Genomic DNA, 57,671 nt, shown 5'->3' on the forward strand with positions numbered 1-57,671 from the left:
ATTTAGCCCTTGCGCACCATGCCGGCATCCATGATGCCAACAAGGTTGGTGACCTGCTCATCGTGGTCGCGGCCGAGCGAGCTGGGAACAATGGTGTTGGTCAGCGAGATGCCGTCCAGGGCATCCGCGTAGTCAAGCTTGCCCACCGAGAGCATGGAGGCGAGCATGCCGTGCGTGTCAGCGCCGTTCTCCGGGTTGGCACCCGGGGCAAACGGCGTGCCGGCGCGGTGGCCGGAGGGGAAGTTGCCGGTGTTCTTGCCGTAGACCACGTTGGAGGTGATCGTTAGCACGGACTGGGTGGGGACGGCGCCGCGGTACATCGGGATTGCCTTGATCTTGCTCATCACCGTGTGAACGATGGTGGCCGCGATCTCGTCAGCGCGGTCGTCGTCGTTGCCGTAGCGCGGGAAGTTGCCCTCGGTACGGTAGTCGACGATGAGGCCGGACTCGTCGCGGATCGGGTAGACCTTGGCGTACTTGATGGCGGACAGGGAGTCGGCGACGATCGACAGGCCGGCGATGCCGCAGCCCATCGTCCGCAGGATGTCCGTGTCGTGGAGCGCCATCTCGAGGGCCTCGTAGGCGTACTTGTCGTGGCTCCAGTGGATGATGTTGAGGGCCTCAACGTAGGTCTCGACAACCCAGGTGAGCATGTCCTCGTACTTCTCCCACACCTCGTCGAAGTCGAGCGGGCCGTCGCCTTGGATGGGTTCGTAGCCGGTCACGATCTGCTTGCCGGTCATCTCGTCCCGGCCGCCATTGATCGCGTACAGGAGCGACTTGGCCGCATTGACGCGGGCGCCGAAGAACTGCATCTGCTTGCCCACCTGCATCGGGGACACGCAGCACGCGATCGCCGCGTCGTCGCCCCAGTGGCCGCAGATCTGTCGGTCGGCCTCGTACTGGATGGAGGAGGTCTCGATGGAGACCTCGGCGCAGAAGCGCTTGTAGCCCTCCGGTAGCCGCTCGGACCAGAAGATCGTGATGTTCGGCTCCGGTGCCGGGCCGAGGTTCATGAGGGTCTGCAGCAGGCGGAAGGAGGTCTTGGTCACGAGCGTGCGGCCGTCGACGCCGAAGCCCGCGTCCGACCAGGTTGCCCAGTACGGATCGCCGGAGAAGATCTGGTCGTAGGCCTCGGTGCGCAGGAAGCGCACGATACGCAGCTTGATGACGAGGGAGTCGATGATCTCCTGCGCCTCGCTCTCGGTGAGGACGCCGCGGGCGAAGTCGCGCTCGAAGTAGATGTCGAAGAAGGCCGAGACGCGGCCGAAGGACATCGCGGCGCCGTCTTGCGACTTGATCGCGCCGAGGTAGCCGAAGTACGTCCACTGCACGGCTTCCTTCGCCGTCTCAGCCGGGCGGGAGATGTCGAAGCCGTAGCTTTCCGCCATCTTCTTCAGCTTCTTCAGGGCGTTGATCTGCTCGGATATTTCCTCCTGGTCGCGAGCCCAATCCTGGGAGAAGGGCAGGTCGGCGCGCGCGAGCTTGTCCGCCTGCTTCTCCTCGATCAGGCGGTCCACGCCGTAGAGGGCCACGCGGCGGTAGTCGCCGATGATGCGGCCACGGCCATAGGCGTCGGGCAGACCGGTGATGATGTGCGAGGAACGGGCGGCGCGGATGCGCGGGGTGTAGACATCGAAGACGCCCTGGTTGTGGGTCTTGCGGTAGCGGGTGAAGATCTCCTTGACGTCCGGGTTGATCTCCTTGCCCGCCTCGTGGATCGCTGTCTCGACCATGCGCCATCCGCCATAGGGCATCATGGCGCGCTTGAGCGGGACATCCGTCTGCAGGCCGACGATCACGTCGTCCTTGTCGCAAATGTAGCCCGGGCCGAAGGCGTCGATGTCCGCCGGAACGTTGACGTCGACGTCGTAGACGCGCCTCTCGCGCTCCACTGACAGGTACTTCTCGTCAAGTTCCTTCCACAGCCCCAACGTCTTGTCCGTCGGGCCCTCGAGGAAGGACTTGTCGCCTTCATAGGGGGTGTAGTTCTTCTGGATGAAGTCGCGCACGTCAATCGTTTGCTGCCATGCGCCTTCCGTGAATCCTTGCCACTGCTGGATGGTCGTTGCCTCGGTGGTCACGTTACTCCTCAGGTTGTTCTAAGTACACCCTCATTCTAGGAGATCGTCCTTCGAGCACAGCACATGGGGAGCTAACTCACATCGCACAATTCAGACAAAACACACCCCGGCGCTCCATGCCGTGAATGGAGTCATTCCACCCCGGGACTAAAGGTCCGATCTACCCCACGAGCTGGAGAAACAGGCTCATGCCCCGAGCGGATGAGGCCATAGTGATAACCGTCCGTCAACGCCTCCCACGCCGCCTCGATCACGTCAGCCCCGACCCCGACGGTCGTCCACGTCCCCGCCGCATCATTCATCGTCAGCAACACGCGCGTCACCGCGCTGGTACCGTCGGCCGAGTCAAGGATACGCACCTTGAAGTCGGTCAGCCGCATGTCCTCCAGCTCGGCATACACCGGGGTCAGCGCGGCGCGCAAAGCCTGGTCGAGGGCGTGCACCGGGCCCACGCCCTCCCCCATCCGCATGATTCGATGCCCACCGGCGTACAGCTTGACGCGCGCCTCACTCACCGTTTCCGACGGCGACGCCGCCGAGCGCACGTCTGCCGCCCACTGCTCCACCTCAAAGTAGCTCACCAGCTCCCCCAGCACCTCGCGTACGAGTAGCTCGAAGGACGCGTCCGCGGCGTCGTAGCTGTAACCCATCGCCTCGGCCGCCTTGACCCGCTCCGTGATCTGCCGCAACTCCTCGCCTCGGCCCGTCAGATCCACCCCAAACTCGCGGCACTTGAGCTCCACCGACGAGCGGCCAGCCATGTCGGAGACGAGCATGCGCATCCCGTTGCCCACCGCGGCCGGGTCAGTGTGCTGGTAAAGATTGGGATCCACGCGGATCGCGGAGGCGTGCAGACCGGCCTTGTGGGCGAACGACGAACGCCCCACATAGGGCTGACGCGGCTGCGGGGCCATATTGGTCAACTCGGCGATAGCGTGGGAGACGGAGGTGAAGTCAGCCAGCTGCTCCGGCGTCACGGCCTGAAAATCTGTCTTGAGCGCAAGATTCGCCGCCACGGTCAGCAGGTTGGCATTCCCGGTGCGCTCCCCGTAGCCGTTGATGGTGCCCTGCACCTGACGACACCCGGCCTCCACCGCAGCGATCGTGTTCGCGACGGCGCACCCGGCGTCGTCGTGCGTGTGAATGCCGAGCCTCGGCGTAACGCGCTGTGCCGCCAGCCGCGTCTCGAGGTCGGCGACCGTGTCGGAGACTGCCTTTGGCAACGAGCCGCCGTTGGTGTCGCACAGGATCGCCCAGCTCGCCCCCGCGCCCAAGGCCTCGGCCACGACGGCGGTGGCGTAGTCGGCGTCGGCGGCGAAGCCGTCAAAGAAGTGTTCCATGTCCACCATCACCTCACGCCCACACGAGCGCAGGTAGGTGACCGTGTCGCGCACCATGCGCAGGTTCTCCTCTGGCGTGGTGCGCAACGCGCCGACGACGTGGCGGATGTCCGACTTGGCCACCAGGCAGATGACCGGTGCGCCCGAGTCAATAAGAGCAGCCACCTGCGGATCCTCCGCGGCGGGTACCCCCGCCTTGGCGGTGGCGCCGAAGGCGGTCAGCGTGGCGGACCGTAGCGGATTGGCGGACTTGAGGGCCGCGAAGAACTCCGTGTCACGCGGGATAGCACCCGGCCAGCCGCCCTCGATGTAGTCCGCGCCCATCGCCTCAATGTGGGGCAACATGGCGATCTTGTCCGCCACAGACAGGCTGATGCCCTCCATCTGGGCGCCGTCGCGTAGCGTCGTGTCGTAGATGAAGACCTTCATCGCCGGCCGCCTAGGCGTCGGCGATCTTGTACAGCCAGCCGAAGCGGTCTTCCCGGTGGCCGAGCTGGATCGCGGTGAGCTCGTCGTAGATCGCGGCGGTCTTCTCCCCCACCGGCACCTCGACGTCGAAATCCGTAGAGGCCAGGCGCCCGATCGGTGTCACGACGGCGGCCGTACCGCACGCGAACATCTCCGCGACCTCTCCCGACTCGATACCGTTGACTACCGATGCCAGCGAGATCGTTTCCTCGCTGACTGCCACGCCCTCGGACTCGAGGAAATCCAGGATGGAGGAGCGGGTGCCGCCAGGCAAAATGTTGCCCGTCAGTTTCGGGGTCTTCACAGAGCCGTCCGCCATGACGATAAAGACGTTCATACCGCCCAGCTCATCGATGTTGGTGTTGGTTGCCGCATCCAGGAAGAGCACCTCGTCGTAGCCGGCGTCGTGAGCCGTGACCTTGGGCAGGAGCGAGGCGGCGTAGTTCCCGCCCGTCTTCACGTCTCCCATACCGCCCGGGCCGGCGCGGTGGTAGTCGCGATCCACGAAGACGTTGATCGGCTTGAGCCCATTCGGGAAGTACGCCCCCGACGGCGAGGCGATTACCAAGTATTCATAGCGCGTGGCGGCCCGCACGCCGAGGAATGCCTCGGAGGCGAAGACGAAGGGACGCAGGTAGAGCGAGGAGCCGGGCGCTGAGGGCACCCAGCGCGCATCGGCGCGCACGAGGTCCACGATCGAGCCCATGAAGTCCGCCAGCGGGATCTCAGGGATCGCAAGGCGCCGGCAGGACATGTTGATCCGCGCCGCGTTGTAGGTTGGGCGGAAGGTCCAGATCGAGCCGTCATCGTGGCGGTAGGCCTTCATCCCCTCGAAGGCCTCCTGGCCGTAGTGGAGGATCGCGCCGGCCGGGTCGAGACTCAGCGGGCCGTAGGGAACGATACCCTTGTTGTGCCACCCCTTCTGCGCGCTCCACGTGGCGCGGGCCATGTAGTCCGAGAAGTCGGTGCCGAATCCCAGGTGGTCCATCACCTGCTCGTACTCCGCCTCCGACTTGAGTGCCTCGTTGCGCTGAAGCGCGAACGTGCCGGCGAAACTATCGGCGCTCGCCACAGGCTGGGCTGAAAGCTTTTCGAGTTCCGTGTGCTGACGCATGATTGTCCTTCCTTCGCCCCAATTCTAGCGCTTGAGTAGCTTCACGATCGCGTCGCCGATCTGCGCGGTGGTGCGCACGAGCGGCGCTCCGGCAGCGGCGGCTTCGGCGCGGGCTGCCATGTCGGCGTCGACGGCCTCACGCACCTTCTCTCCCAGCTCGGGGTAGCCGAGGAAGTCCAGCATGAGCGCCACCGAGGAGATCGTGGCGGTCGGGTCCGCGATCCCCTTGCCCGCGATGTCCGGGGCCGAGCCGTGGACGGGCTCGAACATCGAGGGGAACGTACGGTCGGGGTTGATGTTTCCCGACGCCGCCAGACCGATTCCGCCCGTGACCGCGCCGGCCTCGTCCGTGAGGATGTCGCCGAAAAGGTTGTCGGTGACGATGACATCGAATCGGGAGGGATCGGTGACGAGGAAGATCGTGGCGGCGTCCACATGCAGGTAGTCAGTGACGACGTCGGGGTAGTCGGCGCCGACTTCTTCAACCGTGCGACGCCACAGGTGGCCGGCGTGGACGAGGACGTTGTGCTTGTGGACGAGGGTGAGCTTCTTGCGCCGCGCGCGAGCCTGCTCGAACGCGAATCGCACCACGCGCTCGACCCCGAAACGGGTGTTGAGCGAGACCTCAGTGGCGATCTCCTGGGCCGTGCCCTCGCGCAAATTACCACCGTTTCCGGCGTACAGTCCCTCGGTTCCCTCGCGCACCACGACGAAGTCGATCTTTCCAGGATTGGCCAGCGGGGTGGGCAGGCCCGGGTAGTACTTCGACGGGCGCAAGTTGACATACTGGTCGAGGTCGAAGCGCAACTTGAGTAGCAAGCCACGCTCGAGCACGCCGGAGGGCATCGACGGATCGCCCACCGCGCCGAGCAGGATCGCATCCTTGCCCTTAATCTCCTCCAGCTCCGCGTCCGTGATGACCTCACCCGTGCGGTGATAGCGCCCCGCGCCGAGATCGTAGGTGGTCAGGGCAAAGTCCACGTCGCCGGCGACGGCGGAGAGCGTCTTCAGCCCCTCGGCCACGACTTCGGGGCCGATGCCGTCGCCAGGGATCACTGCAAGTTCAATAGCCATGGAGCAAGTCTAGGTCCTGTCCGCGACGTGGTACGAACCGTTCACCTTTCGGACGCTGTGCTCCTTGCCGCACCGCCTAGAGGCGGGCCCGAGGGATTCGACTCCCTCAGGCCCGTTGCGGCTCAGACCTTTATTCCGCGCGAGGACGACGCGAACCGGACGCGGCAAAGAGGCCAAGCCCGCCAAGGAGGAAGGCAAGCGCTGTAGCCGCCGCCGATTCGGTGGTGGCCCCGGCGCGGGCGAGCTTCTTCACCCCGGCATCCTGCTGGGCGACTGCGGCTCCGGCAGTCTTCGCGTTTACGGCCGGAGCGACGGGGGTTGCCGGTGCGGACTCGACCTTCGGTGCGGGCTCAGGCTTCGGCTCAGGCTCAGCCTTCGGCTCAGGCTCAGCCTTCGGCTCAGGCTCAGCCTTCGGTGCGATCTTGCAGATCTCCCGGGCCTGCGCCTCAGCCAGTTGCTTGGTCACTTTCGCGAGGGCTGCCTCGACGTCCGACAGGGCCTTGTCGGCGACGCCGGCGCCGGCGGTGGCGACCTTGAGGGCCTGCTCCGCCTCAGAGAGCGAGGCCTGGGCCTGATCGTTGGCGGTCTTGGCGGCGGATAGCCCGGCCTCGGCGGCCTTCAGCTCGGCTGCCGCCTTCTTAGCCGCGTCTCCTAGGACGTTGGCATCGCCCGCCTCGATGGAGGCTTTGTTGGTTTCCTTCATCTTCTTCTCGAGGGCGTCGAGGTTGGCCTTGGCGGCCTTAGCCTTGGCGAGGCGATCCTGGGCCGCCTGGTAGGCGTCCGGATCGAAGTTCTCCTGCGCCGCCTCAAGCGCGGCGTTCACATTCCGCAAGTGCTCGACGGCACTCTGAAGCTGCTGCTTCGTCACTTCAACGTCGGCATCGATTCGGTCGGCCTGCTCCCGTGCCTTTTTCAAAGCCTCGCCTGCTTCGCGCACCGTCGCCTCGGCCTTGACTGCACGGTCGTAGAAGTACTTGGCACTGGCGAGGGTGCGCTCAAGCTCCTCCTTGGCCGCCTTCAGCCCAAGATCTTCCGGATGCTCATTGAATTTGGCGATGCTCTCAGCCAGTAACCGCTCGGCTTCCTCGACGTCACTTTTCAGAGCTTCCGCCGTTCCCAGTTCGAGCTCCTTTCCGGCCTCCTCAATGACATTGGTGAGGCTTTGTACGGTTGTCTTGGCAGCTTCGGCGTCTTTCTGTTGCTTGCCCAGGAGCGCCTCCAGATTGCGGAAATCCCGGGTTGCCTCACTGGCGCGCTGCTTCACCGAGGCCAGCGCCTGCTTCGCCTGTTCGGCTTGTTCGGCAACGCGGGACGCGTCCTCGAACTCCTTATTGACGGCGTCGACGTCGATCTTCTTGTATTCCTCGTAGGCCTTCATGGCGGCCCTCTCGGCCTCAACCGCGTCGTCGAGAGCTTTCTTCGCAGCTGCTTCGGCAACCCGCGCAACTTCAAGGGCGCGAGTCTTGCCCTCCAGATCCTTGGCGACTTTGGCGGCGTCGCGCGTGGCGGCGTCGTGAGCGCGTGTTGCCTCCTCGACATGACGACGAACTACCTCGACGTTCGCCCTGGCCTCCTCGAGTGACGTGGTGGCCTCCACGAGCATTGCCTTGAGGCCCTCGACCGTCTGCGCCTTGTCCTCGGCACTGATGCAGGTCACTACCGGTGCGCTGTCCATGGGCGCCGCCACGGCGGACGCCGCTCCACCGAAAAGCACAACGCCGCTGAGTATCGTCGCCATGGCCGTCTTCATCGCCAGTGAGTACTTAACGTTCATTCTTCTCCATTCGTTTGTCGCGAGGGTTCGACCATCATGACACGCGCACAAGGGCACCGGCCGTCATGCTTTCATACCGAAGAATGACCTGGTTACGCGCCGGTATCGCCCCCAAGTAGCACAGCGAAAATGAGGCCAACGCCTTGCTATTATGCACGGTGTGGAAACCCCGCGCAGGCAAAGGAAAAGACAGCGCTCACCGACGAATTATTAAGTGCGCGATGCGCAGGGCATCGCTCGCCAGCGACCCCGCCGACAGCTCAGCCCGCTTCGCCTTAGAGTGAACTCGCGTGGGAGAAAGACCTTTCATGAGGAGACTGAGCCCAACGTTGTCATTGCATGACGCTATTGCGTCTCCTATGACCGTCTTGCCCTTGTCACTCGCCACTAAAATCCATAGAGTTTAGAATCGCACTATGACTTTAGCAGTAGGACATCCCGGTGACAGACAGCACGGACGATAAAGACCCCCTCGAACTATGGATGGAGCTCATCCACCCCGAGTCTCTCAAAGACAGTCGGGAGATTGTCGCTGCCGTTGACGCGCGAAAATTCTTGCGCCTCAGTAGCAGACCACTTATCACTGCTTATGTCCGCGATGTTTGGCACAGACGGCACTTCACCCTGATGGAGAGCAAAGCCAGAGCCTTTGGATCTATCAAGGATACTGCCCTCGGAAAGGCATGGCTCATCCTCGAGCCCTTCCTGAACTCCGCTATATACTATTTCATATTCGCGGTCCTATTAAGTTTCGACCGTGGAATGGACAACTTTGTTGCATTTCTCGTCATTGGACTCATCTCGTTCACGTTGCTCTCCAAAGGGCTGAACGCTACTTCCGCCATTGAAGGATCCGGACGGAATCTGGTCAAGTCCTTCCAGTTCCCCAAATTCTCCCTCGTACTCTCCTATACGTTACGTACCTATTACGATTTCGTCCCCACCGTCATTGCGATGATTATCTTCATCGTGGTAATCCCGCCACACGCATTGCCGACGACGTCGTGGACGTTGGTCCCACTGGTTTACCTTCTTGTTGCACCACTGGCGATTGGAATTGCCTCAATTACGGCAACACTTGCTACGCTTCTGCCAGACATCCGCTTCATCATTGGCCTATTCTCGCGGCTGTGGTTCTATGCTTCAGGAATATTCTGGTCAGTCGACATGTTCGCAGACAAGCCATTTCTTCAAGACCTCATGCGCTTGAACCCGGCGTGTACCTACCTTGATATCCTACGCACAATTCTCCTTACAGGATCGCCCGCAGCGGCTAGCCAGTGGGTCTACCTCACAGTATGGTCAATTACCCTTTTTGTCGTGGGATTCCTCTTCCTTTGGCGATCTGAAGTAAAAATGAGCAAAGCCTTGGAGCGCTAATGACTGTCAACGTCTCGATCATCGTCAATAACGTGTCGGTCAATTACCTGACCTCATCGTCCGATCCACGCCAGCGTAAAAACGCGCCATTGAACCAGAAGATCATTGGGCGGCTTCTTGGACGGACTCCGAAAGTCCTTGTACCCGCAGTCAAGGACGTCTCATTTGTTACTTATGAGGGAGACTTTATTGGTCTCTTGGGTGCGAACGGAGCGGGCAAATCGACCCTCCTGCGTGTGCTTTCCGGCGGCGAACCGCCGTCATCGGGCGTCGTTTATGCGCAAAGCCGTCCCTCGCTCCTAGGCGTGAACGGAGCGCTCCTTCCCGAACTGTCGGGAATTGAAAACGCAACTCTTGGTCTGCTTGCGCTTGGGTTTACGCCCAAGGAGGCTGAGGAGCGCTTGCCCGAGATCGAAGATTTTTGCTCAATAGGGGATGCAATTTACCGCCCGATGAAAACGTACTCTTCCGGCATGGCGGCACGCCTCCGATTCGCAATTTCAACTGCGGCACGGCCAGATATTCTCTTGATCGATGAGGCTCTTTCTACCGGCGATTCGACTTTTCAACGGAAGTCCGAAGAACGTATGAACGCCATGCTTGAGGATACTGGAACGATTTTCCTCGTATCCCACTCGGCACAGATGATTGAACGGATGTGCAATCGGGCTATTTGGATGCACAACGGAAGCATCGTGACTGACGGGGAGGCCAAGAGAGTCTCTGCCTGGTATCAGCAATGGTCGGTCAATGTGTCGAATCACGATGTTGAAGCAGCCAATAAGGTGATGGCTAAGGCGCGGTACTCCTACCAGCCCGTGAGTTTTTTCCCAGCGGGGACGAAATACAACAAAGTTGCCTACCAGCCCCGGCACCGAGCCGCTCGCTAATAGATTCCCCCACTGCCGAGCGTCCGAAGGTATTGAGAGTTCTCAGAAATATACTCCGCCGCACGGTCCTCAACAAAAGCTTGGGTCAATTCCTTGAACTTGCCATCATTGAGAACGACAATCGACTGACGATCCGGCGACCACCCTGTACCATTGTTCGGCGCGGTAACAAAGTTAAAGTTCGCAGAACTAATCCTCGCCAGGCTGGGACCAAGATCTAGAACCGTCCTTAAGCCAACCGCGTCATCGACCGCCACATAAGGGCTAATTGTGTTGTACAGATCCATGAGTTTCACCGGATTCGTCAGGTTTTCGCGAGTCAAGATCGAACTGAGTACGGTGCGCATCCAAAGCTGCTGCCGACGCACCCGATCGAAATCACCGCCAGGCAACGACTTCCGCTCCCTGACAAATGCGAGCGCTTCCTCGCCGTTATAAACCTTAGTTCCGTCGGTGATGGTGGTCATCTCAACCCCGCCGACAGCGTCCGTCAAGGCAGAGAAGGACGTGAAATCAACAACCGCAACGTGATCGATGGGAATACCCGTCAACTGTTCCACCGTGGCAATCGTCAGAGTCGGGCCACCAAAGGAAAATGCGGCGTTAATCTTTTGCTGTCCATGCCCAGGAATATCCACCCATGAGTCTCGTGGAATAGAGAGCACGTTCATAGACTCTCGATCCCCTGAAATCTGCAGGATCATGAATGCGTCCGTGCGCTGCGCTCCAGCTTGCCATTGGCTGGGATCACCTGCGGAAACACGCGAATCAGTCCCCAGCACAAGAATGTTAACCGGCTTATCTTCCTGTTTCGGATCGTGCGTTGGTCGGGACTCTACCCCGTCAAGCTCCGTGATGCCGACAAAGGGATCAGCCAAAGTCTGAATCTCATCGAGTTTGGCACTCAGCCACGCAGCCGAAGCGACAACGAAAGCAAGGAGCAGACCTAGAATAATCAGGATCGCGACAACAGCACGCCGCACTCCCCTCTTCTCCGACGGAGGCAAATACTCAACCTTAACAGGTGTACCATCAGACTGGCTATTCGGAGTGCCCATGTTGATCCATTCTCGTTCAGTTTGATGCCATGTCTCAGGGCTAGATTACCCTTTCCCCTCAAGTTTCGAAAGCACCGGACGCTTTTGTGACGCTGATTGGCCAGAGCGAACCTCCCGGAGCGTGGGGACCAATGAGGAACGCCGATTCTGGCTCCGAGACGAATGTCTCTTTTTGAGCGTAGGACATGCCTTTCACCTGATTGGAAATCGTCAGAAGAACAAGGCCCCACGCCACACCGCCATCTGCCCAAAAGCCAAGGATGATCCGACACTGCATTTACAACACCCAAGCTGATAGACTGACGAGAGCACACAACCGGCGAGCCTCATTTTCTGCACATGTACATTGAGGGGACGTACACATATGAAAACTGTCATGGTCGTATATGGAACCCGCCCAGAGGGCATCAAAGTGTCCCCTATTATTAAAGCACTCGAGGAGTCACCGAATCTTCAGCCCCTGGTCGTATCTACTGGCCAACATAAGGAAATGCTCGCCCAAGTGAATGAACTATTCGGCATTACGCCCGATATAGACCTTGATGTTTTTGAACACGGACAGAGCTTAAACAAGATTGCGGCAAAGATCTTTGATCGGCTTGAACTGATCCTTGTAGAGTACGAACCGGACGCGCTGTTGGTTCAGGGAGACACCAGTACTGTCACGATCGCCTCCATCGCAGCTTTCTACAGTGGCATCCCTGTGATCCATCTAGAAGCAGGATTGCGCTCGCACGACCTGTTTTCCCCCTTCCCCGAAGAAGCTAACCGCAAACTGACCTCACAGATTTCGACATTACATTTTGCCCCCACTGCCCAGGCCAAAGAGAATCTCCTGCGTGAAGGAGTACCGGAATCGGCTATTACGGTCACGGGCAATACGGTGATTGATGCTCTCCTGCATACGGTAAGCATGGACTTACCTGTCACATCTCCGAAACTCCAAAGGGTCCTCACTTCTGGCAAACGTATCCTTCTCGTCACTTCCCATCGACGCGAAAACCTCGGGGAGCCGATGCTGAAGATCGCCCACGCTCTCCGAGAGATTGCTCTTCGGTACCCAGACGACCTCATAGTGTTCCCGATTCACCGCAATCCCAAGGTTCGGGAAATCTTCACGCCCTTCCTTAAGGATCGACCGAACGTCGTATTTCTCGACCCCTTGAGCTACCCCGAGTTTGCGCAAGCCATGAGCGCGGCACAGATTATCCTCACTGACTCCGGTGGCGTTCAAGAAGAAGCTCCCTCCCTTGGGAAGCCGGTGTTGGTGATGCGTGAGAACACCGAACGTCCCGAAGCTGCCGACGCGGGAACTGTATTGCTCGTTGGCACTGATACCGACCGCATCGTTGCAGAGGTCTCGAAGTTAAAAGACGATCGAAACGCCTATGCGGCTATGGCGAGCATTGTTAATCCGTATGGGGATGGCACCGCCACTGCTCGGTGCATCGCCGCAATCGAGCACCTTTTCGGCTTGGGCGACCGCATGCCAGAGTTTAACCCACAAGGATAGTTTGACCCGGAAATGCGCGTCCTCTTAATAGCTCAACAGTGGGAACCGGAACAAGGTGTCCCTCCACGGCGAGGGCGTTGGATGGTCGACGAGCTCATTGCTCGCAGACACAGCGTTGACGTGGTGGCGCCACCACCCCATTACCCTTCGGGGACATTGATGTCCCCGAATCCGGAGGATCAGGCAGGCGCAGTTTACCAGTCGCCCAAAGGCGAGACCATTTATCGCTCACAATTCCGCCCGCATACTGCAAGCATTGCGTCACGAATCCTCGACCAGGCTACGGTTGCCTTATCCTCCGTGGCTGTTGCGCTGCGGGTAGCGCGACGTGTGCGGCCGGACATTATTCTGGCGACAGCACCTCCGCTCCCCACCTCATTTACCTCGTATGTTGTGTCGAAGGTTTTCCGCGTACCCGTCGTCATTGACCTTAGAGATGTCTGGCCTGAGCTCACAAGGTTTGTCACGTGTGCAACTCCCAGAACCACATGGAAGAAACGCGCTCTCAAGGCCGTCGCCGACTCCGCATTTCTTTTGGCCGGAAGAGTCTTTAATGCAACTCTCAGACGAGCCGACGGCATTATAACCACGTCATCGTGGCACGCCAAGAGCCTCAAAATGAGGCTTGGAGTGAGGACCTACACCCTTGCGAACGACATCCTGGTGGATCTTACGGTGGCCCCAGAATCGCCGAAGAAGGTTCGTCCGCCCGAGCTCCACGTTCTGTACACGGGAAATGTCGGCCGCGCACAAGGGCTAGAAAACGCGATTGAAGCAGTCCGCCTTGCAGCAGCGGAAAACACTAACGTGATCCTCCGCTTTATCGGTGGTGGCGCACATCTCAACCTAGTCAAGGAGCTGGCTTCTGATTTGCCAAACGTCGAGTTCGTCCGGCCGGGGACCCCTGAAGCTTTGAAAACGCACCACGAATGGGCAGACACGATCCTCGTTCACCTCAAGGGTTGGCCACCGCTCGAACAAACGGTTCCTTCGAAGGTCTTTTCGGCTATTGGATCAGGTAGACACGTCACTCTTGCTGCGAATGGAGAGAGCGTTGAGATCCTTCGACACGCAGACGTAGGCGACGCTGTTCCTGCGATGAACCCTCAGGCCCTTGCAGACCTGTGGGTTGACCTCGCGCGCAACCCCGAGAGACTAGAAGTGGGGTCGCGCGGCATCGAGTGGTTACGTGCACTCCGCGTCGAAAACGATCCAGGTCGGGCGTTCGTTGATTTCCTGGAAGACACCGTGCGGCGCACTCGCGACGATCATGTGTGAAATGACTACCATGACAATGTCTAATGTCTAAGGACCCTCGCGCATGAAGCTTGCAACGTTGGTATACAAAGGAAAGCGTGCAGTTTGGCACGTGCGTTCCAGTGGACGCGGTGCGGTTAAGGAGTTTTTCCGACGACGCCGGCTCGTTCGACGTGGCCCCAACCCTCGTTACACCCGCGGCCGGCAGTTTCCTGAGTGGCCAATCCCTGCCCCTGTGTCCCAGTTGGATACCAGGGTTGCACTGATAGCTCCCGATTCCATCGCGACCGCCCTCAATTTCGAATGGTGTCAGACCCTTCTTCGTCTGCAAGACTGGCAGCGTCAAATCCACGATCCAGCCGACGTCCTGGTCGTCACAAGCTCATCGTATAAGTTGCCCATCAGTGAATTCATTCCTTCGATTCTCGCCTCATTTCAATCCCGCGGCATTAAACGCATACTTTGGATCGACGAGCCAACCGAGATCGACGAGGCGATCCTCGATCAATTTGATGTTATTTCCGACATGGAACCCGCTGTTCAGCCGATGATTCACAACCCACAGGCGCTCACGCGTAATGGCCGTGTGGCTCCGAGGAAGCGTGGCACGCCCATAGCGGTTCTGCACAATCTCCCCTATCGCGAGACTCTCAGCGCATATCGGAGTTTTCGGCTCTTCTTTGAATCGGAAACGAAACTCCCAGACTGTCTCGATCGAGTGCGCATGGAAATACTCAGTTGCAATGCCGACGTCATTCCAACTGGAGAGGATCGCGATCCGCTCGATTCTATGTGGCGTGCCTATGTCGCCCGCCAGGAGTACTGGCTCACATCTACTTACCGCCACCGAGCACGCGCGTTGCTATCATCGGTAGGACTAGCGGATCCCGATCTCCCGCACATTGCCGTCACGCCGCTGATCGCGACGAACCGTCCGCATCAGTTACCTCACGTTCTCGATTATTTGGCCGCCCAACGCGGTGTCGAACTCCAGCCGATCATTTCGACACACGGTTTTGAAGCGACGAGCAGGCATCGGATGCTGGCAACGGAACGCGGGCTTGATGTGATTTGGCTTCAGCATCGATCTGATCTGAGCCTTGGCGAAATATACAACCTGATGATTGACCGGGCCGACACTCCGCTTATCGCAAAAATGGACGACGACGACTATTACGACTCAACCTATCTTCTCGATTCCGCCATAACGCGCCTCCATTCAGGAGCGGAGTTGGTTGGGAAGCGTGCATCGTTCGTCTACGTGGAGGGGATGGCTGCCACCTATTTCTGTTTTGGCGCAGATGAAAACAAGTTTGTACACGAAATAGCAGGACCCACATTGCTCTGCGATACCCAAATCGCGCGCGAGATCGGGTTCTCCCCACTATCCCGCGGTGAAGATAGCGACTTCCTCAAGCGTGTGACAGCCGAGGGTGCCTCCATTTATGCCGGTTCTCGTTTTGGATTCCTTAGGGTACGCGCACAGCAGCACACATGGAATGTACCCCACTCCGTTTTCACATCCAACGGCATGCAAGTTCATTCTGGCGGACCCTCCCAGCTTGAGCTGCCAGGTATTTTTGGTGTCATCTCCTCACTTCCGCGATAGCTTCCCCTTACTGTGTGATCGCAGCCGTCTTGGGGACGAAGACCCCCGGAAACTCGGTTTCATTGGGCACGCCCCAGTGCGAAATCTTGCCAGTAGCCAGAACCTCGTCAGCCTCAATAGCCCACGTATGACCACCTGACTTCACGTGACGGATCTGCGCAAAGCCATAACGTTGAGCCGAGTATATTTTCCCGCCAGATTTGCTGACTCTCTCAAGGAAATCTGAATCTTCGCCATGGGTCATTTCCGAGAAACGGATCGCTTTCATAATGTCGGACGTTCCAACAATCGTGGGCCCACTAACGAACTTCGAGAACTGATTTTCCCACTCGGGAAAGCGAAGGACAGTAACGTTCTTATCTGTAAGATACATGTAATGAGCATGCTTGCCGACCACGTCGGCCCGCGAATAGCGCGTAGCGATCAATGAATCGAACAGGTAACCGGGCCCGTAAAGGTCATCGTCATCGATCTTGGCGATGTAGTCACCGTCAGCTCGTTCAATGAGCATGTTGTAACAGCCGCCGAGCGTGAGAGTGTTATCCAGCTCCTGCCACATCACATTCATGCCATTGTCCTGAGCGTATGCTCTGACATCGTCCCGCGCAGAAAAACCGTGTGTTCCGACGAGGATCTGGGCTTCGACGTCGACCTGTGCGGCGAGTGTGTCAATCACGTGCCGAAGTTGGTGCGGTCTATTGGTTGATACCATTGCGGTCACGGTCGGCATGCGGTAGACCCGCTCCCCGAGGCCGAGATCACGGAGGATGGAATCGACCCGATGCGTATACGTATGCTCACGCCAGATTTTCTGCTGTGCAAGGTAAGCCATTCGGTCCGATAGCTCAGGGTTCGACACCAGGGCTCGGATCGCGAATTCTGCATCACCCACTGTCTCCGGAGTAGCAACCATGTCGCTCGTGAAGAAATTGTGTGTAGCTGGCGTCGGAGTGGAGACGATCGGGGTTCCACAGGCGGGTAGCTCGAAAAGCCGCATGGAGCTCATGGTCGGACTATCCACCACGGAATTGACGTTAATGAAAGCCCGATAGCCACGGTAGGCGGAGAGTGTTTGCGGGTAGGTCAAGGAACCGCGAATTCTAGAACGGAATCTCTTGGGGAACCGGTAGAGCTTTCCCCCACCCATGTCTCGAGCAAAAATGTCTAGGCCGTATTCCATTCGATCTTCACCCTGGATGGCAGCAGAAAGGAGAACGTCCATCTGGCGCTGTCGTTCAGGATACTTCTTTCCATAATATGCACCCGCAAACGCTACGTCGCGTCGTTTAGCCGGCCGATAGCCATCCATCAGCACCATTGGATTGTGGATCGCTAGCTGGGCGGCAAAAGGCAGGACCCCCACATTCTCATGCCCTAAATCCTTCCGATAAGACGGCAGGCGATTCGAGTCAGTCGTGTACACCCAATCAAACAGCTTCGCTGTGGCAATCGCGTCATCGTAGTGGGGTGGGTCTTCCCGATTCCAGAATACGGTGGGGGTGCCGTTCTCACGGCAATATGCCACAAGGTCTTTCAGTTCCTGCCGGGGTGCGCTGTCTCCAAGGACTTGGTACTTCCACTTGTCACCATGTTCCATCTGCCACGCCGAATCGACAAAGAGAAAGTCGATCGGATTCTCTGCCAGTTCCTCTTTCCAGCGTTCAGGCGTCAGGTAGATGGCCGTCCATTCATACTCGAACGCACGTCGAAAAAACTCATCCGCGATCACGCCCACAACAATCTGGTGTGTCGGCCTATTTGCGGGTGGCAATGCCCACTCCGGAAAGGAGACTCGGCGAGGGGATACCAGGTGGAACAGGCCAGAGCAGGAAGGGAGGTTGACCCCCTTCCCACGCAGATAACGCCGCACGCCACCCATACCATATTGGCGAAAATGTGAGTATGCCCTGCGCATGAACCGCACACTATCCTTCATCGCACTCATTGACATTCCCGTCACTGGTTGTAGCAATACCAACGTCACTGCCCTCTGCCCATGGGAACATGTGAGGTTAATGACGTCCCTCATCGAGTTTACCCTAAGAAAAAGGGCGCCGACTGAGATACGATGGCTATGCTCAAACGAATACTAGAGATGAGACAAACATGGAAAACTGTATTGTCGTTGTTGGGCTTGGCTACATTGGCCTTCCGACAGCTATTGTTTTGGCTAATAGCGGCTGGAAGGTCATCGGAGTCGATGTTTCGGACCGGACTCTCGAATTCGTCAGCGCAGGGAAACTCCCCTTTGTTGAAGAGGGTCTTGAGCTGGCTCTCGCAGGCGCCGTGAGCGAAGGCCGATTGGCAGCACAAAAAGAGGTGCCTCACGCAGGGATTTACATTGTTGCGGTTCCCTCCCCTGTGAATGCCGACCACCAACTTGATTACTCCTATATTGACGCGGCAACTGACTCGATCATTCCGCAACTTCGTGGTGGAGAACTTATCGTGCTCGAATCTACTGTCTCGCCGGGCACGACTGACCGTATGGCAGATCGTGTCTTTGCCGCGCGACCCGAGCTTCGTGAGAACCCCGATACAGGTAGCCCTGGCCTACTTTTTGCCCACGCACCCGAGCGTGTTCTTCCGGGCCGAATCTTGGTCGAGATGCGTTCTAACGATCGCATCATTGGGGGCACGACCCCAGAAGCAACAGAGAGGGCCGCTGAGATCTATCGGAGCTTTACCTCGGGAGAAGTCGTTCTCACCGACGCACGCACTGCCGAGATGAGCAAGCTGGCTGAGAACGCCTTCCGCGATGTCAACATCGCCTATGCTAACGAGCTTTCTTTGATCTGCGATGAGCTTGGAATCGATGTGTGGGAGCTGATCGAGCTCGCCAATCGACATCCTCGGGTAAATATTCTGAACCCTGGTCCTGGCGTTGGTGGCCACTGCATTGCCGTGGATCCTTGGTTCATTGTTTCGGCAACGCCCACGGCAAGGCTCATAAAGCAGGCCCGTGAAGTCAACGATTCGAAACCCCATTGGGTGATCTCAAAGATTGACGACGCCGTCATGGCCTGCTCTGATAACCCCACGATTGCCCTGCTGGGTCTCGCGTTTAAGCCAAATATTGACGATCTGCGCGAATCCCCCGCGATGGTTATTGCACATGACGTGGCACAGCGGTATGCCAACAACCGGATCATGATTGTTGAACCGAATATCTCTGCTCTACCGGAGAGTCTTGCCACGTACCCTAATGTTGAGTTCGCGTCCGTCGACAAGGCAATTTCAACTGCGGATGTGGTCGTTTTGTTGGTCTCACATGACGAATTTGGCGGAATGAATCTTCGCACCGATTCCGACACGATAATCGTTGACACTACCGGCCTGTGGCGGGATCCGACTGGCTCCGTCGCCTAAGAACTGATATGGGAGTTCGTCACTGGCCGTTCAGTATCCGGCAGGCTAGGCGCGCCTTCTGGCACTTCAGGAACGGAGGGACTGCCGGGGTTCGGCGTTTTCTCGAAAAGGAACGGATGGATACACCCGTGGATGCCGTTAAACAGTGCCACGGCCATTCGAGGTTCGACTTACCTCTCCCTACGCCCCGCAGGGCGCTACGGGTCGGGACAATTCTTGATCCGTTCACCGACCTCGCATTTAGCTACGAGTGGCATCAAGTTCCCCTCACGCCTGATAACTGGCGAACTAGAATCAATGGTCTCGATCTGCTGTTCGTCGAATCTGCGTGGCACGGCAATTCCGATTCTTGGCAGTACCAGCTAACCGGTAGTGCTGCGCCATCGCAACAACTCCGAGCTCTCGTGAGCGAGTGCCAGAATCTCGCAATTCCGACTGTTTTCTGGAATAAAGAAGATCCGTACCATTTCGATGATTTTATCGATACGGCTAGACTTTTTGATTGGACTTTCACCACCGAAGCCAAGCTGGTCACTCGGTACGTGCAAGAACTCGGTCATGATCGTGTCGGTGCGCTTCTTTTTGCTGCCCAGCCAGCTATCCACAACCCGTCAGGGTCATTGCCCCCAGAGAATCGTCGCGGCGTCTGCTTTGCAGGAACATACTTCAGTCACAAATTCCCCGAGCGCCGAGACCAAATCGAGATGCTTCTCGATGGTGCCCTGACCGCACAGAAAGATGGATGCACGAAGCTTGAGATCTTCTCGAGATTCCAAGATCTGAGCGACACCTACCGATTCCCTGATCGCTACCAGCCATTCGTCTCTGGCGAACTTAACTATGAAGAAATGCTCTCTGCATATCGGGCATATGAGTGCTTTCTCAATGTGAATTCAATTCCCGATAGCCAGACGATGTTTTCAAGGCGAGTCTTTGAAGTACTGGCGTGTGGAACCCCGGTGATCTCGGCGCCGAGCCCTGCGCTGGAACCAATTTTTGGGCAGGGAGTTATTCAGGTTCAAACAAGCGAAGATGCCGCAAATTGGATTAAAGCACTCCATCGATCCCCCGCGCTCCGGGACGAACTCACATACGAAGCCCGCATGCGAATTCTCATGGATCACACCTATTCACACCGCGTCGATGACGTTTTGAGATTCACTGGCTTAGACGATTTCGTGATTGGTGAGCCCGAGGTTTCTATCATCGTCTCTACGAATCGTCCCTATCAGGTTGACCACCTCCTCCGCCAAGTTGCTCACCAGGTTGGCGTGAAGGTCCAGTTACTTCTCGGAACTCACGGCTTTAGAGCCTCTGAAGACCAGGTTTCAACAGCGCTCAACCTCGGTCTTGACGCGCAGTGGATCGAGATTGACGCAGGAATCTCGCTGGGCTCAGTTTACAACCTTCTGATAAGTAGAGCAGATTGCCCCCTGATAGCAAAGTTCGATGACGACGACGATTATGGCCCGTACTACCTCCTTGAACAAACAAGCGCAATTGCTTCAATGGGAGCAGACCTGTGCGGCAAGCAGAGTCACTTCCTGAGAATTCATCACAGGGGAAGGGAACGCCTAATTGTTACCTACCCGGGTCAGGAGCACAAGTTCACATCATTTATTTCGGGCCCGACCTTCCTCGCAATCGCAGAGGTTATGAAGGAAATCGGGTTCGAAGATCTTGCACGCGGCGAGGACACCGCTTTACTCCGCGCAGTTCGTGCAGGTGGAGGCAAGGTGTTTGCGACAGGACGTCATGGGTTCGTACAGAATCGCATGGGTACAGCCCACACGTGGTCAGCACCCTCTGTCGAGCTACTGCGTCACTCGGTTTTGGTTGAGTCCCCAGTGCTTGTGTCCGCCAGTTCGGATCGGGCTTGAGAGCACATAAGCAGCACGAATCAGTCATATATAGCTACCGATAGCTGTACTTCCCCTCGAGCTCGCTAACAAAGGAGGCACGTACTCAGCCATAGCGTGGAACCGATGTGACACGAGTCAGCTACAATCTTGAGCGAGCTTGTCAAGTTTGTTGTGTATGAAGAGGTTGTTTTATAGGTAGGGGTTCATGCGGTCGGGGTAGGCCGCGGCTAGTTGGGCCAGGGCCTGTTTCCAGTTCGTTGTCACCTGCCCTTCGATCAGTCGGCCCGCGCCTTTACGCTCTGCGGCGGCTTTGCCTTTGTCCTTGGTCCGCTGACGGGCCCGGGTATCCTCAATATCGCACATAGCTAGCCACAACAGCTTGAGACCCGCCTCATCGGTAGGGAACTGAGAGCGATTCTGCCTCACCTTACGCAGCTGGTAGCTGGGTGACTCGATAGCGTTAGTCGTGTAGAACTTTGCGCAAGGCTGGCGGGAACTGCAAAAACGCCGGTGTTGCGCCCCTGTGCCGTTTTCGGGTGAATGGTAGGGGTAGTCCGCGTAGTTGGTAGGGGTGATTCCGGGTAGTTGGTCGGGTCATGATTTGGGTGGCGGTGTCGTTAATTCTGCGGTGCCGTGACACATTCATTTCGTGACCAAGGAGGCCATGTAGATGGCTGAGTTTAAAGAGATCATGGCGATGCGGCTCGAGGGTATGAGCTATGGAGACATAGCTGGCGTGTTGGGGTGTTCCAATCGGGATATAGCGCGCGTGATCGAGGTGATCAAGGCTCACGACATCACTGCGGAGTCGTTCTCGGGATTGCCGCCGGGGTTCTTTGATGAGCATTTTCCTGACGGGCGCAGGGCTCGTAAGGAGTCTTATGATCAGCCCGATTTCAGGGCTTTAGCGAAGAAGCTGGCGAGGAACAAGCATCTGACTCGGCACGCGTTGTGGGAGAAGTACCTGGTGGCGCAAGCCGAGCCTGGGTTGTTGAAATACCAGTACACCCAGTTTTGTGATGGGCTGGCCGCCTATATCAAAACGCAGGGTTTGAGCGAGGTTCTTGAGCATGACCCTGGCGAGGAGTTGTATGTGGATTGGGCTGGCGACAAGGTCGCGATCACTGATCCAGCCACGGGTAGGACAGCGTTACGGGCCTCGATTTTTGTGGCGGTATGCCCGTACTCCGGGTTCTTGTTCGCCAAGGCTACGAACAACGAGAAGATGGGGAACTGGATTGACTGCCACGTTGCCGCGTTGAACCATCTTGGGGCGTTGCCCTCGGTTATCGTGCCGGATAACGCCTCAACGGCAACCTACCTGCCCAAGAAGACGGGTTCCTACCGGGCTGTTACTGACCGGTACGCTGACTTCGCGGCCTACTACGACATTTTGGTCGTGCCGACCAGGCCGGGAAAACCGCGTGATAAAGCCGCTGTGGAGCGCTCGGTGCAGACCGTGTATTCCTTGGTTCTGGGCTATTTCGATGCCCAATCCTTCTACAGCCTTGACGAACTCAACGAGGCCATCGCCAAGCGGGTCAAGGACATCAACGAGGTCCTTAAACGCGCTGATGGGCTCACGCGCCGTGAGCTGTTTGACACCGATGAGCGTCCCATGATGCGCCCGCTACCGCAGGAGCCGTTTACCGAGGTGATCTGGCGCAGCGTGAAGGTTGACCGCTCCTGGCACGTGACATGCGACTATCAGCACTACTCGGTGCCCTTTACCCTGGTTGGTAAGACGGTACGAGCACGGCTGACCCAATCCATGGTCAGCATCTTCTACAACGACCAGCTCGTGGCAGAGCATCCCCGTTTGCACGGGTTGCGCTACCGGTACTCCTCAGACCCGGCCCATAGCCCAGATGAAACCTCGCCATCGAAGGCCTACAGCCGCGATGAGCTGATCTCCTGGGCAGCCTCCTACGGCACGGCCACCATCACGGTGATCAAGCAGATCCTAGACAAATACGAAAAAGCCGTACCCAAAGGCATGAGACAAGCCAGCCTGATCCTTAACACGCTCGGCAAACGCCACAACGGCACCACCTTGGAGCCAGCCTGCCAATTCATCCTGGATAAAGACCTCTCCCCAGCACGATCCGTAATCCAACGCGTGCAATCAAACCTGAACCACGATCGAGCATCCACCCCCGTCACGGGAAGTAGCCCACAGCGCAAACCGATCGACCTTACAGGACTGGAATCAGAAGTCTTCATCCGCTCAGCAGAACACTTCACCTCGGGAAAAGGTAGGTAACAACCATGTACCATCTAGACAACGCCATACAAGCAAAACTACGCGAACTACGACTGTCAATCTTCGCTGAGATCTTCTTCGAACTGGTCGCAACCGAGGAATACGCCAAAGCACTACCCGAAGACATCTTCATCGAAGCCGCCAACATCCTGGCGCAACGACGCAGGGAACGCAATATTGCCAAAGCCATCGCGCAAGCCAAATTCCGCTACCCACACGCCACCCTGGAGGAAATCACCAACCCCGAACAACGAGGCATCGATACCCGGCAACTGGCACGCATCGCTAAAACTGACTGGAGGAAAAACCCCACCAACCTCCACCTGTTGGCTCCAGCCGGAACCGGGAAAACATACATCGCCTGCGCGATAGGAATCGCAGCCTGCCAAGCAGGCTACTCCGTAATGTACTACCGCCTCGACCAACTGGTAACTAAGCTAGCGGCCTTCTTGCCCACGGATCCGGCCTACAGCGAGGAAATGAGAAAAATAACGAACGTCGATGTCCTCATCATCGACGACTTTCTCACCCTTGAAATAGATTCCCGAGGCCAAGACGACCTAACCAAAATCATATTCGACAGAGAAGGACGACTACCCACCATCATCTCTTCACAATCAGCAGCAGGCTACTGGCTCAAAACCCTACCCAACCGCGTAGGAGCTGACTCCCTCGTCAGCAGACTCAGCAGCGGACGCCACATCGAAATCGGTGACTTCGACATGCGTCAACACCTCGCAACCATCCAAGACAACACCGACACCTAACCACCAAGGCCAGCCCGCCAACCAGGCGGGCTGGCCTACCACCAACCCGGAACACCACCCCTACCACATCACCGGAACACCCCTACCAACTATGTGCACTTAGCACCCCCAGGTCGCTACCGCCGAGGGGTACTTCTGGCCCAGGTCGGAGGCGGCGAAGGCCTCTAGGGCCTCTTTAGCGACCTGCTCGCTGCTGGCGGTGTAGATCGTCTTCAGCGGGGCCGAGACGGCCTTGCGATCCTGGTAGGCCACGAACCGGTTTGCGGCCCGGATCAGGTGGACGACACAGGTTTGGACTAGCGAGTTGGGCCAGGTGGCCAAGGTAGCCTCAGGCAAGCCCACCAGCACCTCACAACACAATCAGCACGTCTTGAATACCCCGGTTGGCTAGTTGGGAGCACACGGAAGCCCAAAACGAGGACCCTTCGTTGTCTAGGGGCCCAGATACCCAAGGGCGTGCTTGATGGTCTCCATGCAGGCCCCTACCCCGAATATGAGCAGCCTTGGAGTCCGCCCGGCCTTGGTCACGGACCTTAACCCGGATCGCACCTGGTAGATCACCGGGTAGAACTCTTCCAAGGGCCGCTCCTGCCAGGTGGTGACCGACTTTAGGACCGCGTCGGTGATATTAGCGATCGTCTCATGGGATAGCTCCGTGCCGATCGTCTTAGCCAGATGATGCTGAATATCGCCTGCGGTCATCGAACCGGCATAAAGGCTGATAATCATCTGATCCAGCCCACCTAGGCGCCGTGAACCTTTAGGCACCAACCTGGGGGTGAAAGAGAGCCTTCACGGTCCCGGGCAATGGTCAGCTCAATATCGCCAACCTCGCTAGCCACGGTCTTGGTATACGACCCGTTACGGGCGTTGATTGGCCGGTCAGATTCGGCCTTAGCCTGCCGATCGCGGGGCTCATATCCCAGGTGTGAGGTCATCTCGGCCTGCAAGCCGCGCTCCAGGGCTTCCTTGATCAGTGCGGGGATCATTCCCCCATCCCCGGTCAGCTCGATCTGGCCAGAATCAATGCGGGCAAATAGATCGTCTAAAGCACCGTTAGCCTTCAGCTCGGCAACAACATCGGCGCCAGCCGGGCGGGTCTTCTCATCACGTGTCATGGTCATAATCGAATCCTTTCATCAGATCCGCATACACAAACCATCTGACACCCTCTCTTGAGCACTTCCTTTCGAGAAAATGAAAACTTTGTTCGAAAGACCTCCATGATGGCAACCCCCGGTATTAAGCACTCGGTTAATACCAGGGGGCATATAGTTAGACGGAACTAATGAAGGTAACCGGGCTCCAAGCCTCAGCATCTATCCACAGCACCAATGACAATACACGCCACTGGCTTAGTTACCACTTCTCTTCAAAGCTATCATCTAACCATTTAAAGATTCACCTGAGACTTCGCGTGACCTTGGTACAACTCAGTACCAGTAGAAAACAAGGCCATATCATCGACTGCCCACGTGTGTGAGGACTTGTCGCGACTTCTTGTGACACAGAAGTTGAATCTATCCGCGGAGTAGATGACAGCACCCGCGTGCTTCAACTGCTGGAGGTATGAAGAGTCTTCCCCATGCCCTGTCGAGTTAAACCTAAACCTTCGGAACGTCTCAATAGGCCCTGCAAAGGTCGCACCTCGTACGAAATCGGTATACTTATGTTCCGCATGGGCGAAGGTCAGAACCGAGCTGTCCTGAGATTCAAAGTAAATGTAGCTGGCTGCCTTGCCCACAAGATCAGCTCCCGAATAAAATATCGCGTTGACCATGTCGCGAACGTAGTTATCGCCGTACCAATCATCTCCGTCCATGCGCACAACAATTTCGCCAGTACAATGATCGATTAGCTGATTTAGATTATCTCCGAGTTGCTGGCTCTCGGGTGCTTCCAGAAGCTTGAAATTCTCACCCAAATCCGCAAACTCCACTAACTGTTCATCCGAGAGTGAAAAGCCGTGTGTCAATAGTACAAGTTCTTTGTCGTCATAGGATTGCCTCAAGAAATTGTCGGCAATCACAGAAACTTCAGCTGGTCGATTAGTAGTTACGAAAACCGAGACCTTCTTGAGATGGCTATCTATTTCAAGAATACCGAGCTCTCCAAGAATGAGATCAACTCGATGCGAATAGCAGTGGCCCTCCCATACAAATCGCTGAGCCAAATGTACGATTCTATCACGCCATTCCTTATTGCGAACGAGAGGTCGGATCACCTGATAAGCGTCTTGCTGCGTCGCAGGCGTAGAAATTCCCCCGTTTCCGAAATAACGTTCGATAGCAAGCGAGGGAGCCGACACAACCGCAGCCCCACAAGCCGTAGCTTCGAATATTCGACGTGCACACATGGAACTAGAATCTGGAACTGAATTGACGTTCAGTATGACGTTGTAGCGGTGATAAGCGCCGACCATCTGTTCATATGGGATGCCTGGACGGACATAATCGTTGAAATCACTAGGGAACTGGTATTTCTCGTCCCCGCCATACTGACGCGAAAAGATATCCAAACCACACTTTGCGGCAGCTGGAAGTAAGTATTCCATCTGCTCTCTTCTCTCGGGATACTTATCTCTGAAATACATACCGCCAAACGCTACGGCCCTATCACGCACGACTCCACTGGGCTGAGCCGGGCTATGCATCCTTGGCTGCGCGGCAAATGGCATCAAGTATACTCTCGCGTGGCCGAGTGCCCGTTGATACTTGTCGAGTAGCGATTCCTCGGTTGTATAAACAACGTCGGCAAGCTTTGCCACATCCAAAAAGTCCTCAAAATGAGGCGGATCCTCTTTGTTCCAGAACACGACTGGAACACCTTCCCGCTTACATGCCTCTATTAACTCGGAGATTTCCTTCCTCGGCGCACGTGAACCCGTGAGTTGGTACCGCCAAGTCCCACCATTCCCTTCCCAGGCACTCTCAATAAATAGAAGATCTGGTTTCTCTGATGAAAGTAGTTCCTTCCAGTTGTCTGGAGTGGGCATCGTCTGCTTCCACTCGAATGCAAAAGCGTTAGCGGTAAACTCATCCGCGATTACAAATGCGTGTACATCCCGCCGACGAATATGCCCCGGTGTTTGCGTAATGGGTGCAATATCTCCCTTTTCAGGTTCTTTAGTCGAAGATTTGACCGGACCCGCAATCGAGTTAGTCGCTCCGATCGACACTTTCTGATTGATCGCTCGGATCACGGGTGCTGATCGTCCGACCGTGCCGGCGATGTCACTAACCTGTCGAGCCGTTTTTCTTACCCTCAGATTAACTTCCGCGATATCTGATAGCGCTTCAATACTTGACTTCGCGTCGTTAATCAAAGTCATCCGATTGGCAATCAAAACTATGCCCAATAGCATGATGAATGCAGCCGCAAATACAACCACAACAACCAGATCATAGGCTTGCATCAGTGACAGCACGCAAGCTGTAATCAGGGTCACCACACATCCAATAACCAGGAAAAACCTACCCGTTGTCGACCGACATGCATCTCGGAGGCTAAATATCACGGGAACTCACTTTCAAGATCGTATCGTTTGACCAAACAAATAATTTGAGAGAGTACTGCAGAATCAGTTAACGAATGTCCATCGTATTGAGGCCAAACCTTTCCCAATAGTCCCTATAGAGCTGACCAGACAAACGATACTCCGTCGGAAATGATTGCATCACCGCAAAGAGCTTTCGCGAGTTCATCGGTATAGCCGTCCTTGTTGCCAGATCAAATTCCGAACACCATAATGAAAACCACTTCCCTAGCCGATGTTCAGAATAGAAGAAGTCGTAAGGATCAACGTTCACGTCTGCGAGCTTTTCAAATTCAACATATTCACTATATCTTTCCATTTCTTGAATAATTTCAGGGTTCCTTGCGAACGGCGACGTTGTATAACGCCTGGCCATAACGGCAGGCTCAAAAAGATTCTCTTCGCGCTCCCGGTAAAAGCCTGTTCCTACTTCCCCACCGACCGAACTAACAAATATAGATTTCCACGGCAATGTCCTATATACCATGCCTGCTAGTGCAGGGAAACGGAACCAACCGGCAAATGATTCAGAATAGACTTTTCCCTCAAGCGAATCTTTCTCTAGTTTTCCAACATCGGCAATAAGGTGTGGTAACTGCGTCACTAAAGCCCGCCGGTTGGCCTCCAATAAATCAGTATGTGTGCTTGGGTTATCTGTAGCAAAGAAATGGTACGTAAACGCCGTGACTCCACGTTTCTGGAAGTCTTCCAATGCGGTTCCAAGAATCGTTTTACAGTCCCCTCCCGCAGTTAAACCAAGGAAAACTTCCCCCTCAAGTGACAGCCAAAGCCTCGCTTGTCTCAGTATTTCATCATGCATGACTTGGAAGGCTTCAATTGGCTCGTATTGTTTCTGATCTCGTCTTGGGTAAAATCTTCGATGAGAGACCTCAGAACCACAAATGGTCAAGTAACAGTTAGGGAACAAAGGAAAAACACCATCATTACCGGTGAGGAGACCGGGTAGCGCCTTTCCTCCTGGGCTAATATAGTCTGGACTACCCAGAACTGCTTGAGCCTCAGTAGAGGCTAGCCCACCGACCGCCTCACTTATGAGTTTTGTGTGCGACGACAGCAGAGTCTGAGATTTGATCCGGTCCCGGTGCCAATAGACTCCGAATGAACCAATCGGATCGTTATATACAGTCAACTCACATGCAGTAGCGGCGAAAATTGCGAATCGACCCGTCAATTGTTCAACGTAATCATGGCTTGCATCAACCTGCTGTTGCGCAATTAGTTTGGCCACCCTTAGCGCTACAGCATGGTTGTCAATCGTCACAGACGATATCCCAAAGCATTCGCCCAAGATGACAACCTGAACTCCCTCAGTCTCAGCACTCCCCCATGGGAGACCTGGAGCAACATCGATGCACCAACTTCCAAGCGCTAGTGTCGGCCATGAGGATATGGACGTCGGCCTTTCGTAGTCGTGCGGTCGGGTGAGAAAGCCGCGGGAGTAGCGGTTGAGTCCGCGCCAGAGCTCCCTAGCTGCACAGAAATCCGCCTTCGGATTAATCCCGAGTGACATCCGCAATCCTAACTCGAAGAAAGACTAGAAACATCACATATTTTACCGTTGAGCAGGGAGAGTTCACAGGAAAACCCTCAATTTGAGAGAAACCAAGTTTCTCCATTGATTTCGATTGATGCTATTGTAGAATACAGCAAATAAAACCGGTCGTGGAATCCCGAGAATACCAGCTTCGTTGCGCGGCCTCCTTTCTACTCGAAGACCTCCCCCATGTAGGTCGGGTTAATAAGGTTCTCCACCGAGAGCGCGCGGTCAAGCTCCTCCTCCGAGAGCAACCCCCGCTCGAGCACGATCTCCCTGATACCGCGGCCGCTACGGGCGGCCTCCTTGCCAATCGAGTCGCCCTCACCGTGGCCGATGAGGTCATTGAGGTAGGTGACAATGCCGATCGAGTTCATCACGTAGGCGCGGCAGACATCCTCGTTGACCGTGATGCCGTCGATGCACCGCACGCGCAGTGTGGCAAGCGCGTTTGTCAAAAGCTCGATGTTTTCAAACAGGCACTGCGCAATCACCGGCTCCATGACGTTGAGCTGCAACTGCCCCGCCTCGGAGGCCATCGTGATCGTCAAGTCGTTGCCGATCACCTTGAAGCACACCTGGTTAACCACCTCGGGGATCACCGGGTTAACCTTCGCCGGCATGATCGACGAACCCGCCTGCATCTGCGGCAGGTTGATCTCGTTCAAGCCGGCGCGCGGGCCAGAGGACAGCAGGCGCAGATCGTTACAGATCATCGAGACCTTAGTGGCGATCCGTTTGAACGCGCTCGACATCGCCACGTATGCACCCGTGTCCGACGTCGCCTCGATCAGGTTCGGCGACGCGCTCACGTCCAGCCCCGTCACCTCCGCCAGTCGCGCCACCACGGCCTGCTGGAATCCCGCCGGGGTATTGAGCTTCGTGCCGATCGCCGTCGCTCCAAGGTTGACCTCAAGCAGCAACTCCATCTGCCGGCGCACGTTACGCGCCTCTTCCTCCATCAGCACCGAGTACGCCGCGAACTCCTGGCCCACAGTCATCGGCACCGCGTCCTGCAACTGAGTGCGCCCCATCTTCAGCACGTGCATGTTCGCGCTGGCGATCTTGTCAAACGAGGCCCGCAAGCCATCCAGCTCCGAAATGAACTCCTCACACATCTTGTACAGCGCCACCCGGAAACCCGTGGGGTAGGCGTCGTTCGTGGACTGCGACTTGTTGACGTGGTCGTTGGGGTGGACGACGTCGTAATCGCCCTTGTCCCTGCCCAAGATCTCAAGCGCGAGGTTGGCCACGACCTCGTTCGTGTTCATGTTCACCGACGTGCCAGCGCCGCCCTGGAAGGCGTCCACCGGGAACTGGTCCATGCAACGCCCCTCGTCCAGGATGAGGTCGCACGCCCCGACGATCGCCTTGGCCACCTGCTCCGGCAACACCCGCTTGTCACGATTCGCGAGCGCCTCAGCCTTCTTCACCATCACCATCGCCCGAATGAACTGCGGGGTGTCGTTGATGGTGCGCCCCGAGATGGGAAAGTTTTCGATCGCGCGCAGGGTGTGAACGCCGTAGTAGGCGTCGCTGGGGATCTCTCGCGCTCCAAGCAGATCTTCTTCGATGCGGAAAGCGGACACCTATGCTCCTCAAATGCTCGGCACTGAACTACACGTTCATGGTAGTCGGTGGCCGGCACAAATACGCGGCGAAAATGGAATTTCCCCAGGAAGAGTTTCGGTACGGATGTGGGGGCGACCAGCGGCCGCCCCCACACGTTTTTGCTCCCCTTACCGGGCGGCCGAGCCGTCCGTGTAGTCAGCGTCGATGGTCTCCCAGGCGAACATCTTGCGCAGCTCCACCCCGACCTTCTCGATCGGATGGCCCTCGCCCTTGGCGCGCAGTGCCTTGAACTCGACCGCGCCGTTGTCCTGGTCCGCGATGAAGCGGGTGGCGAAAGTGCCGTCCTGGATATCGGCCAGGACCTCCTTCATGTTCTCCTTCACCTGCGGGGTGATGACGCGCGGACCGGAGACGTAGTCGCCGTACTCGGCCGTGTCCGAGATCGACCAGCGCTGCTTAGTCAGGCCGCCCTCGTTGATCAGGTCAACGATGAGCTTCATCTCATGCAGCACCTCGAAGTAGGCGATCTCCGGCTGATAACCGGCCTCGGTCAGCACCTCGAAGCCATACTGGATCAGCTGGGAGACGCCGCCACACAGCACAGCCTGCTCGCCGAACAGATCCGTCTCGGTCTCCTCGGTGAAGGTGGTCTTGATGACGCCGGCACGGGTGCCACCGATCGCCTTCGCATACGACAGCGCCAGGTCCCAGGCCTGCCCGGAGGCATCCTGCTCCACCGCGACGATGTCGGGCACTCCACGCCCGTCCTCGAACTGGCGGCGAACGATGTGACCCGGGCCCTTCGGCGCGACCATGCAGATGTCATGGCCGGCGTCGGGCTTGATGTAGCCGAAGCGGATGTTGAAACCGTGGGCGAAGAACAGCGCGGCGTCGTCCTTGAGGTTCGGGGCGATCTGCTCGGCATAAACCTTGCGCTGGTGCTGATCGGGGGTGAGGATCATGACGACGTCGGCCTGCGCCACCGCCTCCTCGATCGTCGCCGTCTTCAGGCCCTGATCCTGGGCCTTCTCGATCGACTTCGAGCCGGGGCGAAGCCCGACCACGACGTCGACGCCGGAGTCACGCAGGTTCAACGCGTGGGCGTGCCCCTGCGAACCGTATCCGATGACGGCCACCTTCTTGGACTGGATGAAGGACAGGTCCGCATCGTCGTCGTAAAAAATCTCTGCCATGTCTACTCCTTATACTTATGCTCCGCGCAGTTGCTTGCGCTCGGTCTTGACAACTTCGGTCATGGAACGTGACCCGCGTGCGATCGCAACGGATCCCGACTGGACGATCTCCTTCACACCATACGGCTCGAGTGCCGACAGGAGCGCGTTGATCTTGTCATCTGAACCGGTGGCCTCGACGGTGACCGCTTCGGGGACGACGTCGACGATCTTGGCCCGGAACAGCTCGACCACCTGGATGACGTTCGTGCGCGAAGAGTCGTCGGCGCGAACCTTCATGAGGACGAGCTTGCGCTGGACGGACTGGTCACGTTCGAGCTCCGTGATCTTGATGACGTTGACGAGCTTGTTGAGCTGTTTGGTGATCTGGTCAAAGGAGACCTCGGAGGTATCGACCACGAGCGTGATCCGGGACAGTTCCGGATCCTCCGTGGGGCCCACCGCGAGCGAATGAATGTTGAAGGCGCGGCGTGCAAAGAGGCCCGAAACGCGGGCGAGCACGCCCGGCTTGTTCTCCACGAGAACTGAGAGTGTGCGGCGGTGGCTGATCATGCTTGTTCCTCTTCGTGCTTGGGGCGCATATCGCGCGCGTACAGGATGTCGTCGTTGGAGACGCCGGCGGGCACCATCGGCCACACCATCGCGTCCGGGGAGACGACGAACTCGACGACGACGGGGCGGTCGTTGATGCTCATCGCCTCAGTGATCGCCGCGTCCACGTCCTCGGGCCGCTCCACCCGGATGCCGTGGCAGTCGTAGGCGCCAGCCATCTTGATGAAGTCCGGGATGCGGCGCGTGCCGTATCCGGTGTTCAGGTCCGTGTGAGAGAAGCGCCCGTCGTAGAACAGGTTCTGCCACTGGCGCACCATGCCGAGCGAGGAGTTGTTGATGAGCGCGATCTTGATCGGGATGTCGTTGAGGCGGCACGTTGCGAGCTCCTGGTTCGTCATCTGGAAGGAACCGTCGCCGTCGATGCACCACACCGTCTTGTCCGGGTTGCCCACCTTCGCACCCATGGCGGCCGGGACGCCGTAGCCCATCGTGCCCGCGCCACAGGAGGTGACGAGCTGGCCGGGGAACTGCATCGGGATGAACTGCTGGGCCCACATCTGGTGCTGACCCACGCCGGTGGAGAATATCGAATCGCCGGCCAGCGCCCCGAGGCGGGAGATCACGTACTGGGGGCTCATGAGCCCGTCTTCCGGCTCCTCGTAGCCCACCGGGTAGGTCTCGCGCATGCGGTCAAGGAACTCCCACCACTGCGTGAGGTCCGGGGTGCCATACTGTTCGAAGGCGTCCGGAATCTCGTCGATGAGGGCGTCGATTGTCAGGCGCAGGTCGCCCAGCAGCGCGACGTCGACCGCCCGGTTCTTGCCGAACTCCGCCGGGTCGATGTCCGCGTGGATGACCTTCGCCTCGGGGGCGAACTCGTCCAGCTTGCCGGTGACGCGGTCGTCGAAGCGCGCGCCGAGCGCGATGATCAGGTCCGACTTTTGCAGGGCGACGACGGCCGGGACCGTTCCGTGCATCCCCGGCATGCCGAGGTGGTGGCGGTCCGAGTCGGGGAAGGCGCCGCGGGCGTTGAGGGTGGTCACCACCGGGATGCCCGTCATCTCCACCAGCTCTGCGAGCTCCTCGTGGGCGCGGGAGCGGATCGCCCCTCCCCCGACGTAGAAGACCGGCTTGGATGCGCCGGCGATCATGCGGGCGGCCTCACGCACCTGGCGCAGGCTCGGCTTCGACTGCGGCAGGTAGCCGGGTAGCTCCATCTTCGGCGGCCAGACGAACTCGCACTCCTCGTTCTGCGCGGACTTCGTGACGTCCACCAGCACCGGGCCGGGACGCCCGGAGCGGGCGAGGTGGTAGGCCTCGGCAATTCGGGCCGGGATCTCGTTGGCGTCGGTGATGAGGAAGGAGTGCTTGACTAGTGGGAAGGTCGCCCCGATGATGTCCGCCTCCTGGAAGGCGTCCGTGCCAATCAGGCTCGCGCCCACCTGGCCGGTGATCGCCACCAGCGGCACCGAGTCCAGGTTCGCGTCCAGCAACGCGGTGACCAGGTTGGAGGCGCCGGGGCCGGAGGTCGCCATGCAGACCCCAACCTCCCCCGTGGAGACGGCCAGGCCCTCAGCCGCGTGCCCGGCACCCTGCTCGTGGCGCACCAGGATGTGGCGGATGCTGGATTCAAAAATGGCGTCGTAGAGAGGCAACGCGGCCCCGCCGGGCAGACCGAAAATGGTCTTGACGCCCAGTTCCTCAAGCGAGCGGATGACCGCCCGCGCTCCCGTGGTCGTCTCACGGACAGTGCTCGGCTCTTGTTTAGCCTTGGGTGGCGTTGGCGCTGGTGCCATTGTTCCTCCTTGAAACTCGGTGTCGATCTTCGCGCAATAAAAAACCCCTCGAGTTTCGAGGGGCGCACCGCAGGTCAGCGTTACCTGCTGGTGCGCTGAACTACTACGAGAATGATCGACATACTCCGATCGTAGACTCCCGCCGGAGGGGCCGCCAAATCCTTTCCGAAACGTCTCACATTGTGGATCACGGTCTCGCCAGGCGGCGGCCCGCGCGAGCGGAGCAATACGCTACGGCAGAGAGCCGAGGATGGTCGCCACGAGGATCTTGCCGATCATCGCAATCGGATAAACCAGGGCATACCCAAGCGCGACACGCGGATCAGTGTTTGTACGCCCGTTGGCAAACGCCAACACCGCCGGCTGGGTCTGCGCTCCCCCAAGAAGGCCGGAGAGCTGCGTGCCGCCCATCTTGAACACGTATCGCATGACGAGGTACAGGCAAACGGCAAGAGTCGTAGTGAAAAGAACGCCGAGCAGAAGAATCTGAATCCATGTGCCCGATTCGAAAGCCAACGCGATCTGGCCACCCGCCGTCGTTCCGGCCTGCGCTAGGAAGATCAACAAGCCCAACTCGGAAAGGACAGCACACGTCGTATTCGGCAACGCAGTAACCTGCTTGCCAATACGGCCCAGACGACCAAAGACCAGGCCGACCAGCAACGCACCCGCCGCCGAACCAATCGCGAACGAACCACCACCGGGCAACGGGAAACGGATAACACCAATCGTGATGCCGAGCGCCATTCCCAGCCCCAGCGCCACCGGGTTCAGATCAGAAAAACCGCGCGCAGAATCGCCGAAAAACTTGGAAATCAGCTTCATGTTCGACGTCGGGCCAATGACACGCACGCGATCGCCCATCTCGATCATGAATTCAGGAACGGCGAGCATGTCTGAGTCCCCACGGCGAACACGTGAAACCGTGGCCCCGTACTTGTTGAAAAGGATCTCGTCAAGCTCGGCGATCGTCTTACCCGCGATCTTCGGCTCAGATACCGTGATGCGCCGGAAATCGAGATAACGCCGATCCGCGCGCAGCGAATGCGACGACTGATGGCCCACCATCGTCTTCAACTCGTCCAGCTCGTGCTTGGGTCCAACAACCGTCAGCAGGTCACCTTTTTCCAGGACGTCGTGCTTGGTGGGGATCCAGATCGGCCCCTCCTCGCCGCGGCGCATGCGCGAGATCTCCGGCGGATTCTTAAACAGACCAAGGATTGCTCCCACGCGAGGGTTATCGTCGCGATCCACACGCAGATTCATATGCGTGATCGGCATGGGCTTGTCGGTATCTTCTGAGGCATGACGCAACGCGATAGAGGCAGCAATCATCATTCCGATCACGCCGAACAGATAAGAAATCGAGTAACCGACGGTCGCTTGCGCCTCGAATCCCGACGCGTCTGCGGCAGCCGCCAACGCGGGAGTGTTCGTCAACGCACCCGCAAACGTACCTGAGACGAGGGCAACATCCATCCCGAGGACAAAACGCCCGACGACGTAACCCAGCCCGCCAGTCAGGAAGTAAATGACGACGAGCGCGACCATCGGCCCAATAGCCCGCCGGATGTTCTCAAAGAACGACGGGCCAGAGTTATTGCCGATCGCAAACGTGAACAATGCCAGCCCGAGGTGGCCCACCTTCGTCCCAATCGCGATGTCGATTCCGTTAGCCTTCGCGAAAGCAGAAAACGCAATCGCGACAAACAGTACCGCTGCCGCACCAAGGGAGACCCCCGCAACCTTGATGTGGCCGAAAACCATGCCTATGCCAATCAGCAAGAACGCAAGCAGCACTGGCTCTTCAGCGAAGAACTCGAGAAACCCCGTCATCCTACACCTTCCCTATGAACGAGACCTGCGTCTATTATCCCCGGAAAGAGACGCGATTCCCACCGGACGCAGCAATACAGAATGCCTCCAGATCAGGAAGCTAGTTCGGGCGATCCTCCAGATAGCTGTCAGCCAGCTTGGTCGTATCACGATCGTGCAGCCAGCCCCGATCCGTGAGCACGCGGGAGAAAGCCAAGCCGAATCCGATCGCCATAATAACAAAAAAGACCTCCGCGATCGTCGTCAACGCAATCGACAGGTTACCCTCGTTGATCGCCACCAACGCGCGGTAGAACGGCACTCCCGGAATCATGATGACAACGGAGGGGACGGAGAGGGAAACACGCGAATGGGTCGTCCGCCATGCCACGAACGTCGCACACAAACCGGCAACGAAGGCGGCCAAACCAACCGCGATCTGCCAGGGGGTGCCCGTATAATTCTGCAGAATCAGGCGGGTCGGGTTGGTCAGCGCCGCCACCGCGGCCGCCAAAAGCGCAACCTTCCACGCGGCATTAAACAGGATCGCAAAGCCACCCGCCGCCACGAAAGAACACAAGACCTGCAGCAGTAGGTTAACCGCGAACGGCAACGCCATCGGAGCGGCGCCCACCACATCCCATTGCGCCGCGTGGGTAACGATCCACAGGGGTAGACCCGCCGACCCGAGCACCATCACACAATAGGAGAACCGCGCCAACGCGGATTGGAAGTCCGAACGCACAAAGTCGAGCATCGCCGTCGTCAACGGGAAGCCGGGGATAAGGAACAAGATCGCTGAGATCAGCCCCGCCTCATGGCTCAGCCGCAGGACGTAGCCAAAGGAGGCCAACATGGAAAGAAACCCCATGTACACCAGTGGGGAGACCATGCCGCACACGGCCCAGATGAAGAAGTGAGCCAAATTGCGCTTAAGCATCAGCTTTCGCACAAGCTGGCCAACGCCGGCCGCAAAAAACACGGTGGTGCATTCGACGACGCGCCCACCATTCAGGAAGCAAAACGCCGCACACGCGACCGCCGCCGCAACGACAGTCGTCCACATCCCCCAGTGTCGATCCTGCTTGACCGTCTGATCCAAGAGCGAGCGCAGGTGGGACACGTCACGCACTGCAAGGTCCCGGGTGCCGATCTGGGACAAGACGTCGAGACGCCGAGAGTTCACCCCCACGTGACGCTGCTCGGTAAAGTCCGTCTGCGAGCGGCCGTTCTCCCACGCAGTTGCGGTGATATCCGTCATCGTGACAGAAGCTTCAAGACGGTTAATTCCAAGCTGATGAGCGGCTCTCGCCATCGAATACTTCACACGATATGCACCCGCGCCAGAAGCCAGCAACAGTCTGCCGTATGCGAGAACCGCCCGCGTCTTTTCTTCAAGAGTGCTAGGTTTCTCGTCTCCCATAACCAACCCATTCAGATCGATAACAACGCCGTCGATACTACATGCCCGAGGCGGGGGCCATTATCGACACAGGTCCTACGCCACCCTACTGAACTTTGCGGACCGCCCCCGACGAGGCCGAGGTCGCCATCGCCGCGTAGGCCCGCAACGCCTTCGAGACCTTGCGGTCGCGGTTGGCCACCCAGGGCGCCTCGCCCTTATCCGCCCGACGCCGCGCGAGCTCCTCGTCCGCTACGTCCAACTTGAGCAGTCGCGTGGGGACATCGATGACGATCCGGTCGCCCTCCTCGATCAGGCCGATCGCTCCTCCCGAGGCCGCCTCCGGCGAAATGTGCCCAATCGACAACCCCGACGTTCCACCCGAGAAACGCCCGTCCGTGATCAGCGCGCACGTCTTACCCAGGCCCAGCCCCTTGAGGAACGACGTCGGGTAGAGCATTTCCTGCATGCCCGGCCCACCCTTGGGACCCTCGTAGCGGATGACGACGACGTCGCCCGGCTTGACCTGCTTGGAGAGGATGAGATCGATCGCGGCCTCCTGCGACTCAACCACGCGCGCCGGGCCCTCGAAGTGGAAGAGGGATTCGTCGATGCCGGCCGTCTTGATGACGGCCCCGTCCTCGGCAAGGTTGCCGAAAAGAACACACAGGCCACCGTCGGCGGTGTAGGCGTGCTGGAGGTCACGGATGCAGCCGGCCTGCGCGTCGTCGTCGATCGAGTCGTAGCGCCTATCCTGCGAGAAGGCCCGCGTGGTGCGCACTCCGCCCGGTGCGACCGTGAACAGATCCTTCGCCTTCTCCGAGGCGGAGCCGCCGCGCACGTCCCACTCCCCCAGCCACTGCTCAAGGGAGTCGGCGTGGATGGCGTGGACGCTTCGGTCAAGCAGGCCGCCGCGGTCAAGCTCACCGAGGATCGCGGGGATGCCTCCCGCCCTGTGGAAGTCCTCCATGTGGAAACGCGTGGAATTCGGGGCCACCTTCGCCAGGCACGGGGTGCGGCGCGAGAGCTCGTCGATGTCATTGAGCGAGAAGTCAACCTCGCCCTCGTGAGCGGCGGCGAGAATGTGCAACACCGTGTTCGTCGAGCCGCCCATCGCAATATCCATCGTCATCGCGTTGCGGAACGCTCCCGCAGTCGCGATCGAGCGTGGCAGGACGGACTCGTCGCCGTCGTCGTAGTAGCGATGGCACAGCTCCACGATGAGCTCCCCCGCGCGCTCAAAAAGATCCTTGCGGCGCGCGGCGGTGGCCAGCGTCGAGCCGTTGCCCGGCAACGACAGGCCCAGCGCCTCCGTCAAACAGTTCATCGAATTCGCCGTGAACATGCCCGAACACGACCCGCACGTGGGGCAGGCGTTCTGCTCGACGGCGAGCAGCTGAGCGTCCGTGACCGAATCGTTGGCAGACAGCGCCATAGCGTCAATGAGGTCAATGTTGTGGTCGGCCACGCCCTCAACCGCCTTGCCCGACTCCATCGGACCACCCGACACGAAGACCACCGGGATGTTGAGCCGCATGGCGGCCATGAGCATGCCCGGCGTGATCTTGTCACAGTTCGAGATGCATACCAGCGCGTCCGCGCAGTGGGCATTGACCATGTACTCGACCGAGTCGGCAATGATCTCACGGCTAGGCAACGAGTAGAGCATGCCCCCGTGGCCCATCGCGATCCCGTCGTCCACCGCGATCGTGTTGAACTCCTTGCCCACGCCGCCGGCTTCCTCAATAGCTTTAATGACCAGCTGGCCCATGTCTTTCAGGTGCACGTGGCCCGGTACGAACTGGGTGAACGAGTTGGCCACCGCAATGATCGGCTTGCCGAAATCCTCTGCTGCCATCCCGGTCGCGCGCCAAAGCGCGCGAGCACCGGCCATGTTGCGTCCCTGTGTTGATGTCGCTGAACGAAGCTGCGCCACGATCTCCTCTTTTCTCTCTAACGCCATCGTAGCCGCACCCGCGCTAACATCGGGTGGCGGTCCACACCTGGAGCTGATACGGGAGCCCCACCACGGCGTCGTCGCGCCAGGACAAGTGCTCAAACATGTACCACTCAAGGTTAGCGCGCATCCGGGCGCGGCCGGCCTCCCCCGCCCGGATCCACGACGCGCGCGTGGTCCCGAGCTGCGCAATCTGGGCGGGCAACAGCGGGTCCAGCCACGTCGTGAGGCGAAGTTCAGGCTCGGTGAAGGGATGCTCCATGTGTCCGTGATGGCCGGGCACACGCAGGTCGGGGACCCTGTCGGCCCGGTGCACGTCCCCGGAGCGCATGATCCGCGCCAACCGGTGGACCCACGCCTGGCGCACGTCGAACTGGTTGTACAAGATCACAACCCGACCGCCCGGGCGCACCACACGGGCCGCCTCAAGCGCGGCGGCCCGTTCGTCGAGCCAGTGCCAGCACTGCCCATACGCGAGAACGTCCACGGAAGCGTCAGCAAAGGGGAGGCACTCGCCCGTCGCGTCGAGCAGACGCCTCGCCGGGAAGTCGGGAAGGGCCCGGCGAAACCCGGCCCGCATGTCCGCCGACGGCTCCACCGCCCATACGGTTCGCGCCAAGGCTGCGAGCGTCGCGGTGAGCTTTCCGGTTCCGGCCCCCACATCCACGACGACGTCGCAGCGAGCAACGACTCCTTCGAGCGCGCAAGCCGGGTAGCCCGGACGGACGTCGACGTAAGAGGCGACCGAGGCGCCCGCCTCCGAAAACGGGTTGTGTGCGGCGTTTGATGGCCGGGGCATCAGCGGGTTTCCTCTCCGGCGAGCCCGGCGTGCCGATGGGCGAGATCGGTGGTTCGCATGGCCGGGATTCTATCAGGGCCGGCGAGATTGCGTCCCGTGCGAGATTGCGTCCCGCGGCCGTAGCGCCGCGGCCGCGGGTGTTGCCGCCCAGTGCTTCTTATAGCGCCAAGCACATATCCGCCTTCGCCTCAGGCGTTCCCCCGTTTGGAATAACGGGGGAACACCCGGGGCAAAGGCCTACTTGTCCTCTCGATTCGAGCTCATCAGCACGTTGACACGATTGTTCGCATCGGTCAACGATGATGGGTCAGCTTCGAAGGCGATCACGGCCGACATAGCTGGCTTCATCATGGAATCCACCTGCGCCCAGCGGTCAACCACCGGAGAGGGAACCGTTGTGCCTTCGTCAATGTGTATGGAGAACGCGCGCGCGTCCATCCCCATATTCTCGAAGGTCGAGATGGCTTTCTGAGTGGAGGTCATGATCGCGGGGAAAACGGTGCCCTGTTCGGCGATGACATCTTGACAATCAGCAGATCCCAGGTATTTCACCCAGCGCCACGCTTCTTGCGGATGCTTTGTGCCGACCCACACCGAATCAGCCAGGCCATTCATCACCGATGCGCGATGGCCGTCCGGACCAATCGGCGTCGGAGCGACCTGTACCGGTATTTGCGAAGTCGTGGCGATATTCGAGATATTCCACGATCCTTCAATCAGCGTCGCATAGGCGCCCGAGCCAAGCGATTCAAGCGTGCCAATGCCAGACGTGGCGATGGACAGCGGCGGCATGTACCCCTTTTCGATCAACGAACGCCACCACCCGATGGTCTCCTGGAATTTGGGCGAATCGTAGTTGAAGTGCTGCCCCCAGGGGTTCGTTTCCGTCCACGTCCACTGCCCGTTCGAGAGGGCAAACGGCGACCACTGAACCTGGCCATAGCCAGAGCCGGCCTCGTTGTACCCGATTCCGTAAACCTTGACGCGGCTCTTGTCGAAGCCCTCTTCGTCGCCTCGCACGCCGTTGGCGTCGATTGTCATGTGCGCGAGGAACTTCTCAAAAGAACCACCGTCTGTCGGATTCCACTCAAGTTTCCAAAGATCTTCGGGCGAGTATCCTGCTTCCTTAACCATGTCCTGGTTGTAGAACAAGGCCTCGGTATCCCAGTCTTTTGGCAGGCCGTAGCGTTGCGTGCCGTCCTGCGAAACCCACTGATCGGCGAGGCCCGGCGCATAGACCGAGAAATCGTATTTTTCTTCCTCGACGTAGGGCTCAATGTCTAGCAATTGCCCCAGCGAGGCGTACTTGCCGAACTGTGCGGTGTGGTTGGTGAAGACGTCCGGTGCGTTCTCCGCCACCATCGAGGCGGTGATCTGCGTCCAGTAGTCATCCCACCCGTACTGCTCGATCTGAATGTGCACATCCGGGTTCTTCTTTTCGAAATCTGTTGCGCACTGCCTGTATCCGGGCAACTGTCCCGCGTCCCAAAGCCAATACCGAAGCGTGACCTTGTCGGCCGTGTCACCCGCATTTGTGGCACACGCCGATAGCGTAGCGCCTGAGACGAGACTCAGCGCGGCGAGCGCAGCGAATGCACGGCGCTTGCGCGAAACATGCCGTAGATTATTCTTCTTCATGATGCGCCTCACTTAATCCCGGAGAATCCAATAGAGTTCACGATTCGCTTGCCCAGGATCACGAACAGGATCACGATGGGCAGCGCGGCAACGAGAGCGGCTGCCATCAGCGCCGTCCAGTCGGGCGAGCCCTGCGGCTTTTGCGAGCGGAAGATGCCGAGCGCCACCGTCAGCACGCGCACGTTGTCCGACTGGCCGACCAGCAACGGCCACATGTAGTCGTTCCAGGCGTTGATGAACGTCAAGACGGCAAGCGTGATGATCGGAGCTGAAGCCATCGGGCAGATCACCCGGAAGAACACCTTGAACGGGCCGGCTCCGTCGATCATCGCGGCCTCGTCGATCTCTCTGGGCACGCCGAGAAAGAACTGGCGCAAGAAGAAGATCGCGAACGGCGTCATGAAGAACGTAGGCAAGACGATCCCGGGAAAAGTGTTGAGCAAGCCGAGCTGCTTGATCAGCACGAAGTTCGGAATCATGGTGAAGATACTCGGCACCATCAAAGCAGACAAGAAAAGGGCAAAGATAGCGTCGCGCCCTTTCCATGTCAGCCGTGAGAATGCGTAGGCCGCCATCGCTGAGAACAGCGTTTGCCCGACCGTGACCACGCTTGCCACGATCAGTGAGTTGCGCAGGTAAAGCCAGAAGTTGATGGAGGCACCCGCGCCGCCCTGAGCCAGCGATTCTTCGGGGCTCGTCATGCCAAAGACACGACGATAGGCATCGAGCGTGGGGTTTTCCGGCCATAGTGTCCCTGGCGAGGACACCAGTTCCGAGTTCGTCATCAAAGATGAGCGCAGCATCCATATGAACGGAAATATGGTGATGAGCAGCAGGAAGATCAGGCACGCCCATGCGGCGTAGAATCCCAGGCCGTGACGCTTCTTTGGCTCAGCTACGCGGGCAGTGCCAGCAACGCTGGACTTCTTAGTGATTGTCTGGGTCGTCATAGTACTCACCTCACAGTTCATCCGATTCGTTTGCTCTCATCAGGCGAAGCTGAATGAGCGTCACGCCAAAGAGCAACACGAACAGCACCATCGCCAAGGCAGATGCGTATCCGAAGTCGAGCTGGCCAAACGCGAGATCCCAGATGTAGTAGTAGATCACGCGCGTAGCATTAATCGGCCCGCCCTTCGTCGTGATGGCAACCGTGTCGAAGATCTGGAACGAACCGGTAACGGTAACCACCAAGACCATGGCCAAAACCGGACGAAGGAGCGGAAGGGTAATGGAGAAGAACTTTCGCACTTCACCCGCGCCATCGATATCTGCGGCCTCGTAAACCGACTTGTTGATGGTTTGCAACCCGGCAAAGACCAAGAGAGCCGTGTATCCCATGTGGCGCCACACGTTGATGAACGCCACGGTTGGAATGGCCCAGGCTGATTCACCGAAGAATGCCACGCGATCCAGACCGATGCCGTCCATGACCACGTTCACGATACCGATCTGGTAATCCATCATGAAATACCACACCAGGGCGACAACCACGTTCGCAATGAAGTATGGCAACAGCGCCATACCGCGGATAAGGGTGGAGCTGGTCAATCGCTGGAGTAGCACTGCCAGAAGGATCGCGATGATCGTTTGGAAACCGATGTTGAGCACCACGTAGTACAGCGTCACCTTGATGGAATTCCAAAAGAGGGGATCCTCGATGAGTCGCTGGTAGTTTGCCATGCCTGTCCACGTGGGTGGCGTGAGAACCGCGTAATCTGTAAACGAAAAGTACAGTCCTCGAAGTGCTGGGACCAGATAGAACATGATGAGCCCGATTCCAGCGGGGGCGAGAAAAATCAATGCATAGCGGGTTTGCCGGTTGTTGACGGCGTGACGACGCACCTTCGTTGGTGCGCTCACCGTGGGTGATGACATCGCTTTTCTCCTTTCTAAATTTACCTTGTGAAAAACACGTTAGGCTCGTGCACTCAGGCGCAAGAGAACGGTTTGCAGCGGGTTGAGATCCGGGAAACGAAAACCAGCCTGCATGATGACCCGCCCCGGTAGCGTGAGGCCGTCCTGCCACCACGGCACCGAACCGGCGCCTGTAGCGATAGCGGAGTCGATTCCGCCCGGCAGGAGCTCGCGCATGTGGTAGACGACGTCGTTATCCAGTCCAGGCAGACGTAACGCGGGAGTGGGACGCTGCGGTGAGGTCTGCACGCGCGTGAGAGCAAAGACAGCATCCGATCGATCCTGCGCAACGACGCCGTGAACCCGGTAGCCCTGATCGGGATGATCTGCGTGAACCACGCGTCCCGAATGCAGCATTGGGCGCAAGCTCTTGTGCAACGCGACCCACTTGGCCAGCTCGTCACGCTCATGCGGATCCGCGTTCGGCAAGTCCCACTCAATCCCCATGTGGGAGAACATCGCATTCGAGGCACGCAATGCCAGATTCAACGTGCGCCCCGTTTGGTGTGACACCGTTGAGGCAACGTGAGACCCAACCAATTCCGGCGGCAAGAGTAGCGATGTTCCGGCTTCGATCTGCAGGCGTTCCATCGCATCCGTGCAGTCCGAGCCCCACACGCGTACCGCGTGCTCCATGATACCCAGGTCAATGCGCCCGCCGCCTCCAGCACAAGACTCAATCTCCAGCCCCGGATAGGCGGACATAATGAAGTCCATGAGCCGGTAGGTTGCCAGCGTTTGAGCGTGGTAGACCGGCTTGCCCGTGAGCGGGGAGATCGCCTCGTACAGGTCGCGGTTGAAGTCCCACTTGATGTAGTCGACAGTCGTCGAATCCAGCACCGCAACCATCTGCGATCTGACGTGCTCATAGGCTTCAGGGTTCGTCAGGTCTATCACCTGCTGGTGGCGCGCCTCCTGCGGGCGATGCGTGCGCGGTGACAGAATCCACTCCGGATGACGCCGCGCCACCTCCGAATTGGGGCTGATCATTTCCGGTTCGAACCACAAACCGAACTGCATTCCTGCCGCATGAACCGCGTCCGCCAGCGGAGCCAGTCCGTGCGGCCACACTTCTTCCGATATGGTCCAATCCCCCAGGCTGGTCGTGTCATCTCGCCTGTCCGAGAACCATCCATCATCGAGCACAAAACGCTCAACTCCCACCTTCGCGGCCTCTTCAGCGAGCTTGAGGAGATGGGGCAGTTCCTGTTTGAAGTACACCGCCTCCCACGCGTTCAGCGTCACCGGCCGGGGCGTCGTCGGGTGGTTCGAGCGGCCTCGGAGAAACTCGTGGATGCGCCCGGCTGCCTCATCAAGCCCTTCGCCCCAAGTGCCCACGATCCACGGAGAGGTATAGCGCTCGCCGTGTGCGAGAAGAACTTCGCCCGGGTAAAGCAACTCTCCCGCAAGTAGCCCCTGGTAGCCTTGCGTGTCCCGCTCGGCGATAGTGCAGGTGTTACCCGACCAGGCGACGTGAACGTAATGGACAAGTCCGCGCTGCCACGATGTGCCTTCTTCACAGGTGCCGTGAATCGTTGATGCGGAGTGTCCGCGCCCCACACGGATTTCACGCCGATGCGAACCGATGGTGAACTCGTGCAGGTGAGTGTCACGTTCACGCAAATGGTGTCCGCTTTGATCGATGACGAAGGTCTCGCTGGCGGGTGTCGGCAGTGCCAGCAGTAGCGAGTCGAGTTGATAGCCATCCTCACCCGTATTCGTCACGCTTGCCCGAGTGCGCACTAGGCCTGAGCCCGTGATCTCCAGCTCAAGTGTCAGATCGATACCCGCCTCGTCATCGTGAGCGTGGGCGATCATCGACGACGCCGTCTGCTCGACCGAGCCCGTCACGAATGAGGAGAACTGCGCCGCGCCATCGCGCGCGCCAACCAAGCCCGGCGTGCCGATCCACCCCTCGCTCTGTTGCGGTACGAGAGAAAAGAGCGGAGGGACATCGGCCAGGCCCGAGACGACGGCGGAAATCTGCGCCCGCGAGAACGCCGTGGCCTGGTCTGAACTGACCGCCCCGAGATCCGCGCCCCAGTACAGCACCTGAGGTAACCCCCGGTCCGTAAGCCGCACAAAGACGGAAGTCCCGCCGTTTCTCAGATGAATGTTTGGTGGTATCGATACCATGAGCACCCCGAATCGAGTTGTGTGAGGCTGTAGCGCCATTGCATACTGTTACCTTACGGCATGAATAATCGTAGCACGCCAATTAACCAATAGATGGGGATAATGTGAAACGCGTTCCCCAACCTCGGAACTGCTTTTCGTTAAACAATCAAGGACTTATTCGGACACCACGATATCCGGGACCTTCGTCGTACGGAGTCCATTGTATATAACTCTATCTAGACATATATCAATCGCTGAAGCAACCCCGATAGATTGGACAAGTCGATTGAGCCATCAACCCAGCTACCTGGGCATACAACGCTGCATCCGATCCTCAACACCGGCGCATCCCCAACTGAGCGCCGAGCCGCGTCACCGTCAATCCCGCATTCGCGCGTGGCTGTGGGGTGGAGTTACACCACGAGAGTCTAAGCCATCCTGGACACCACAGTCCCGGGCACCCCAAACGACGCCGTGCGGACCAAGCAGGGGGCTACAGGATAAAAAAAGGGGGGGTCCCGGCACAAGTGCCGGGACCCCCCCTTCTTCTTCACAAACAATGACGGCAGTGTCCTACTCTCCCACACCCTCACAAGTGCAGTACCATCGGCGCTAGCAGGCTTAGCTTCCGGGTTCGGAATGGGACCGGGCGTTACCCCACCGCTATAACCACCGTCAAAAACACGGGAAACACACACGCACGGCGTAGTGACCCAGAATCGTATAGTAGATGCGAACACAACAAAAAAGTTGTTTAAGTAAGTAATCGGCCAATTAGTACCAGTCAGCTCCACACCTTACAATGCTTCCACGCCTGGCCTATCAACCCCATGATCTATAGGGGGCCTCACAACAACAAATGTCAAGGAAACGTAATCTTAAAGCAGGCTTCCCGCTTAGATGCTTTCAGCGGTTATCCCTCCCGAACGTAGCCAACCAGCCATGCACCTGGCGATACAACTGGCACACCAGAGGTTCGTCCGTCCCGGTCCTCTCGTACTAGGGACAGCCCTCCTCACGTTTCCAACGCGCGCAGCGGATAGGGACCGAACTGTCTCACGACGTTCTGAACCCAGCTCGCGTACCGCTTTAATGGGCGAACAGCCCAACCCTTGGGACCTACTCCAGCCCCAGGATGCGACGAGCCGACATCGAGGTGCCAAACCATGCCGTCGATATGAACTCTTGGGCAGGATCAGCCTGTTATCCCCGGGGTACCTTTTATCCGTTGAGCGACGGCGCTTCCACAAGCCACCGCCGGATCACTAGTTCCTACTTTCGTACCTGCTCGACCTGTCAGTCTCACAGTCAAGCCCCCTTGTGCACTTACACTCAACACCTGATTACCAACCAGGCTGAGGGAACCTTTGAGCGCCTCCGTTACCATTTAGGAGGCAACCGCCCCAGTTAAACTACCCACCAGGCACTGTCCCTGAACCAGATCATGGTCCAAGGTTAGACATCCAGCACGATCAGAGTGGTATTTCAACAATGACTCCACCACCACTAGCGTGACAGCTTCACAGTCTCCCACCTATCCTACACAAACCGTACCAAACACCAATACCAAGCTATAGTAAAGGTCCCGGGGTCTTTCCGTCCTGCTGCGCGAAACGAGCATCTTTACTCGTAATGCAATTTCACCGAGTTCGCGGTTGAGACAGCGGAGAAGTCGTTACGCCATTCGTGCAGGTCGGAACTTACCCGACAAGGAATTTCGCTACCTTAGGATGGTTATAGTTACCACCGCCGTTTACTGGGGCTTAAATTCTCAGCCTCGACACCACAAAAGGGCATCTAACCGATCCTCTTAACCTTCCAGCACCGGGCAGGCGTCAGTCCGTATACATCCACTTACGTGTTCGCACGGACCTGTGTTTTTGATAAACAGTCGCTTCTCCCTGGTTTCTGCGGCCATCACCCCTAGCACGCAAAGTGCTTCAAGGATCAGGCCCCCCTTCTCCCGAAGTTACGGGGGCATTTTGCCGAGTTCCTTAACCACGATTCACTCGAACTCCTTAGTATACTCTACCAAACCACCTGTGTCGGTTTAGGGTACGGGCGGCTAGAACCTCACGTCGAGGCTTTTCTCGGCAGCACAGGATCACTCTACTTCGACCACAAGGTCTCATCATCCAGCCTCACTCAAAACGCTTCCCGGATTTACCAAAGAAACAAGCTGCGCTGTTAAACGTGGCAAGCCATAAGCCACGCGGAAGCTACCACTCTGCGTCACCCCTGTTAACACGCTTGCCTACCACAAGATCAGGCCCCACGCTCACCACACCACCAACCCCCAAAAGGGCCAGCAGTAGGCAAGGATGGTTAGTATCCCCCCGCTTCAGCATGGACGGTCCTTCGCCGGTACCAGAATAACAACTGGTTACCCATCGACTACGCCTGTCGGCCTCGCCTTAGGACCCGACTAACCCAGGGCGGACGAACCTGCCCCTGGAACCCTTAGTTTTTCGGAGGACGGGATTCCCACCCGTCAATCGCTACTCATGCCTGCATTCTCACTCGCACTCAATCCACCACACGGTCACCCGGCAGCTTCACCTCAAGCACGACGCTCCCCTACCCAACAAAAACTGTTGCCACGGTTTCGGCGGTGTACTTAGCCCCGCTACATTGTCGGCGCGGAATCACTTGACCAGTGAGCTATTACGCACTCTTTCAAGGATGGCTGCTTCTAAGCCAACCTCCTGGTTGTCACAGCAACTCCACATCCTTTCCCACTTAGCACACCCTTAGGGGCCTTAACCGATGATCTGGGCTGTTTCCCTCTCGACAATGGAGCTTATCCCCCACAGTCTCACTGCCACGCTCAACTTAACCAGCATTCGGAGTTTGGCTGATCTCAGTACCCGGTATAAGGGCCATCAACCATCCAGTCGCTCTACCACCAGCAAGCACACGCAACGCTGCACCTAAATGCATTTCGGGGAGAACCAGCTATCACGAAGTTTGATTGGCCTTTCACCCCTAACCACAGGTCATCCCCTCCATTTTCAACTGAAGTGGGTTCGGGCCTCCACACGCTCTTACACGTGCTTCACCCTGCCCATGGCTAGATCACTCCGCTTCGGGTCTAGAACATGCAACTATGGCGCCCTATTCAGACTCGCTTTCGCTACGACTACCCCACACGGGTTAACCTCGCCACACATCCTAACTCGCAGGCTCATTCTTCAAAAGGCACGCCATCACCCCCACCAAGAAGGCTCTGACGGATTGTAAGCGCACGGTTTCAGGTACTATTTCACTCCCCTCCCGGGGTACTTTTCACCATTCCCTCACGGTACTATCCACTATCGGTCACACGAAGTATTTAGGTTTACACAGTGGTCTGTGCAGATTCACACGAGATTTCACGAGCCCCGTGCTACTCGGGAACACCACAAGAAGAGCGCAAGATTTCAACTACCCGACTATCACGGTCTACGGTCCAGCTTCCCAACTGATTCGCCTATCCCACACCTTTATCACTTCACGACCCCTCGTCGGAGGAATCACGCAGCTCCCACAACCCCGAATATGCAACGCCCGACGGCTATCACACACACCCGGTTTAACCTCATCCGCTTTCGCTCGCCACTACTCACAGAATATCTCTTCCTACGGGTACTAAGATGTTTCACTTCCCCGCGTCACCCCCAACCACCCTATACATTCAGGTGGCGGTACCCAGAAACAACTCCAGGCAGGTTCCCCCATTCGGACACCCTCGGATCACAGCTCGTATGCCAACTCCCCGAGGCTTATCGCAGGCTACAACGTCCTTCATCGGCTCCGTGTACCAAGGCATCCACCGAACGCCCTTACACACTTACAAAAACCAAAAGATGCTCGCATCCACTATACAATTCTCAACCACCACACCAACACCACACACAAACCCCACAACAGAGCCCGGCGCAGGCAGCACAGGTGTTACCCCACACCCCAACAGCATGCCAGCCCCCCACATTGCGAACCACTAAAAACCCCACACACAAACACCCACAACCACAACAGTCACAGGCACACATGAGGCTCCTTAGAAAGGAGGTGATCCAGCCGCACCTTCCGGTACGGCTACCTTGTTACGACTTCGTCCCAATCGCCAATCCCACCTTCGACCGCTCCCCCCAAAAAGGTTAGGCCACGGGCTTCGGGTGTTACCAACTTTCGTGACGTGACGGGCGGTGTGTACAAGGCCCGAGAACGTATTCACCGCAGCGTTGCTGATCTGCGATTACTAGCGACTCCGACTTCATGGGGTCGAGTTGCAGACCCCAATCCGAACTGAGACCAGCTTTAAGAGATTAGCTCACCCTCACAGGCTCGCAACCCTCTGTACCGGCCATTGTAGCATGCGTGAAGCCCAAGACATAAGGGGCATGATGATTTGACGTCATCCCCACCTTCCTCCGAGTTAACCCCGGCAGTCTCCCGTGAGTCCCCAACACAACTTGCTGGCAACACAGGACAAGGGTTGCGCTCGTTGCGGGACTTAACCCAACATCTCACGACACGAGCTGACGACAACCATGCACCACCTGTACACCACCCCAAAGGCTGCACCATCTCTGGCACATCGCAGTGTATGTCAAGCCTTGGTAAGGTTCTTCGCGTTGCATCGAATTAATCCGCATGCTCCGCCGCTTGTGCGGGCCCCCGTCAATTCCTTTGAGTTTTAGCCTTGCGGCCGTACTCCCCAGGCGGGGCACTTAATGCGTTAGCTACGGCGCAGAACCCATGGAAAAGGCCCCACACCTAGTGCCCAACGTTTACGGCGTGGACTACCAGGGTATCTAATCCTGTTCGCTACCCACGCTTTCGCTCCTCAGCGTCAGTAATGGCCCAGTAACCTGCCTTCGCCATCGGTGTTCCTCCTGATATCTGCGCATTCCACCGCTACACCAGGAATTCCAATTACCCCTACCACACTCTAGTCTGCCCGTACCCACTGCAACCCCGAAGTTAAGCCCCGGTCTTTCACAGCAGGCGCAACAAACCGCCTACGAGCTCTTTACGCCCAATAATTCCGGACAACGCTCGCGCCCTACGTATTACCGCGGCTGCTGGCACGTAGTTAGCCGGCGCTTCTTCTGCACATACCCTCAACCACAAAGGCCTTGTTCTGTACTGAAAGGAGTTTACAACCCGAAAGCCTTCATCCCCCACGCGGCGTCGCTGCATCAGACTTGCGTCCATTGTGCAATATTCCCCACTGCTGCCTCCCGTAGGAGTCTGGGCCGTATCTCAGTCCCAATGTGGCCGGTCACCCTCTCAGGCCGGCTACCCGTCGACGCCTTGGTAGGCCATCACCCCACCAACAAGCTGATAGGCCGTGAGCCCATCCCCATCCAAAAAATCTTTCCAACCCCCACCATGCGGCAGAAGCAGAATATCCGGTATTAGACCCAGTTTCCCAGGCTTATCCCAAAGACAAGGGCAGGTTACTCACGTATTACTCACCCGTTCGCCACTAATCCACCAAAACAAAAGCTTCAGCTTCATCGTTCGACTTGCATGTGTTAAGCACGCCGCCAGCGTTCGTCCTGAGCCAGGATCAAACTCTCCACAAAAAACCAAACCCACCAAGCACAAAACCCAGCAGGAAAGATCCAAACAGAAAGCCAAAACAGACTCAAAAAACCAGAAAAACTGGCAAAAAAAACTGCAACCAACCCAACCCAACAAAAAGCCAAGCCAAGCCAGCCACAACAACAACCAACCCAACCAAAAAAGGAAGAGCCAGCCATCAAAAAAACACAACATAAAAAGCTGACACACTATTGAGATATCAAACAACACACCCACTCGAAAGACCAGCGATTTCTCTTCGCTGTGCCCCTCGGGAGCAACCTCTCTAACTTAGCTCATCTTTCGGCCGGAGTCAAATCCCGGTGTCTAGATCACATAAATCAGAAAGACATTTGCCGCTCGGCCCGTGAGCCTCACGCCCCGGCGGCAAGAAAAGAATTTACACACCCCGCACCCGGAAGGTCAAACCCGATCGCCGTGCCCCTCCTCACACCGCCCCGAACTGCGCAAATATGCGGAAAGGTCGGCCATGACGCACAACATACGCGCTGGGGGCGCGTCGGATTCGACGCGCCCCCAGCGCTCTGTGGTATCGCGGGCCTCCCTTTTTCGTGCTCCCAGCACGCACGGGCCCCGCCCTTTCCGCGTAGTAGCGCGCTTACCCCCTTAGTGCGCTACTGCCCATTGCTGCCCATTGGCGAACTCTTCACGGATCGCTCCGGCGACCTTCTCCGCCAGATCTGGCGTAAAGACGCCCGGGATGATGAACGCGCTATTGAGCTCCGCCGGTTCCACTGCCGCAGCAATCGCATTGGCGGCCACCACAAGCATCTGGTCTGTGACCTCGTGTGCCCGCACGTCCAGCATTCCGCGGAACAGCCCCGGGAACGCCAGCACATTGTTGATCTGGTTCGGATAGTCCGAGCGCCCCGTGGCCACAACGGAGGCGTACTTGCCCGCCGCGCCCGGATCCACCTCCGGGGTCGGGTTCGCGAGCGCAAAGACGACGGCGTCCTCGGCCATCGTCGCGATGTCCTCACCCGTCAAGATGTTGCCCGCCGAAACGCCGATGAAGACGTCCGCGCCGGCGAGCACGTCCTTGAGGCTGCCCTGTACCTGGCGCGGGTTCGTGTTCTGTGCCAACCAGTTTCGGTCCGGATCAGCCTCCTCGCGGAAGGCACCCAGCGCGCCGTTGCGCCCGCATCCGATGATGTCGTAGGCACCCTGGCTCTTGAGCAGGCGAATGATGGCGTTGCCGGCAGCACCCACGCCCGAGACGACGATCCGCACATCCTCGATCTTCTTGCCCACCACCTTCAGCGCGTTAATCAGCGCCGCAAGCACGACGACGGCGGTGCCATGCTGATCGTCATGGAAGACCGGGATGTCAAGCTCCTCGCGCAACCTGCGCTCGATCTCGAAACACCGCGGCGCGGAGATGTCCTCCAGATTGATCCCGGCGAACCCGGGCGCGATCGCCTTGACGATCGAAATGATCTCCTCGGTGTCCTTCGTGTCCAGGCACACCGGCCACGCATCCACACCGGCGAAGTTCTTAAACAGCGCGGCCTTGCCCTCCATGACGGGCATCGCGGCCAACGGCCCGATGTCCCCTAGGCCGAGCACGGCCGTACCGTCGGTGACGACGGCCACCGTGTTGCGCTTGATTGTCAGCCTGCGCGCCTCCGAGGGATCCTCCACGATCCGCTCGCAGATTGCCGCCACGCCGGGCGTGTAGATCTTCGACAGGTCCTGGCGAGTCTTCAGTGGCCGCTTGAGCGTGACCTCGATCTTGCCGCCCAGGTGCGCCTGGACCGTCGCATCGTGAATCCCATGCACGATCACCCCCTCGGTCCGCTGTAGCTTCTTGCGGATCTTCTTCGCGTGGTTCAGGTCGTGCGTCATGCAGGTGACGTCAAAAAGCAGGTGCTCGTCATCGGAACGCACCATGTCGATTCCCGTGATCAGCGCATCTTCGTAGCTGATTTCGTTGGTGATACGCGGAACAGCGTGGTCGTCGTAGGGAATCTCGATTCGCAACGTCACCGCGTAGCTCGGTCTCGGCTTTGCCATAATCCGCCTTGTCTTTCTTCGTTCTTGCGCGATCATTTAGTCAGCGCGATCATTCTGTCAGGTTGCCCCGCACTTAGCCCCACAGTTTCAGCCATCGGGAAACGGGCGATGAAGCCGGGCACCGTCTCGACGTCCGGCAACGAAAAACCCCGGCGGGTTCGCCGGGGTCTCTCGCAGCAGCTAAGGCGTCACGTCAGCGCCTCTGCGCGTCGCATGTGCCTTCGCACACCTCGCGAGCGCCTAGGCCTGGCCAGCACGCTCCATAATCAGCTCGCGCACGCGCGCCGCGTCCGCCTTGCCGCGGGTGGCCTTCATGACAGCGCCGACGATCGCGCCGGCGGCCTGCACCTTACCTGCCCTGATCTTGTCCAAAATATCCGGGTTCGCGGCGAGCGCCTCGTCGACGGCGGCACCCAGCGCGGCGTCGTCGGAAACAACCTCCAGCCCGCGGGCGGCCACGACGTCGGCAGGGCTGCCCTCTCCTGCCAGCACCCCGTCAAGGGCCTGGCGGGCAAGCTTGTCAGTGAGCTTGCCACTGGTGACAAGCCCGTCCAGCTCGGCGACGTCGGCCGCCGTCACGGGGACGTCGGCCAGCGCCAGCTCGTTGTCCTTCGCATAACGGGCCAGCTCGCCCATCCACCACTTGCGCGCGCCGGCAGGGCTTGCCCCGGCGTCGACGGAATCGCTGATGAAATCCAACGCGTCGGCGTTGACGATGTCGCGCATCTCCATCTCCGAGATGCCCCATTCGCTCAGGAGCCGCTTGCGCCGCGCGGCGGGCATCTCCGGCAACGACGCCCGAATCTCCTCCACCCATTCGACGGGCGGCGCAATCGGCACCAGATCCGGCTCGGGGAAGTAGCGGTAGTCGTCAGCATCCGACTTGAGCCGGCCAGGCGACGTCGTTGAATCGGCCTCCTGCCAGTGGCGCGTCTCCTGCACCACCTTCTGCCCCGAGGACAGCACCTTACCCTGGCGGCAGATCTCGAACTCGACGGCGCGGGCGACCGCACGGAAAGAGTTGACGTTCTTCGTTTCGGTACGAGTGCCGAGCGGCGCATCCGGGCTCGGGCGCAGGGAGACGTTGACGTCGGCGCGGACGTTGCCGCGCTCCATGCGGGCCTCCGACACCCCGATGGCCCGGGCGATGTCGCGGATGGACTGCACATACTTCGCGGCCACCTCCGGCGCGCGCGCCCCGGCGCCCTCGATCGGGCGGGTCACAATCTCCACCAGTGGCACGCCGGCGCGGTTGTAGTCCACCAGCGAATGCGTGGCGCCCTGGAGTCGGCCCTCGCCGCCCACGTGCGTGTTCTTGCCCGCGTCCTCCTCCACGTGTGCGCGTTCGATGAGCACCCGGAAAACCTCGCCGTCGTCGAGCTCCAGGTCGAGATAGCCGTCGTAGGCGATCGGCTCATCCGACTGGGAGGTCTGGAAGTTCTTCGACAAGTCCGGGTAGAAATAGTTCTTGCGCGCAAACCGGCACGACTTCGCAATCTTGCAGTTGAGCGCCAGGCCGAGCCGGATCGCGTACTCGATGGCCTTCTTGTTCACCACCGGCAACGCGCCGGGCAGGCCGAGCGAGACAGGGGTGGTGTTGACGTTGGGCTCCCCACCGAACTCGTTGGGGGCGGCGTCGAACATCTTCGTCTTGGTCGCCAACTCGACGTGAACCTCAAGCCCGAGCACGGGGTCGAAGTTCGCGGCAGCCTCGGCGTAGTCCATCAATTCTTCCATCGTTACTTCTCCCCCACTTCGATCGGGCATTCGCGGGCGGAGCGATCCGCGACCGCCTCCACCATCGCCGCCACCTTGTACATGCGCGCATCCTCATGCGCGGGCGTGATCACCTGGAAGCCGACCGGCAGCCCATCCGCCAGACCCGCCGGCACCGACAGCGCCGGCACGCCCGCGAGGTTGGCCGGGGTGGTCGTCATGTCGTTCATGTACATCGCCATCAGATCGTCCTTCTTCGAACCGAATTCGAAGGCGACGGTCGGGGCCGTGGGCGTGACCAGCACGTCCACCTTTTCGAACGCGGCGTCCAGGTCGCGTTGGACGAGCGTACGCACCTTCAGCGCCGACCCGTAGAACCTGTCATAGTGCCCCGAGCTCAGCGCATACGTGCCCAGGATGATGCGCCGCTTGACCTCCGGGCCGAACTTCTCCCCGCGGGTGGCCGACATCATCGTCTCCGCCGTCACCGGGCCGCTCTTAGGCTCCACACGGTTGCCGTATCGCACGCCGTCGAAACGCGCCAGGTTGGAGGAGACCTCCGCCGGCATGATGAGGTAGTAGGCCGCGATCGCCGAGTCGAACGCCGGGCAGGAGACCTCGGTGACCTCCGCCCCGCGCGCCTTGAGCTTGTCCACCGTCTCCTCGAAGACGGCCATCACGCCCGGCTCGAAACCATCGCCCGACATTTCCTTCACGACGCCGACGCGCAGGCCCGCGAGATCCTGCGCGGCCGAGCCCTCGACCGCGGCGTCGTACAGGCCCGTGGCGACCTCCGGTAGCGACGTCGAATCATGCGGGTCGTGGCTGGAGAGAATCTCCTGCAAGGCCGCCGCGTCGGCAACCGTGCGCGCACACGGACCGACCTGATCCAGCGAGGAGGCCATCGCCACAACCCCGTAGCGCGAGACGTTGCCGTACGTGGGCTTGGCGCCAACCGTACCCGTCACCGCTCCCGGCTGACGGATCGACCCGCCCGTGTCCGAACCCAGCGCCCACGGCACCATGTAGGCCGCGACCGCGGCAGCCGAACCGCCGCCCGAGCCGCCCGGGATGAGGTTGTCTCCCCACGGGTTCGTCGTCGGCCCGAAGGCCGAATTCTCCGTCGAGGAGCCCATCGCGAACTCGTCCATGTTCGTGTGCCCCACGATCGGCAGCCGCGCCGCCTTCAGGTTCTTGACCACCGTGGCGTCATAGGGCGAGATCCAGCCCTCCAGCATCTTCGACCCGCACGTGACCGGGGTGCCGAGCTGACAAATGTTGTCCTTGATCGCCACCGGCACGCCCGCGAACGGCGGCAGCTGCTTGCCCGCCGCACGATCGGCGTCGACGCCGCGGGCCACCTCGAGCGCGCCGTCGGCGTCAACGAACAGGAACGCGTGCAGGTGACCGTTTTCCGCCTCGATCCGGTCGAGGCACGCCTGGGTCAACTCAACCGAGGTGACCTCGCCGGCGCGTAACATCGCGGCGAGCTCGACCGCGGGCTTCTTCAGCAATTCCATTTATTCCTCCCCCAAGATCTGCGGCACCGCGAATTTGCCGTCCTCGCAGGCCGGCGCTGAGGCGAATACCAGGTCAAGATCCAGCTTCTCCTCGCCCACCTCGTCCTCGCGCCACACGTTGGTCAGCGGCATCGGGTGGGAGGTAGCCGGGATGTCCGAGGCGGCAACCGCGGAGACCTTCTCCATGGCGTCCGAGATTGTGGACAGTTCGCCGGCGAACTGCTCAATCTCCTCTTGTGTTAAGGAAATGCGCGCGAGGTCGGCCAAGCGGGCCACCTCATCGTTTGAAAACTTTGACATGAGCAAAGTCTAACCCGTTCGATACTATAAGCACATGTCACGCTTCCTGCGACCAAATCGCGAAACCCCCAAGCGCCTCATCAAGTACGGCATATTGGGCGCTCTGACCGCGCAGATCGCCGCCGTCAGCGCAGTCCTGGCGGTGGACGAACACCGCAAGCGGCGCAACCCTCCCAGCGGCACATTCCCCACCCTGCCCCCGCGCACTACCACCGTCTCCGGCTCCGACCTGACTGTCTACACCTTTGGCGAGGATCTGTATGCGGACATGCTCGAGGCGATCGACGGCGCACGCGAGCAGATCTTCTTTGAGACCTACATAATTAAGGCCGACGACGTCGGCTACGAGTTCCGCAATGCCCTCATCGCTGCCGCCCGGCGCGGGGTGCAGGTGTACGTCATCATCGACACCTTCGGCAACCTCAATCAAGACCCGCGGTTCCGCCAGTTCCCCGAGCACGAGAATCTGCACGTGATCCTCTTCCCGCTCCTTCGCACCGGCATCTTCACGGGCAACGGCCGCGACCGCGGCTTTGACCACCGCAAGATCTTGGTGGTCGATCAGGAAATCGGATTTGTGGGCGGCTACAACATCGGTGCCCTGTACGCCAACACGTGGCGCGACACCCACCTGCGTATCAAGGGCCCGTCCGTGTGGGAGCTAGAGAACGCGTTCGTCGACATGTGGAACGTCTACCGGGGCGCGGCGCTACCCGAGCTGCCGGACCGGGGGCTGTCGCACTGGTCGTCGAAGGTGATCGCGACCCAAAATGTGCCCGCCTTCAAGTCCTACCCCGTGCGCGCCTCCTACCTGGGCGCGATCGACCGGGCCTACCACCGTGTCTACATCACGATGGGC

Annotated in this window: 35 protein-coding genes, 3 rRNA genes and 2 pseudogenes (1 of these 40 only partly in view); 10 read left to right on the top strand and 30 right to left on the bottom strand. The window is 58.8% G+C overall.

The window, feature by feature from the left end; all coding sequences use genetic code 11:
* Nucleotides 1–2 precede the first annotated feature (2 nt).
* The 5 genes from pflB to J2S45_RS07825 form a co-directional block, all read right to left on the bottom strand.
* On the bottom strand, nucleotides 3–2,084 hold the full coding sequence (gene pflB / locus J2S45_RS07805; RefSeq protein ID WP_307635026.1) for a formate C-acetyltransferase: 2,082 nt from the start codon (nucleotides 2,082–2,084) through the stop codon (nucleotides 3–5).
* Between the two features lie 131 nt (nucleotides 2,085–2,215).
* Nucleotides 2,216–3,853, bottom strand: coding sequence for a citramalate synthase (gene cimA, locus J2S45_RS07810; protein WP_307635027.1), 1,638 nt, complete (start codon nucleotides 3,851–3,853; stop codon nucleotides 2,216–2,218).
* A gap of 10 nt (nucleotides 3,854–3,863) precedes the next feature.
* On the bottom strand, nucleotides 3,864–5,006 hold the full coding sequence (locus tag J2S45_RS07815) for a branched-chain amino acid aminotransferase (RefSeq protein ID WP_307635028.1): 1,143 nt from the start codon (nucleotides 5,004–5,006) through the stop codon (nucleotides 3,864–3,866).
* Nucleotides 5,007–5,030: 24 nt separating this feature from the next.
* Nucleotides 5,031–6,080 carry a 3-isopropylmalate dehydrogenase gene (locus J2S45_RS07820; RefSeq protein WP_270975157.1) on the bottom strand — a complete coding sequence of 350 codons (1,050 nt, stop codon included), beginning with the start codon at nucleotides 6,078–6,080 and terminating at the stop codon, nucleotides 5,031–5,033.
* A gap of 130 nt (nucleotides 6,081–6,210) precedes the next feature.
* Nucleotides 6,211–7,854, bottom strand: coding sequence for a coiled-coil domain-containing protein (locus J2S45_RS07825; protein ID WP_307635029.1), 1,644 nt, complete (start codon nucleotides 7,852–7,854; stop codon nucleotides 6,211–6,213).
* Nucleotides 7,855–8,295: 441 nt separating this feature from the next.
* Here J2S45_RS07825 and J2S45_RS07830 point away from each other — a divergent pair, with 441 nt between their 5' ends.
* Nucleotides 8,296–9,234 carry an ABC transporter permease gene (locus J2S45_RS07830; RefSeq protein ID WP_307635030.1) on the top strand — a complete coding sequence of 313 codons (939 nt, stop codon included), beginning with the start codon at nucleotides 8,296–8,298 and terminating at the stop codon, nucleotides 9,232–9,234.
* Nucleotides 9,234–10,124: an ABC transporter ATP-binding protein gene (locus tag J2S45_RS07835; protein WP_307635031.1), complete on the top strand. Its 891-nt coding sequence runs from the start codon at nucleotides 9,234–9,236 to the stop codon at nucleotides 10,122–10,124. Before J2S45_RS07830 ends, J2S45_RS07835 begins: the two co-directional genes overlap by 1 nt.
* Here J2S45_RS07835 and J2S45_RS07840 read toward each other — a convergent pair.
* Complete coding sequence (locus J2S45_RS07840) at nucleotides 10,121–11,182, bottom strand: LCP family protein (protein ID WP_307635032.1); 1,062 nt, start codon at nucleotides 11,180–11,182, stop codon at nucleotides 10,121–10,123. The genes J2S45_RS07835 and J2S45_RS07840 overlap by 4 nt on opposite strands.
* A 364-nt stretch (nucleotides 11,183–11,546) precedes the next feature.
* On the opposite strand from J2S45_RS07840, the gene wecB reads away from it, so the two are divergent.
* From wecB to J2S45_RS07855, 3 genes are all read left to right on the top strand, one after another.
* Nucleotides 11,547–12,695, top strand: coding sequence for a non-hydrolyzing UDP-N-acetylglucosamine 2-epimerase (wecB, locus tag J2S45_RS07845; protein WP_307635033.1), 1,149 nt, complete (start codon nucleotides 11,547–11,549; stop codon nucleotides 12,693–12,695).
* Between the two features lie 81 nt (nucleotides 12,696–12,776).
* Complete coding sequence (locus J2S45_RS07850) at nucleotides 12,777–13,973, top strand: glycosyltransferase family 4 protein (protein WP_307635034.1); 1,197 nt, start codon at nucleotides 12,777–12,779, stop codon at nucleotides 13,971–13,973.
* A 43-nt stretch (nucleotides 13,974–14,016) separates the two neighbouring features.
* On the top strand, nucleotides 14,017–15,561 hold the full coding sequence (locus J2S45_RS07855; RefSeq protein WP_307635035.1) for a hypothetical protein: 1,545 nt from the start codon (nucleotides 14,017–14,019) through the stop codon (nucleotides 15,559–15,561).
* A 7-nt stretch (nucleotides 15,562–15,568) separates the two neighbouring features.
* Here J2S45_RS07855 and J2S45_RS07860 read toward each other — a convergent pair whose 3' ends face one another.
* Complete coding sequence (locus tag J2S45_RS07860; RefSeq protein WP_307635036.1) at nucleotides 15,569–17,506, bottom strand: glycosyltransferase family protein; 1,938 nt, start codon at nucleotides 17,504–17,506, stop codon at nucleotides 15,569–15,571.
* A 161-nt stretch (nucleotides 17,507–17,667) separates the two neighbouring features.
* On the opposite strand from J2S45_RS07860, the gene wecC reads away from it, so the two are divergent.
* Together wecC and J2S45_RS07870 are read left to right on the top strand one after the other, a co-directional pair.
* Nucleotides 17,668–18,930 (top strand): UDP-N-acetyl-D-mannosamine dehydrogenase, encoded by a 1,263-nt coding sequence (gene wecC / locus J2S45_RS07865; RefSeq protein WP_307635037.1) that lies wholly within the window; start codon nucleotides 17,668–17,670, stop codon nucleotides 18,928–18,930.
* A gap of 116 nt (nucleotides 18,931–19,046) precedes the next feature.
* Nucleotides 19,047–20,810 (top strand): CgeB family protein, encoded by a 1,764-nt coding sequence (locus J2S45_RS07870; RefSeq protein WP_307635038.1) that lies wholly within the window; start codon nucleotides 19,047–19,049, stop codon nucleotides 20,808–20,810.
* Between the two features lie 171 nt (nucleotides 20,811–20,981).
* Here J2S45_RS07870 and J2S45_RS07875 read toward each other — a convergent pair.
* Nucleotides 20,982–21,297: pseudogene (locus tag J2S45_RS07875) on the bottom strand (transposase); the annotation flags it as partial.
* Between the two features lie 165 nt (nucleotides 21,298–21,462).
* Here J2S45_RS07875 and istA point away from each other — a divergent pair.
* Nucleotides 21,463–23,055 (top strand): IS21 family transposase, encoded by a 1,593-nt coding sequence (gene istA / locus J2S45_RS07880; RefSeq protein ID WP_307635039.1) that lies wholly within the window; start codon nucleotides 21,463–21,465, stop codon nucleotides 23,053–23,055.
* A gap of 5 nt (nucleotides 23,056–23,060) precedes the next feature.
* Nucleotides 23,061–23,822, top strand: coding sequence for an ATP-binding protein (locus J2S45_RS07885; RefSeq protein ID WP_307635040.1), 762 nt, complete (start codon nucleotides 23,061–23,063; stop codon nucleotides 23,820–23,822).
* A 108-nt stretch (nucleotides 23,823–23,930) separates the two neighbouring features.
* On the opposite strand, the pseudogene J2S45_RS07890 reads toward J2S45_RS07885, so the two are convergent.
* From J2S45_RS07890 to gatC, 22 genes and pseudogenes are all read right to left on the bottom strand, one after another.
* Nucleotides 23,931–24,940, bottom strand: a pseudogene (locus tag J2S45_RS07890) (IS256 family transposase); the annotation flags it as partial.
* Nucleotides 24,941–25,215: 275 nt separating this feature from the next.
* The gene (locus tag J2S45_RS07895) at nucleotides 25,216–27,270 is read right to left on the bottom strand and encodes a glycosyltransferase family protein (RefSeq protein ID WP_307635041.1); all 2,055 of its coding nucleotides are present in this window, start codon (nucleotides 27,268–27,270) and stop codon (nucleotides 25,216–25,218) included.
* Nucleotides 27,271–27,406: 136 nt separating this feature from the next.
* Nucleotides 27,407–28,639 (bottom strand): hypothetical protein, encoded by a 1,233-nt coding sequence (locus J2S45_RS07900; protein WP_307635042.1) that lies wholly within the window; start codon nucleotides 28,637–28,639, stop codon nucleotides 27,407–27,409.
* Nucleotides 28,640–29,082: 443 nt separating this feature from the next.
* Nucleotides 29,083–30,501: an aspartate ammonia-lyase gene (aspA, locus tag J2S45_RS07905; protein WP_307635043.1), complete on the bottom strand. Its 1,419-nt coding sequence runs from the start codon at nucleotides 30,499–30,501 to the stop codon at nucleotides 29,083–29,085.
* A 150-nt stretch (nucleotides 30,502–30,651) separates the two neighbouring features.
* Nucleotides 30,652–31,677, bottom strand: coding sequence for a ketol-acid reductoisomerase (ilvC, locus tag J2S45_RS07910; RefSeq protein WP_296932526.1), 1,026 nt, complete (start codon nucleotides 31,675–31,677; stop codon nucleotides 30,652–30,654).
* Nucleotides 31,678–31,692: 15 nt separating this feature from the next.
* Entirely contained in the window at nucleotides 31,693–32,226 is a 534-nt protein-coding gene (ilvN, locus tag J2S45_RS07915) for an acetolactate synthase small subunit (protein ID WP_296932550.1), read from the bottom strand.
* The gene (locus J2S45_RS07920) at nucleotides 32,226–34,025 is read right to left on the bottom strand and encodes an acetolactate synthase large subunit (protein WP_307635044.1); all 1,800 of its coding nucleotides are present in this window, start codon (nucleotides 34,023–34,025) and stop codon (nucleotides 32,226–32,228) included. Before J2S45_RS07920 ends, ilvN begins: the two co-directional genes overlap by 1 nt.
* 231 nt (nucleotides 34,026–34,256) lie before the next feature.
* Nucleotides 34,257–35,861, bottom strand: coding sequence for an aspartate:alanine exchanger family transporter (locus J2S45_RS07925; RefSeq protein ID WP_296932531.1), 1,605 nt, complete (start codon nucleotides 35,859–35,861; stop codon nucleotides 34,257–34,259).
* Between the two features lie 100 nt (nucleotides 35,862–35,961).
* Nucleotides 35,962–37,263, bottom strand: coding sequence for a threonine/serine exporter family protein (locus J2S45_RS07930; protein ID WP_307635045.1), 1,302 nt, complete (start codon nucleotides 37,261–37,263; stop codon nucleotides 35,962–35,964).
* Nucleotides 37,264–37,348: 85 nt separating this feature from the next.
* Nucleotides 37,349–39,136 carry a dihydroxy-acid dehydratase gene (ilvD, locus tag J2S45_RS07935; protein WP_407702481.1) on the bottom strand — a complete coding sequence of 596 codons (1,788 nt, stop codon included), beginning with the start codon at nucleotides 39,134–39,136 and terminating at the stop codon, nucleotides 37,349–37,351.
* Nucleotides 39,137–39,221: 85 nt separating this feature from the next.
* Nucleotides 39,222–39,998 (bottom strand): class I SAM-dependent methyltransferase, encoded by a 777-nt coding sequence (locus J2S45_RS07940; protein WP_307635046.1) that lies wholly within the window; start codon nucleotides 39,996–39,998, stop codon nucleotides 39,222–39,224.
* Nucleotides 39,999–40,235: 237 nt separating this feature from the next.
* A complete protein-coding gene (locus J2S45_RS07945; protein WP_307635047.1) occupies nucleotides 40,236–41,636 on the bottom strand; it encodes an ABC transporter substrate-binding protein in 1,401 nt (466 codons plus the stop codon).
* A gap of 8 nt (nucleotides 41,637–41,644) precedes the next feature.
* On the bottom strand, nucleotides 41,645–42,595 hold the full coding sequence (locus tag J2S45_RS07950) for a carbohydrate ABC transporter permease (protein WP_407702508.1): 951 nt from the start codon (nucleotides 42,593–42,595) through the stop codon (nucleotides 41,645–41,647).
* Nucleotide 42,596: 1 nt separating this feature from the next.
* Nucleotides 42,597–43,514, bottom strand: coding sequence for a carbohydrate ABC transporter permease (locus J2S45_RS07955; RefSeq protein WP_296932543.1), 918 nt, complete (start codon nucleotides 43,512–43,514; stop codon nucleotides 42,597–42,599).
* 39 nt (nucleotides 43,515–43,553) lie between these two features.
* A complete protein-coding gene (locus J2S45_RS07960) occupies nucleotides 43,554–45,689 on the bottom strand; it encodes an alpha-galactosidase (RefSeq protein ID WP_407702482.1) in 2,136 nt (711 codons plus the stop codon).
* A gap of 542 nt (nucleotides 45,690–46,231) precedes the next feature.
* A 5S ribosomal RNA gene (rrf, locus tag J2S45_RS07965) occupies nucleotides 46,232–46,348 on the bottom strand.
* A 77-nt stretch (nucleotides 46,349–46,425) separates the two neighbouring features.
* Nucleotides 46,426–49,506, bottom strand: a 23S ribosomal RNA gene (locus tag J2S45_RS07970).
* Between the two features lie 208 nt (nucleotides 49,507–49,714).
* Nucleotides 49,715–51,244, bottom strand: a 16S ribosomal RNA gene (locus tag J2S45_RS07975).
* The 16S, 23S and 5S rRNA genes sit together here, the layout of an rRNA operon.
* Before the next feature lie 625 nt (nucleotides 51,245–51,869).
* Nucleotides 51,870–53,276, bottom strand: coding sequence for an NAD-dependent malic enzyme (locus J2S45_RS07980; RefSeq protein ID WP_307635050.1), 1,407 nt, complete (start codon nucleotides 53,274–53,276; stop codon nucleotides 51,870–51,872).
* Nucleotides 53,277–53,516: 240 nt separating this feature from the next.
* The gene (gatB, locus tag J2S45_RS07985) at nucleotides 53,517–55,013 is read right to left on the bottom strand and encodes an Asp-tRNA(Asn)/Glu-tRNA(Gln) amidotransferase subunit GatB (protein WP_307635051.1); all 1,497 of its coding nucleotides are present in this window, start codon (nucleotides 55,011–55,013) and stop codon (nucleotides 53,517–53,519) included.
* A 2-nt stretch (nucleotides 55,014–55,015) separates the two neighbouring features.
* Complete coding sequence (gene gatA, locus J2S45_RS07990) at nucleotides 55,016–56,512, bottom strand: Asp-tRNA(Asn)/Glu-tRNA(Gln) amidotransferase subunit GatA (RefSeq protein WP_270975776.1); 1,497 nt, start codon at nucleotides 56,510–56,512, stop codon at nucleotides 55,016–55,018.
* Entirely contained in the window at nucleotides 56,513–56,812 is a 300-nt protein-coding gene (gatC, locus tag J2S45_RS07995; RefSeq protein WP_296931216.1) for an Asp-tRNA(Asn)/Glu-tRNA(Gln) amidotransferase subunit GatC, read from the bottom strand.
* Nucleotides 56,813–56,846: 34 nt separating this feature from the next.
* Between gatC and J2S45_RS08000 the strand changes: the two genes are divergently transcribed.
* A protein-coding gene (locus tag J2S45_RS08000; RefSeq protein ID WP_307635052.1) for a phospholipase D-like domain-containing protein crosses the window boundary here: on the top strand, nucleotides 56,847–57,671 show its 5' portion. 435 nt of this gene lie beyond the right edge of the window; only the first 825 of its 1,260 coding nucleotides appear in the window; it begins with the start codon at nucleotides 56,847–56,849; its stop codon lies beyond the right edge, outside the window.

It is taken from the genome of Trueperella abortisuis (assembly GCF_030811095.1).
In the GTDB taxonomy this organism is placed as follows: domain Bacteria; phylum Actinomycetota; class Actinomycetes; order Actinomycetales; family Actinomycetaceae; genus Trueperella; species Trueperella abortisuis.

Coding starts and splice junctions, on each gene's coding strand:
- gatA (WP_270975776.1), bottom strand. CDS start 56,512: ATGGAATTGCTGAAGAAGCCCGCGGTCGAGCTCGCCGCGATGTTACGC.
- istA (WP_307635039.1), top strand. CDS start 21,463: ATGGCTGAGTTTAAAGAGATCATGGCGATGCGGCTCGAGGGTATGAGC.
- gatB (WP_307635051.1), bottom strand. CDS start 55,013: ATGGAAGAATTGATGGACTACGCCGAGGCTGCCGCGAACTTCGACCCC.
- J2S45_RS07885 (WP_307635040.1), top strand. CDS start 23,061: ATGTACCATCTAGACAACGCCATACAAGCAAAACTACGCGAACTACGA.
- J2S45_RS07825 (WP_307635029.1), bottom strand. CDS start 7,854: ATGAACGTTAAGTACTCACTGGCGATGAAGACGGCCATGGCGACGATA.
- gatC (WP_296931216.1), bottom strand. CDS start 56,812: ATGTCAAAGTTTTCAAACGATGAGGTGGCCCGCTTGGCCGACCTCGCG.
- J2S45_RS07930 (WP_307635045.1), bottom strand. CDS start 37,263: ATGGGAGACGAGAAACCTAGCACTCTTGAAGAAAAGACGCGGGCGGTT.
- J2S45_RS07870 (WP_307635038.1), top strand. CDS start 19,047: ATGGATACACCCGTGGATGCCGTTAAACAGTGCCACGGCCATTCGAGG.
- J2S45_RS07940 (WP_307635046.1), bottom strand. CDS start 39,998: ATGCCCCGGCCATCAAACGCCGCACACAACCCGTTTTCGGAGGCGGGC.
- J2S45_RS07855 (WP_307635035.1), top strand. CDS start 14,017: ATGAAGCTTGCAACGTTGGTATACAAAGGAAAGCGTGCAGTTTGGCAC.
- ilvD (WP_407702481.1), bottom strand. CDS start 39,136: ATGGCCGGTGCTCGCGCGCTTTGGCGCGCGACCGGGATGGCAGCAGAG.
- J2S45_RS07860 (WP_307635036.1), bottom strand. CDS start 17,506: ATGAGTGCGATGAAGGATAGTGTGCGGTTCATGCGCAGGGCATACTCA.
- J2S45_RS07815 (WP_307635028.1), bottom strand. CDS start 5,006: ATGCGTCAGCACACGGAACTCGAAAAGCTTTCAGCCCAGCCTGTGGCG.
- J2S45_RS07840 (WP_307635032.1), bottom strand. CDS start 11,182: ATGGGCACTCCGAATAGCCAGTCTGATGGTACACCTGTTAAGGTTGAG.
- cimA (WP_307635027.1), bottom strand. CDS start 3,853: ATGAAGGTCTTCATCTACGACACGACGCTACGCGACGGCGCCCAGATG.
- ilvC (WP_296932526.1), bottom strand. CDS start 31,677: ATGGCAGAGATTTTTTACGACGACGATGCGGACCTGTCCTTCATCCAG.
- J2S45_RS07925 (WP_296932531.1), bottom strand. CDS start 35,861: ATGACGGGGTTTCTCGAGTTCTTCGCTGAAGAGCCAGTGCTGCTTGCG.
- J2S45_RS07945 (WP_307635047.1), bottom strand. CDS start 41,636: ATGAAGAAGAATAATCTACGGCATGTTTCGCGCAAGCGCCGTGCATTC.
- wecB (WP_307635033.1), top strand. CDS start 11,547: ATGAAAACTGTCATGGTCGTATATGGAACCCGCCCAGAGGGCATCAAA.
- J2S45_RS07820 (WP_270975157.1), bottom strand. CDS start 6,080: ATGGCTATTGAACTTGCAGTGATCCCTGGCGACGGCATCGGCCCCGAA.
- J2S45_RS07850 (WP_307635034.1), top strand. CDS start 12,777: ATGGTCGACGAGCTCATTGCTCGCAGACACAGCGTTGACGTGGTGGCG.
- J2S45_RS07960 (WP_407702482.1), bottom strand. CDS start 45,689: ATGGTATCGATACCACCAAACATTCATCTGAGAAACGGCGGGACTTCC.
- J2S45_RS07955 (WP_296932543.1), bottom strand. CDS start 43,514: ATGTCATCACCCACGGTGAGCGCACCAACGAAGGTGCGTCGTCACGCC.
- J2S45_RS07920 (WP_307635044.1), bottom strand. CDS start 34,025: ATGGCACCAGCGCCAACGCCACCCAAGGCTAAACAAGAGCCGAGCACT.
- J2S45_RS07835 (WP_307635031.1), top strand. CDS start 9,234: ATGACTGTCAACGTCTCGATCATCGTCAATAACGTGTCGGTCAATTAC.
- wecC (WP_307635037.1), top strand. CDS start 17,668: ATGGAAAACTGTATTGTCGTTGTTGGGCTTGGCTACATTGGCCTTCCG.
- J2S45_RS07980 (WP_307635050.1), bottom strand. CDS start 53,276: ATGGCAAAGCCGAGACCGAGCTACGCGGTGACGTTGCGAATCGAGATT.